Origin of the sequence: Streptomyces sp. NPDC006458 (assembly GCF_040612135.1) — a bacterium.
Lineage (GTDB): Bacteria > Actinomycetota > Actinomycetes > Streptomycetales > Streptomycetaceae > Streptomyces.
The window spans coordinates 332,841-376,953 of sequence record NZ_JBEXPR010000002.1 but is presented as its reverse complement, the minus strand read 5'-3'; the positions used below and the strand labels follow the sequence as shown (position 1 = coordinate 376,953).

Below are 44,113 nucleotides of genomic sequence, written 5' to 3'. Positions count from 1 at the left end.
ACTACCGAGGGCACTGCCGTAGGCGGCGGCCGCCCCGCCGGCGTCATCGATGTCGTCGAGCCCGTCGATCCCCCGGTCGCCCTCCTGCCGCTCGCGGGGGGCCTTGCGCTCGATCAGCTGCCGCACGAGCCGTACGAGTTCGTTCGGTTCGAAAGGCTTGGCGAGGAACGCGTCGACGCCGACGTCGAGGCCGGTCTCCACCTCGTACTGGGTGCACGCGCTGACGATGGCTACAGGGAGGTGCCGGGTCCGCGGGTCGGCGCGCAGCCGAGCGGCGGTCCGCAGACCGTCGAGCCGGGGCATGACGACATCGAGTGTCACGACGTCGGGGCGGACCTGATGGATGACATCCAGACACTCGACACCATCGGCCGCGGTCACGACCTCGATGCCCTCCAGCTCGAGGTTGACCCTGATCAGCTGCCGGATGACCTTGTTGTCGTCCACAACAAGCACCCGGCCCGACGCGCCTGGCACAAGCCGAGAGTAGGTCCAGACCGGCCATCGCGTCCGGCTTTTCCCGACTTCCACCCCCCGCGAGGGACACTCCGCGCCACCCGGAAACCCGTTGATGACCACCCCGATAGAGCTGGTAGTGTTCTACCCGTCGCCGCGAGCAACACGCTCCGCAACCGACACGCCCCCGTAGCTCAGGGGATAGAGCAACGGCCTCCGGAGCCGTGTGCGCAGGTTCGAATCCTGCCGGGGGCACCCGTAATACGGTGCCCGAAGACCCCGTCACTAGCGGAAACGCTGAGTGCGGGGTCTTGGTGTTTATGCAGCCGCATGCCGCTCGAAGCGAGCGTATGTCGGGGTCTGTGGACGAGGCGTGGACGGGATCTTGGAGTCTCCAGGTGTCCAACATCAAGGGGAAGCTTCAGCCAGCCCTATCCAGCAGAGGAGGATGCGTAGCAGGATAGGTAGCATGAGTGAGCCTACCGGCAAGTACTCGATCACCATGCCGCGCGATATCGCCGAAGCCGCCAAGGCCCGCAGTGGCCCCTCCGGACTGTCCGCTTACGTCGCCGCAGCCGTCGCCCGCCAGATCGAACGGGACAACCTCAACGAACTCATCACGGTGGCGGAGGCCGAACACGGCCCCATCACCGACGAAGAGATTCAGGCTCTGCGCGACCAACTCCACCAAGCCCGAGAGCAGCAGACCCAAGGCGGGGCGAACGCCGCGTGACCCCCTCCCCCGCCACCCCCGGCGGCACCCTGGTTCTCGACAGCGAAGGGCTGGCCAAGGCCGTCCTGCGCGACCGTACTGTCACCGGCTGGCTCGCCCTCGCCCGCGCCGACGACCTGCGGGTGATCACTTCCGCAGCCACCCTCGTGGAAGTGATCCACCCACGGATCAATCGCCCAGCGCTGGAATGGACCCTGTCCCGCCTCGTCATCGAACCGGTCACCGAGCCCATCGCCCGTCACGCCGCCGCCCTCCTCGCCGACGTCGGTCTGCACGGCCACAAGTACGCCATCGACGCCATGCTCAGCGCCACGGCGCTGGCTGCCCCCGGACCCGTCACTGTTCTCACCTCTGACCCCGAGGACCTCGCTGCGCTCTGCCACGGGCGCGTCACCGTCATCAAGATCTGAGGGCACACCACCCCGCCTGATCAATGACGATGCCCACGCCCGCATACAGCCGGGCCGGCCTTGAGTCATCGGCCCCCGGAAGCCGGAAACTCGGTATGGGCACACACCCCCGGCCATCAGGACGAGAAGCCGTAGGACCTGCCCGCTCGCCCCGAAACGCCTCCCCATACCGTGGTGCTGACGAGCATCAGACTGAAGTTCGCCACAAGACGACCAAACAGGGCATTTCACTTTCGCGGCGGTCAGCCGCAGTACCGTGCGCTCGTCGAAGCTGACGTGCAGCAGGTGGTCGACCACGCCGTCGATGACTTCCGAGGCGTCCAGGGGCACTTGGTCGGGACGCGCACCATCTCCAGGGGTACGTACGGCTGCGGATCATGTGGCGCCGCCGGGATACGGCAAGATCAGCATGCGTCCCCGGACAGCCGTCTGTCGCGCGCAAGACCGGGGCCGCCGTACAGACGACGGCGACTGGCACGTGGGCCGGACAAGGCGAGCGCGTGTTCCACGAGGGGTGCCGCACGCACCGGGACGCATTGCTTCTCGGTAGGGTTTCCCTGTGACCGAACTCGCTGTCCGCGATGCCCCAACAACCCCTTACGAAGCCTTCCTTGGCACCCAGCAGGGAGAGCCGTCCGCCGCCGCGTGCGAACGCTGGGCGGATGAGCACACCGATGCCCCGGAGGAGCCACGGGCGCTGGTAGACGCCGGATGGCTCACGGTCCGACACGGCGAGGCCGAGGCGGCGCTGTCTCTGTTCCGGCGCGCCGCCGCATGCGACGGCGAGTACCGTCTCGACGCCCACGTCGGCATCGTCGACCAGCTGTACGCGCTGGGCCGCGCGGAGGAGGCCGAGCGCGCCCAAGACGACCTACGGGCTCGCCTCGATACCGAACGCGCCGGGGCGGCGCGGCTTCGGGTCATCAACGACATGATCGAGGCGCTGACTGAGGCCGGGCGGTACGAGAGGGCACTTGAGTGGTGCCAGGCGGGCCTGGACCTCGTCACCGCGGACGACGACAACCCGCAGGCGGTCGAGTACCGGCACGGGCTGCTCATCGACCGCGGCTTCCTACGTGGCGAGTTGGGAATCGAGCTTGACGAGGACGATCTCGCCGCAGAGGCCGAGGCGAACGCCTCCTTCGCGCAGTTCCGGGAGGGACTGCTGGAGACGCTGTCACAGAGGCCGTCGGTGGACGTGCCCGAGGACGGGGAGGCGTTCGACGGGATCGTGCTGCGCTGGGTCCGCGAGGACTTCACCGCCGTCCGCGCCCGCTGGCCGGAGTCGACCGCCCACTACGGCGACGACTACGACACCTACGCGGAGCGGCTGCAGCGCGAAGCGCGCGCGTACAGCGACGCCGGTGCCGCCCATGTCCGTATGGTCAGCGCCACCCTCGCCGAGTTCGAGGCGTACACACGCGGGCAAGCCCGTGACGCGGACGCGGCGGAGACCCGGCGTGCCTTCGGCGAGTGGTACGCCCTGACGGGACATCCCGAGCTTGTCCTGTTGTGGCCGCCGGCGCGCAATGGTCCGTGCTGGTGCGACTCGGGCCGCAAGTACAAGAAGTGCTGCGGTGCACCCACGAAGAACTGACGCCATGGCGGGAAGGCACTTGGGGAGAGTGGGGCTGCTGGTGGGCGCGATACCGGAGCGGGAGCTCGACACGATGGTCGAGGAGGCCACGGTCGATGCTTACGGCGAAGATGAGGAACTGGCCGGGTTCCACGCGGTCCTCACCGACCGGCTCGCGCTGCCCTTCAACACCCGGGTGCTGGGCGTGGACGTAGTGGTGGAGGACCTCGATCTGCGGCCCGGAACTGGAGTGGTGGCGCTGTGCCGCCACAGCGCACACCGGCAGGCGATCGGCTTGCTGGACCTGCCTCTGCCCGACCCTCCACCCCAGGGCTTCGAGTGGATCGAGGCATTCCGCCGCTGGGCACCGTAATGACCGTGCCCCTCCATCGCGCCAACCCGACTCGCACACTTGCATGACATATAGGGCATTTCCCCTTGACGAGGTGCCCAAAGACCCCGCCATCAGCGAGTTCGCTGAGGACGGGGTCTTCGCGTATGTGCAATGCGGGTGCCGTTCGAGATGCCCCGAGTCCATCGGGCAGCAGGGCCGGTTCGCGAGTCCCGTGCTTTCCGCCGAGGCCCCGGCAGGTCTGGGCCGAAGCACGGTCCTGTCACTGGGGAGGAGATCCAGGCTCTGCGCGATCAGCTCCACCAGCCCGCCAGGAGCAGACGCCCGGCAGACCTACCGCCTGGTAGGCGCGTAGTAACCTTGCCCGGCGAGGCGCACGCCTTGGCTTCCGTCGCAGGTGAGAGGGCCTGAAGGTCCTGCCACCGCTGGCCGCCGGAGCCGTGTGCGCAGATGAGGTGCCTGAAGACCCCTGCCGGCCATAGCTGGACGCGGGGTCTTTCTGTACGTGTCCTGGAGAACTGAAGTGCGAATAGGCAAGAGGGCCGCCCACGCGAAGGCGGGCGGGGAGCGGATCGTCGTGCTGGACGGGCTGCGGCTCGTGGCTGCGCTGATGGTCGTCTGCTACCACTACATCGCCTTCGGGGAGGGCTGGGAGGGGTCGCAGGCGCGGCTGTTCCCGGTCGTCTTCCGGCCCTCCGCCTACGGGTGGCTCGGTGTCGAGCTGTTCTTCATGATCAGTGGGTTCGTCATCTGCATGAGCTGCTGGGGGCGGACCCTCCCGGACTTCTTCGTCTCCCGGGTGATCCGGCTGTACCCCGCCTACTGGATCGGCGTGCTCGCCACCACCGCCGTGGCCGCCGTCGTGGCCGGCGGTGTCGACCCGCTGCCCTGGCGCGATGTGCTGGTCAACCTGACCATGCTCCAGTGGCCCATGGGGGTCGACCATGCCGACGGGGTGTACTGGACCCTCTGGGCCGAGCTGCGTTTCTATCTGCTGTTCGCGCTGGTGGTGTGGCGTGGGGTGACCTATCGGCGGGTCGTCGCCTTCTGCTGCCTCTGGGCCACCGCCGCGCTGCTCGCCGGGGGGTACGACATCAGCCCGCTGGACGACCTGCTCGTCGTGCCGCACTGCTGGTTCTTCATCGCCGGACTGGCCTTCTATCTCATGCACCGCTTCGGGCCCGACCTGCTGCTGTGGGGCATCGTGGGTCTGTCCTTCGCCATGGGGCAGCACACCGTGATGCAGACCTGGCGCCGGACGCTGGAGCACGTGGGGCACAACATCCCCGGCTGGGGCGTCACCGTCGTCGTCGCTGTCTTCTACGTCGTGATGGCCGGGGTCGCCCTCGGGTGGTTCCGGCGGGTCGGCTGGCGCTGGCTGCCCGCGGCCGGTGCGCTCACGTACCCGCTGTACCTGCTCCACGAGTCCATCGGCTGGGAGGTCTTCCACCGCTTCCAGGGCTCGGTCGGCCACTGGGTCCTGCTCGGTGCCACCGTCGCCGCCATGCTCGTGCTCTCCCATCTGGTGCACCGCTGGGTGGAGCGGCCCGTCTCGCGGCGGCTCAAGCTCTCCCTCAGGGCGGCTTTCGACAGGGTTCGCGGTGAAGGTGGCTCCGGCGCCCGTTCCGTCTCCTTGCCGTCCCCGTCCCGTCGTTCGAGTCCGGTGCCTCCGGGCTCACGGTCTACGCCCCGGACAACCACGGTCCCGAGGTCGGGGTGAGCGGGACCGGGGGGTCGAGGCGCGGCTGAGGCGGCGGGACGGTCGGGCGTCGGGGCCCAGGCAGACCCTCGTCACGCCGTCCGCTTGCGGGTCGTCGACTTCTTCGCCGCCGTCTTCTTCGCGCTCGTGCCGCTCTTCGCGCTCGTGCTGCTCTTGGCGGTCGAGGTGCTCTTCGCCGTCGACGTGCTCTTCGCCGCGGTCTTCTTCCTGCCGCCCTGCGCCGTCTTCGACGTCGACTTCTTCGCCGAGGCGGCTGTCTTCTTCGCGGCCGTCTTCTTCGCGGCCGTCTTCTTCGCCGCGGTCGACTTCTTGCCGGCCGGCTCCTTCGGCTGGGCGCGGGAGGACGTCCGGCGTTTGGGCAGGTGGGTGACCTCGGCGTCGGCCGGCTGCTCGCCCCGGGACTCCTTCGCCGCGCGGACGCTGCTCTCCAGGGCCGCCATGAGGTCCAGGACCTTGCCGGACTCGGCCGGTTCGAAGGCCTCCGGGAGCGCCTCACCGGAGGCCTTGGCGGTGATGACCTCCTCCAGGGCCTCGCGGTACTCGTCGTGGAGATCGTCGAGGTCGACCTCGCCGAGGGTGTCCATCAGGGCGTCCGCGAGGTCCAGTTCCTTGTCACGGACCGTGACCGAGGAGTCCGGGGCCACCCCCTCGGGGGCGCGGACCTCGTCGGGCCACAGCAGCCCGTGCATGGCGATGGCGTCGTCCACGACTCGCAGCATGCCCAGACGCTCGCGGCCGCGCAGGGCGTACTTGGCGATGGCAACCTTGTTGCTGCGCTTGAGGGCCTCGCGCAGCAGGGTGTACGGCTTCGCCGCGGGCGCGCCGCCCGCGGCCAGGTAGTAGGCCGCGCCCATCTGGAGGGGGTCGATCCGGTCGGCGGGCACGAAGGCGACGATCTCGATGGTGCGGGCCGTCGGGATGGGCAGGTGGGACAGATCCTCGTCGGTGATCGGGACGATCGAGCCGTCCGCGTCCTCGTAGCCCTTGCCGATCTCCGACTGGGTGACCTCGCGCTCCTCCAGCTCGCAGAACTTGCGGTAGCGGATGCGGCCGCCGTCCTCGGTGTGGATCTGGCGGAAGGAGATCGAGTGGCTCTCGGTCGCGTTCACCAGCTTGATGGGGATGCTGACCAGACCGAAGGAGATGGCGCCGTTCCATATCGATCGCACGTGCAGCACCTTTCGAGGCAACGAGGCGATATCGCCCGATTTCGTGTGATTCTCATCGTATGACGCCGATCACGGAGGTGGAGGGACGGCGGCTCGCGCTCAGCAACCTGGAGAAGGTGCTGTATCCGGCGACCGGGTTCACCAAGGGCGAGGTGCTGCACTACTACGCCACGACCGCCGAGGCGCTGCTTCCGCATCTGCGGGACCGGGCGGTCTCCTTCCTGCGCTACCCGGACGGACCCGAGGGACAGGTGTTCTTCACCAAGAACGTGCCCCCGGGTACGCCCGACTGGGTCACCACCTCCGAGGTGCCCCGCTCGGAGGGCCCGGCCCGGATGGTGGTCGTGCAGGACCTGCCGTCGCTGATGTGGGCGGCCAATCTGGTCACCGAGTTCCACACCCACCAATGGCTGGTCGGCTCGCCCGACGAGGCCGACCGGATCGTCTTCGACCTCGACCCCGGGGCGCCCGCCACGATCGTGGACTGCTGCGAGGTCGCCCTGTGGCTGCGCGAGCGCCTCGCCGCCGACGGCATCGAGGCGTACGCCAAGACCTCCGGCTCCAAGGGGCTCCATCTGCTGGCGGGTGTACGGGGTGCCGACTCCGCGCAGGTGTCCGACTACGCCAAGGCGCTCGCGCTGGAGGCGGAGCGGGCCATGCCCCGGCTGGCCCTGCACCGGATGACGCGCAGCCTGCGGCCGGGCAAGGTGTTCGTCGACTGGAGCCAGAACGCCGGGCGCAAGACCACCGCCGCGCCCTACACCCTGCGGGCCCGGCGGGAGCCGACCGTGTCCGCGCCCGTGACCTGGACCGAGATCGAGCGGTGCGGGGCGCCCGAGCAGCTGGTGTTCGGCGCGGCCGACCTAGGGCCCCGGTTGCGGGACCACGGCGATCTGCTGGCGCCGCTGCTCGACGCGGACCTCGCGGGCGAGCTGCCGTAGCTGCCGTAGCTGCCGTAGCTGCCCCCGGCCTACAGCCGCTCCCAGGTGTGCCGGTCCCTGGCCATCGCGTGCAGGGCCTCCACGTCGGCCGGTTTGAGTGCGCCGCCCAGCCGGGCCAGGCCGCCGAGGTCGGCGTCCTCGACGACGCGGACCTCGCGGGACGGGACGGAGACGGTGAGCCGGGCGGTGGGGCCGGCCAGGGCGAGGAGGGGGCGTACCTCGGCGGTCAGGGCGTAGGAGGCCCGGTCCGCCTCCATACGGACGCGGCGCAGCAGGGGGCCCGCCTCCGATCTGCCAACCGTCACCTCCGGGTCGGCGATCAGTACCCGCAGCTTGCGCGCGTACAGGGCGTGGACCGCGAACACGCCGCCCGGCCCGATCGCCAGGTGGTGGATGCGGGCCCCGCCGGGCAGCGGGACCGAGTGCAGGGCGTGCCAGCCGGCCCCGTCCAGCCCGTCCAGCGCCGCCCCCACCGCCTGCTCGGCCAGCAGTGCCCGGCGCCGCGGGTCGTTCCGCAGCCGGTGCGCCGGGCCGGGGTCGCGGTCGAGGGAGACCAGGATGGCCTCGCCGGGGCGGTTGGGCGCCAGGTCGTCGTCCGGGTGCAGGGCGAGCCGGGCCAGCTCGGCGGGGGTCGGCGGCGGAGGCGGCCCCACGGTGACGGGGCCGGTGACGAACGGCCCGAGGGCCTTGAGGACGTCTTCCCGGCGGTCCTCGCCGAGCAGGTTCACCCGGCCGGCCTCCCGGTCGTACCAGGCGAGGGTACGGCCGTCCCTGAGGCAGACGTAGAGCCGCTCACGGCCGAGCCGCCAGGTCGGTACGACGCGCAGTGAGGTCATGCAGCATCACCCCTTCGACCATGGGAACAGGGAGGGTGCTCCAGGGGCAAGAACCCGATTACATTTGAGAGTAGTTGGGCAGGTCCCGGGGTTGGGGAGGCGCCGTTGCGTACCCGTAGGAAGCAACCCGACGTACCCGCTCCGCAGCACCCTTGGAACGAGGTGGTGCCCGGCCTGTGGATGGGCGGGCACGAGTTCCGGGGGCGCGCGGGGCGGCTGGAGAACGCGGTGGTGCGCGACGAGTTCGATCTCGTGCAGACACTGCTGCGGCTGCCGGGCCACGGGCCCGACAGCGGGGTCGAGCACCATGTCTGGCCCATCCCGGACGGGCCGCTGGACGGCACCCAGCTCGCGGGGGTGATCCGGCTGGCCGAGGCGGCGTGCGAGGCGCTGGACGCGGGCCGCCGCGTGCTGGTGCGCTGCTTCCATGGCTACAACCGCTCGGGCCTGGTCGTCGCCCACGCGCTCATCCGCGGGGGTCGTTCGCCCGAGGACGCGATCCGCCTCGTCCGGGCCCGCCGCTCGCCCTGGGCCCTGCACAACGAACTCTTCGAGGACTACCTGCGGGCCGGTCTGCCGACGGCCCGGCTGCTGGAGGAGCTGGCGGAGTAGCCGGGCGGGGTGGAGCGGTTGCGCCCCGCGACGAGACGGGGTGGAGCGGTTGCGTCCCGCAACGAGACGGGGTGGAGGAGGTCCGCGGCGCGTCGGGGCAGGGTGGCCGGGTTTCGCGGCGCGTCGGGGCAGGGCCTCCCGTTCCGCGCCGTGTCAGGGCAGGGGCTCCCGTTCCGGGGCGCGACGGAGCAGGGCCTCCCGTTCCGGGGCGCGCCCGACCGGAGCCGACGAGTTCCCCGGCACGTCCTGCCGGAGCCGACGAGTCCCCGGCACGTCCTGCCGAGGCCGACAAGATGCACGCCACACCCGGCCAGCCCACGGATTGCACGCCGCACCCGGCCGGGGCCCACGGGTTGCACGCCGCACCGGCCGGGGCCGACGAGTTCCCCGGCGCATCGAGTGCGGGGCCCGTCCTTACACGTTAATAAGGTGTACGGGGCCCACCGCCGTCCCGATCAGCAGGAGTCCCGTGCCGCCCCTTCGCCGCCCCTCGCGGGCTCTTCTCGCCGCCTCGGCCGTCGCCGTGCTCGCGCTGGTCAGCGGCTGCGGTGACGCGGACGGGCTGCGCGCGGCCGGGGCGACACCGACCGCGACCGGTCCGGCCCGGCTGTGGCCCGAGCTGGCGCCCGCCTCGTCGCCCGCGTTCGACTTCGACGAGGCGGAGACGAAGGTGATCAAGGGGGTACGGGTCGCGGACGGCATCCGCGACGTCGACCCCGTGGCGATCGTCCGGGCGGAGATCGAGGGCAGCCCCAAGGAGTACGCCGGCGAGAAGGCGACGTACCGCGAGACCGCGCGGCGGATGGCCGACTGCGCGGACGGCGCGGGCCACGGCCGCTGCCCGGTGCTGCGGCCGTACTACCGCGACCTCACCGGCGACGGCCGCGACGAGCTGACCCTGGGCTTCCGGCAGCTGCCGGGGACGCTGACCGCCGTACGCGTGTACACCGTGGAGCGGCACCGGCTGGTGCAGGTCATGCACTACGAGGACGCGCTGAGCCGGGTCGAGCTGGCCGGGCACTCGGTGATCGTCCGGTCGCCCTCGGAGGTCGCCGGGTACGAGTACCGGTTGCAGTGGACCTGGGACCCGGACCAGAAGGCGATGCTGCTGACCCAGGACGAGATGCTGCGCATCGGGGAGGGGTCCACCGCCCCGACACCCTCGCGCTCGGCCGTCTCCCCTTCGCCTTCCTCGTCCCCGTACCCGTCCTCGTCCTCGTCCTCCTCCCCGACCTCGTCCCCTTCCCCTTCCCTCATGTCCTCGCGCTCGGCGACGCCCCCCGCGGCCTCCAGCCCGGCGGCCACCCGATGAGGCTCACCCCGCCCGGCACGCTCGCCGCGAAGACGGCCGTGTTCATCACGGTGATGTGCTGCGCCCTGGCCGCGCTGCTCGGCGTACTGGTCCATGTGTCGGTGACCAACCAGACCGTCGGCCAGGCCCGCGAGCTGGCGCTCGACCGGCTGGAGCAGGCGGCGGAGGCCTACGAGACCGGGGACACGCCGATGCCCGGCGCGGGGGTGGACCCCGAGGGGCTGCCCGCGCGGCTGCGGGCGCTCGCGGCGGGCGGGGAGCGCGGCACGATGGTCGCCGACCACCGCGGCCGGCCCACGATGTGGGCGGCGGGCCCGGCCGACGCCGGGCGGGCGCTGGCCGTCCAGGTCGACTACTCGCAGCAGGCCCGCACCATCGACGGCCTGGACCGGGCGATCCTGTGGTCCTCCATGCTGGCCATCGGGGCGACCCTGCTGGTCGGCGCGCTCGCGGTGCAGCGGGTGACCCGGCGGCTGCACGCCACCGCGCGGGTGGCCCGCCGGATCAGCGCCGGTGACCTGGACGCGCGGGTGCACGACCGCCGCTCCCAGGACCCGGGGCGCCCGCAGGACGAGGTGGCCGCGGTGGCCGCCGCGCTGGACTCCATGGCGGCCTCGCTCCAGGGCAAGCTGCTGGCCGAGCAGCGTTTCACCGCGGACGTCGCCCACGAGCTGCGCACCCCGCTGACCGGGCTGCACGCGGCGGCGGAGCTGCTGCCGCCGGGCAGGCCGACGGAGCTGGTGCGCGACCGGGTGGCGGCCCTGCGCACACTGACCGAGGACCTGCTGGAGATCTCCCGGCTGGACACCGGGCGGGAGCGGCTGGACCTGGAGACCCTGGAGCTGAGCGCGCTGGCCGGGCGGGTGGTGCGGGGCGCGGGCGACGCGACCGAGGTGCGGATCGTCCGGGACGTGACCGTGGAGACCGATCGGCGGCGGCTGGAGCGGGTGCTCGGCAATCTGGTGGCCAACGCGCACCGGCACGGGCGGGGTCCCGTCGAACTGACCGTTGACGGGCCGGTCGTGACCGTGCGCGACCACGGGGACGGGTATCCCGAGTACCTCGTCGAGCACGGACCCCAGCGGTTCCGGACCGAGGGGGGTTCGCGGGGGCACGGCCTCGGGCTGACCATCGCGCTGGGGCAGGCGGAGGTGCTGGGGGCGCGGCTCGGGTTCTCCAACGCGGCCGACGGCGGGGCCGTCGCCCTGCTGCGGCTGCCCGAAGAGGCGGTTGCTCACCTGGCTCACTAACGCGTGCGGGTCCTGGGCGTGGCTCCTAACGTGGCGATTAGTCAGCTTTCGTCTGCTTCATGGAGGTCCACATGTCCCTGCGCTCCCGCCTCGTCATATCCCTGACCGCCGCCGCCCTCGCCGCCACGGCCGCCGCCACTCCCGCCGTGGCGAAGGACGACCCGGGCGGGAACGGAAACTCCAGCCAGAGCGGCAACGCGAACCAGAACGGTAATTCCAACCAGACCGGCAACTGGACCCAGAACGGCAACCCCAACCCGAACGGCAACGCCAGCCAGAACGGGAACTCCAGCCAGAGCGGCAACTGGACCCCGAACGGCAACGCCAGTCAGAACGGCAACGCCAACCCGAACGGCAACGCCAGTCAGAACGGGAACTCCAGCCAGAGCGGCAACTGGGCCCAGAACGGGAACGCCAACCCGAACGGGAACACCAACCCGAACGGGAACACCAACCAGAGCGGCAACGCCAACCAGAACGGGAACACCAACCAGACCGGCAACGCCAACCAGAGCGGAAACTCCAACCAGACCGGCAACTCCAACCAGACCGGCAACTGGTCCCAGAACCAGAACGGCAACTGGAGCCAGGGCCAGAACAGTCAGGCCCAGAACAACCAGACCCAGGGCACCCAAGCACAGAGCAACCAGACCCAGAACACCCAGGCACAGAGCAGCCCGACCCTGTACCAGGGCGTGGTGACCGCGAGCACGCTGCTGCTGCGCAGTGCGCCGAACCGCGGCAGCCAGGTCATCCGAACGGTCCAACAGGGCCAGATCGTGTCGATCTACTGCAAGACCACGGGCGAGACCGTCGACGGCAACTCGCTCTGGTACCTGCTCCCCGACGGCACCTGGGCCTGGGGGTCGGCGCGGTACATCGACAACATCGGGCCCGCGCCACGCTGGTGCTGACCGGCCACGGACGCCCCGCCGACCGCAGGACTCATCCGGCGCGTAAGACTCATAGGGCTCATAGGGCTCATAAGGAGTCCTGTTTGGGTAAGTTCCGGACATGACGAAGGCCGGAACCGGAACCGTCGCGACGGCTGCGGACGCGCCCGCTCCGGCGGTGCGCCTCCCCCGGCGCCGGGGCGTCGAACTCGCCCTCATCGTCCTCGCGGTCCTGCTGTCGGTGTACGGCTACTGCGCCGTGGGTCTGGCCAGGACCGGCACCGTCCCGCCCGGCGCCGCCGGTTACGGCGCCGGGCTGGGCGTGCTCGCCCTGCTGGCGCATCTGGCGGTGCGGCTGCGCGCCCCGTACGCCGATCCGCTGCTGCTGCCTATCGCGGTGCTGCTCAACGGGCTGGGCCTGGTGCTGATCTACCGGCTGGACCTGCAGACGCCGGGCGACCGGGCCGCCCCCACCCAGTTGGTGTGGTCCACCCTCGGGGTGGCGCTGTTCATCGTCGTCGTCGCGGCCCTGCGCGACCACCGGGTGCTCCAGCGGTACGCGTACGTGTGCGTGGCCGCCGCTCTCGGGCTGCTCGTGCTGCCGATCCTCTTCCCGGCCGTCAACGGCGCCCGCATCTGGATCCGGATCGCCGGGTTCTCCATCCAGCCGGGCGAGTTCGCGAAGGTGCTGCTGGCGGTGTTCTTCGCCGCGTATCTGGCCGCCAACCGCAGCGCGCTGGCGTACGCGGGCCGCCGGGTGTGGTTCGTGCAGCTGCCCACCGGGCGCGTCCTGGGGCCGATCGTCACCATCTGGCTGCTGAGCGTCGGGGTGCTGGTCCTGGAACGCGACCTGGGGACCTCGCTGCTGTTCTTCGGCCTGTTCGTGGTCATGCTGTACGTCGCCACCGGCCGCACCGGCTGGATCGCGGTCGGGCTGCTGCTGGCGGCGCTCGGCGCGGCGGCCGTGGGCTGGCTGGAACCGCATGTGCACAGCAGGATCGAGGACTGGCTGCACCCGTTCGCCTCGATCGAGGCGGGCGACGGGCCCAACCAGCTCTCCCAGTCGCTGTTCGCCTTCGCCGCGGGCGGGGTGCTGGGCACCGGCCTGGGCCTCGGGCACTCCGTGCTGATCGGCTTCGCCGCCAAGTCGGACTTCATCCTGGCGACCGCCGGGGAGGAACTGGGCCTCGCCGGACTGTCCGCGATCTTCCTGCTGTACGGCCTGCTGGTGGAGCGCGGCTACCGGGCCGGGCTCGCGCTGCGCGAGCCGTTCGGGCGGCTGCTCGCCGTCGGGCTCGCCTCCATCGTGGCGCTGCAGGTGTTCGTCATCGCGGGCGGGGTGACCGGGCTGATCCCGCTGACCGGCATGGCGATGCCGTTCCTCGCGCAGGGCGGCTCCTCGGTGGTCACCAACTGGGCGATCACCGCGCTGCTGATCCGGGTCAGCGACTCGGCCCGCCGCCAGTACGACGGGCAGGAGGCCGGATGACCCGCCACATCCGGCACGCCGCCGTGTTCTGCGCGCTGCTGCTGGTGGCGCTGCTGGTCAACGCCACCCGCCTCCAGGTCGTCCAGGCCCAGCGCTACGACGACAGCCCGGCCAACCGGCGTGAGGTCATCGCCCGTTACGGCCGGCCGCGCGGCGACATCCTGGTCGACGGCCGCCCGGTCACCGGCTCACTGGACACCCAGGAGCAGCTGCGGCACGAACGCACCTACGACAACGGCCCGCTGTACGCCCCGGTGACCGGCTTCGCCTCGCAGAAGTACGGCACGAGCCTGCTGGAGCACGCCGAGGACCCGGTGCTGTCCGGCACGGACCCGATGCTGACGCCGTTCCCGCTGTGGAACGCGCTGACGCGGGCGCGCCCTCCGGGCGGCGACGTGGTCACGACGCTCAACGACGCGGCGCAAAGGGCGGCGTACGACGGGCTCGACGGCCGCAAGGGGGCTGTGGCGGCGATCGAGCCGGCGACCGGGCGGATCCTGGCGCTGGTGTCGACGCCGTCGTACGACCCGACGGTGCTCTCGGGCAACGGGCCCGACGCGACGGACGCGTGGGCGCGGCTGAACGGGGACCGGGAGAAGCCGATGCTGAACCGGGCGGTGGGGCAGACCTATCCGCCGGGGTCGACGTTCAAGGTGGTCACGGCGGCGGCGGCGCTGGACGCGGGGGTGGTCACGGATGTCGACGAGGCGACCGACTCGCCCGCCCCGTACACCCTGCCGGGGACGACGACGTCGCTGACGAACGAGTCGGAGGGCTGCGAGGACGCGCCGCTGCGGGTGGCGTTCATGTGGTCCTGCAACACGGTGTTCGCCAAGCTCGGGGCGGAGGTGGGCGTGGAGCGGATGACGGCGACGGCGGCGTCGTTCGGCTTCAACGACACCGGGTTGCGCATCCCGTTCACGGCGGCCCCGAGCACCTTCGACACCACGGTCGACAGGGCGCAGCTCGCGCTGTCGTCGATCGGGCAGTACAACACGCGGGCCACACCGTTGCAGATGGCGATGGTGGCGGCGGCGGTGGCGAACGGGGGGCAGCTGCGGACGCCGTACCTGGTGGACCGGACGACCACGGCGGACGGTACGACGGTGTCCACGCCGGTGGCGCGGCCGGTGCGTCAGGCGATGCATCCGGCGACGGCTGTGCGGCTGCGGGAGCTGATGCGGGACGTGGTGGAGGAGGGCACCGGCACCAACGCGGCGATCCCGGGGGCGATCGTGGGCGGCAAGACCGGCACGGCCCAGCACGGGATCGGCAACTCCGGTACCCCGTACGCCTGGTTCGTCTCCTGGGCGCAGGGTGTGCGGGACCTGGAGCCGAAGGTGGCGGTCGCGGTGGTGGTGGAGGACGGGTCGGTGGACCGGGAGTACATCACGGGCGGCGGTATGGCGGCGCCGATCGCGCGGGCGGTGATGGAGGAGGTACTGAACTCGCCGCCGGGCCGGACGGGTTGACACCCGGTCCGGCCCGGCCCGGCGGTCGGGGTCACACCGTGGCGGCCTGGGAGGGAAGTTCCTGGACGAGCGCGGCGGGCAGCGCCACGAAGGCGCTCACGCCCGTGCCGTGGGTGGGGCGCAGTTCCACATGGGCGCCGAGACGGGAGGCGAGGGCGCCCACGACGTGGTGACCGAGGGTGAGGGCTGCGCCCGTCCGGCGGGGGCCGAGGACGGTGTCCGAGGCGCCATCGCGGCCGGAGAGGACCTCGTTGGCCTCGGCCATGCGCGGCGGGGACATCCCGGCGCCGCGGTCGACGACGGCGATGCAGTACTCGCCCGCGTCGCGCCAGCCGTAGACCTCGACGTGCTGTTGGGGCGGGCTGAACACCAGCGCGTTCTCCACCAGTTCGGCGAGCAGATGGGACAGCTCGGCGACACAGTGCCCGCGGATGCCGCACTGCTCGATGTCGGCGGCGACCACCCGCCGGTACTGCTCCACCTCCGACACGGCCGAGCGCACCACGTCGGTGACGGCGACGGTGCCCTCCCAGGAGCGGGCCGGGGACTCCTCGCCGGCCAGGACGAGCAGCGACTCGGCGTTGCGGAGCATGCGGGTGGCGAGGTGGTCGAGTTCGAACAGCTCGGCGAGGGCGGCGGGGTCGAGCTCCTGGCTCTCCAGGGTGGTGATCAGGCCGAGCTGGCGGTTGAGCAGGCTCTGGTTGCGGCGGCCGAGACCGGCCAGGGACTGGGTGCTGGTGCGCCGCAGCACGGCCTGTTCGACGGCGAGGCCGACGGCGGTGTGCTCGACGTTGCGCAGGGCGGCGGCGAGCCGCCTGATCTCGCGTGCGGCGCCGGGTAGCGCGGATGGTTCGGGCCGGTCGGGCCCGGCGTTGTCGGGGGCGGCCTCCTGGATGCGGCGTACGGCAGCGGGCAACCGGGTCCCGGCCACCGCGTCGGCCTCGTCGGCGAGGGCGCCGAGGGGCCGGGTGATGGAACGGGCCGAGAACACGGCCAGCGCGGCGACCACGGCGAGGATCAGCGCGCCGAGGGCGAGGAAGCCGTAGAGCTCGCCGGTGGCGTCGGACCCGGTGTCCGCGGCCCGGCCGCGGACGTCGTCGCCGATGTCCTTCTGCACCGCGTGCAGGTCGTCGACGAGGGTCGTCATGTCCGCCCACCACCGGGCGGGGTCGACCTCCAGGGCGGAGCCGTCGGCCCCGCGCTCGGCCCGGGCCTCGTAGTCGGTGACGCGTCGGGCGGCGGCGGTGGCGAAGGCGTCGTCGAGTGCGGACTCCTGTGAACTGCCCGCGAGTTGGCGGAACTGGGAAAGGGCCGCGACGCGCGTGGCGCGTACCTCGGTGAAGGCGAGGTACTCGCCGGAGCGGAACCGGCCTGCGGCGAACACCCCGTTGAGGGAGCCGCGTTCGAGGGCCACGGCCTCGGTGGCGCGGGCGAGCGCCTGGAGTGCCTGTGCGCCGCGCGCGATGCCCCGGTCGCCGTCGGGGACCCCGGCGGACTCGGCGTCGATGAGGGCGGTGACGGCCGTGGTGTAGGCGCGCAGGGTGGCGGTGCGGTCGGCGGTACCGGCGTCGACGGCGGTCCGGGTGGAGGTGAGGGCGGCGAGCGGGACGTCGGCGTCCCGCAGGGCGGACACGGCGGCGCCTGGCAGGTCGCCGCTCTCGTCCTGGAGCAGGGCGCGCAGCGTCCGCCGGGTCTCGTCGGTGCGTTCGCGCTGGGCGGTCACGTCGTCGCGGTACTCCTCGGCGCCGCCGAGCAGCCCGTTGGTGAGGCCGCGCTCGCGCTGCACCTCGCGGACGAGGTCCTGCACGCGCAGCAGGACCCCGACATGGGTCTCGGTCCCCCGGGCGGCGGACCACGCGGCGGCGCGGTCGGCGACGCCCAGGCCGACGAGGGTGAGCAGGAGGCAGGTCGGGACGGCCAAAACGATGGCCACGCGGCCGCGGATGGAGTTCCAGCCGGGAAGGGTGTGCGACCTGAGGGCAGTGGACCGCAGGGCGGTCATAACGTTCGCCGTCATGCTCGACGAATCTACGAGCCTGCCGGTCAGGAGGGGTTTCCCGGTCGTAAGGCGCCTGTGCACTCGCCCTCACCGCGCGGCCGGGCGGGCTGTGAGAGGGGGACATGTGCGCGCGTACCGAGCGGGGCCGGGTCCACTAGTGCCCCGGCAGGCAGCGTTTGCCCGTCAAGGAGCGGCGTCCGGCGCGTGCTCTCGGTGTGCCGGGTGCAGGCCCTCGTACTGGATGTACTTGGGTCTGTGCCCGGTGCGGCGAGAGGGCGTGCCGGGCGTCGCGACGGGGCGAACGTTGCCTGTCGGGGCACTAGTTCGCGCGCGAGGGATTGACGGGCTTGCTGACAGGCAGTCTCATAAGACTCCTGACCGGCGGGTAACCGCCACGCCCCCGTACGACGAGGTGGATCAGCCATGACGACCCTGACGGAAGCCGACGCGCTCGACGGGCTGCGCGACGCGCTCGGTCTGCTCAAGGACCGGGAGCAGGTGGCCGAGCGGCTGCTCGCCTCCTCCGCCAAGCACTCCTTCGACCCGGACGAGGAACTGGACTGGGACGCGCCCTTCGAGGAGGGCAAGTGGTTCTGGCCGCCGGAGCTGGTGTCGCTGTACGGCACGCCGATGTGGCAGCGGATGAGCGAGGAGCAGCGGATCCTGCTCTCCCGGCACGAGGCCGCCGCACTGGCCTCGCTGGGCATCTGGTTCGAGATCATCCTGATGCAGCTGCTGTGCCGCCACATCTACGACAAGGCCGCCACGAGCGCCCACGTCCGCTACGCCCTCACAGAGATCGAGGACGAGTGCCGCCACTCCAGGATGTTCGCCCGGCTGATCAGCCGCGGCGGCACCCCCTGGTACCCGGTCAGCCGGGTCCACCAGAACCTCGGCCGCCTGTTCAAGACGATCTCCACCACGCCCGGCTCCTTCACGGCCACGCTGCTCGGCGAGGAGGTCCTGGACTGGATGCAGCGGCTGACGTTCCCCGACGAGCGGGTCCAGACGCTCGTGCGCGGTGTCACCCGCATCCACGTCGTGGAGGAGGCCCGGCACGTGCGCTACGCCCGTGAGGAGCTGCGCCGCCAGATGCTGACGGCTCCCCGGTGGTCCCAGGAGTTCACCCGCGTCACCTCCGGGGAGTTCGCCCGGGTGTTCTCCGTGGCCTTCGTGAACCCCGAGGTCTACACGAACGTGGGCCTGGACAAGCGGGAGGCCATGGCGCAGGTCAAGGCCAGCGGGCACCGCCGCGAGATCATGCAGAACGGGGCCAGGCGGCTGACCGACTTCCTGGACGACATCGGCGTGCTCAGGGGTGCCGGCCGCCGGCTGTGGAAGTCGTCGGGACTGCTGGCCTGAGGGGCGGGGGCGGGCGACGGGCGGGCCCCGGCGGCCGGGCCCGGCCGGACGAACCGGCGGCCGGTCCTGCCCCGAGCCTGCGTCACACCCCGGCGGCTACCCTGCACCCATGACCCCCTCCGCCCCCGCCTACCGCCGCCTCAGCGTCGAGGAGCGCCGCAGCCAGCTCCTCGAAGCCGCGCTCTCCCTCTTCGCGCACCGCGCGCCCGAGGACGTCTCGCTGGACGACGTCGCGGAGGTGGCGGGAGTGTCCCGGCCGCTGGTGTACCGGTACTTCCCGGGCGGCAAGCAGCAGCTGTACGAGGCCGCGCTGCGGTCCGCCGCCGAGGAGCTGCGGAACTGCTTCGACGAGCCCCGTGTCGGCCCGACCCCGCCCCGGCTCGCCCGCGCCCTGGACCGGTACCTGGCGTTCGTCGACCAGCACGACGCCGGGTTCAGCGCCCTGCTCCAGGGCGGCAGCGTGGTGGAGACCTCCCGTACGACGGCCATCGTGGACGGCGTACGGCGCGCCGCGGCCGAGCACATCCTCAGCCACCTGGGGGCCACCGACCCCGGGCCCCGGCTGCGGATGACCGTCCGGACCTGGATCACGGCCGTGGAGGCGGCCTCGCTGATCTGGCTCGACGAGGGCAAGCAGCCGCCCGCGGAGGAGCTGCGGGACTGGCTGGTCGAGCAGTTCTTCGCGATGCTCACGGTGACCGCCCGCAGGGACGCGCGCACCGAGGCGGTCGTCGCCGCGCTCACCGGCTCGGATGACTGACACTTGAGCCGTGAAGAGTGAAGACACCCCGTTCGAGGGCGGGCCGCTGGACGGCCGCGTGCTGCCGGTCCTGCTCGGTATGACGGGGCACCCGCCCAAGACGTACCGCGTCCCCGTGCCCGACCCGGCCGGAGGCGGCCCGACCGTGCTGGTCTACCGGCGCGTACCGCGTGGCGAGGGCCCGCACATCGGGCTGCGCGACCGCTGGAAGTACGCCTACGACCCGCGGGGCGACCAGAGCGGCGGCCGGCGGAAGTGGCCCTGGCCGAGGCCACACGCCACGCCGGGCGGCAAACCGGACGACACCCACGGGTGACGGTCTTACGCCGCCTCGCCGACACCCGGCGCGCGAACCCCCGAAGACCCGTCCCATGCTCGCGGTGCGGAGCGAGACCGCTCCCCACCGGAGGTGATGACGTGTCAGGAAGGCTTCTGCGACTGGTCTGCACGGCGGCGGTGGCGGCCCAGGCCGTCCTCGCGGCCGCTCCCGCGACGGCCGTCCCGAAACCGGACCCCGTCACCGCGGACCGCCCGGTGGCAGAGCTGCTGACGGACCTTCAGCGGCTGTACCGGGAGGCCGAGAAGGCGACCGAGACCTACAACGCCACCGAGGAACGGCTGAAGCGCCAGCGCGCCGAGGTCACCCGGCTCGACGGCGAACTGGCCCGCGCCCGCCTCTCGCTGCACGACAGCCGGGGCGCCGCCGGACGGCTGGCCCGCCAGCAGTACCAGAACAGCACGGACATCTCGCCGTACGTACGGCTGCTGCTGGCCCGCGACCCGCAGCAGGCGCTCGACCAGGGCCATGTGATCGGCCGGCTCGCCCGGGGCCGCGCCGAGACGGTCGGCCGGCTCACCGGCACCGAACGCAGGGCCGACGAACTGGCCCGCAAGGCGCGCCGCGCACTGGACCGCCAGCTCACCCTGGCCGCCGACCGCGGGAAGCAGCGCGACGACGTGACCGGCCGCCTGGACGACGTGGAGGAGCTTCTCGCCTCCCTCACGTCCGAACAGCTCACCGCCCTGGCCGACTTCGAGAAGCAGGACATCGACCGGGCCCAGCAGGAGGTGATGTCCGCCCCGGGCGCCCCGAGCACCTCCCTGGAGCCCACCCGGGCGGGCGACGCGGCCCTGCGGTACGCCGTGCAGCAGATCGGCAAGCCGTACGAATGGGGCGCCGAGGGCCCGGGCACCTACGACTGCTCGGGCCTGACCTCCCAGGCCTGGGCGAGCGCGGGCACCTCCATCCCCCGCACCAGCCAGGAACAGTGGGCCCAGCTCCCCCACATCCCCCTGAGCGAGCTACGCCCCGGCGACCTGGTCATCTACCACCCCGACGCCACCCATGTCGCCCTCTACCTGGGCGAAGGCATGATCGTCCACGCCCCGAGAACGGGAGAACGCGTCACAGTGGCGCCCATCGCCTCACTCCCGATCCTGGGAGCGGTGACCCCCCAAGGCCAACGCCCATAGGACGACCTCCTCAGCAACCCGCAAACGCGCACCCTTAAAGGAGGCCCGGGAACGTACGCCCTTTAAGGGGCGCGGGGAACTGCGCGAACACCCACGACGAACCCGAGGCCGCCCACCACCCAAAGGGGCGCGGGGAACTGCGCGAACACCCCAACGAACCCGCACCCGCCCCCGCACCCACCCCCGCCGGCGACGGCGATCAGGCGAGAGACTCCAGGTAGGCCCCGGTCTTCTCCGGCTCATAGAAGAAGTTCTCGAAGTCCGCCGGATCATTGAACCCGTTGGCGAACCGGTCGGCCGCGGCCGGAATCTGCCCGGCGGCCCCGATCAGGTTCAGCACATGCTCCGGCGGCGGAGCCAACATCGCGTTGCTCCACTTCACGACATGCTGCGCAGTCCCCCAGTACCGCTCGAACGTCGCCCGCATCCAGTCCTCGTCGAACTCCTTCTCCCCCTGCTCCAGGATCGACGCGAGGTACGCCGCCGCACACTTGGACGCGGAGTTGGAGCCCTGCCCGGTGATCGGGTCGTTCGCCACGACGACATCGGCGACACCCAGCACCAGCCCACCGCCCGGCAGCCGCCCGACGGGGTTGCGCACGGTGGGGGCATATCGCCCGGCCAGCGTGCCACCCGCATCGGTCAGTTCGACCTTCGTGGCGCGCGCGTACTCCCACGGCACGAACTTCTCCATGAGTTCCAGGGTCAGGGAGAGGTGCTCCGCGGGGTCCTTGACGCCCTGGAAGGCGTCCAGCGGGCCGCCGGGTATGCCCTCCCAGAAGAGGATGTCGGCCCGCCCCGAGTCGGTGAGGGTCGGCATGACGAAGAGTTCGCCGACGCCGGGGACGAGGTTGCAGCGCACCGCGTCGTACTCGGGGTGCTCGGGGCGCGGCCCGAGCCCGTGGACGTAGGCGACCGCGAGGGCACGCTGCGGCTCGCTGTACGGGGAGCGCGAGGCGTCGCGGCCGAACATCTGGACCAGCTCGCCCTTGCCCGCCGAGACCAGGACGAGGTCGTAGGCGCGGGAGAAGTAGTCGAGGTCGGAGACGGCGGCGCCGTGGATGACCAGCTGGCCGCCGCGCTGGGCGAAGGTCTCCATCCAGCCGGCCATCTTCAACCGCTGGTCCACCGACTGCGCGAACCCGTCGAGCTTGCCGACCCAGTCGATCGCGCGCTGCGAGGGCCCCGGGTCGAACGAGCCGGGAGCCGCCACCGAGACGCCGAGTCCCTGGATCTTCGGGGCCTGGGACTCCCAGAAGTTCAGCTGGAGATCGCGCTCGTGCTGGAGTGCCGTGTGGAACATGCACTGCGTCGACATGACCCGGCCGGAGCGGATCTCGTCCGCGGTCCGGTTGGACATCAGGGTGACCTCGTACCCGTGCGACTGGAGGCCGAGGGCGAGCTGGAGGCCGGACTGACCGGCTCCGACGACGAGTATCTTCCGCATGCGGGTTGCTGTCTCCTACTCGGGGGTTTCGTCGAGCGCGTGGCCGACGAGAGCCAGAAGGGTCTCGATCGCTGAGATCCGGCGCCGCGCGTCCATGATCATGACAGGTACGTGCGCGGGGAGGGTGAGGGCCTCGCGCACATCCTCCGGTTCGAACACCTCGGTGCCGTCGAAGTGGTTGACCGCGACGACGTACGGCATGCCGCAGCTCTCGAAGTAGTCGAGCGCGGGGAAGCTGTCCTTCAGCCGCCGGGTGTCGGCGAGCACGACCGCGCCGATCGCGCCGCGCACCAGGTCGTCCCACATGAACCAGAACCGCTGCTGGCCCGGTGTGCCGAACAGATAGAGCACCAGGTCGTCGTCGAGCGTGATCCGGCCGAAGTCCATCGCCACGGTGGTGGTGAGCTTGCCGGGCGTGGCGGTGAGATCGTCCGTGTCCTCGCTCGCCTCGGTCATCAGCGCCTCGGTCTGCAGGGGCGTGATCTCCGAGACGGCGGTGACGAGGGTGGTCTTGCCGACGCCGAAGCCGCCGGCCACGACTATCTTGGTGGCGATGGGGGCGCGGGCGCGGTCCGTCTGCCAGGATTTCGGGCTCTCGTCCTCGTCGACGAGAGGGGCGACGCCCAAGGAGGAGGCGGCGTCAGAGACGACGGAGTCCACTCAGCACCCTTTCGAGCAGTGCGCGTTCCGGCCGGCCCGTGCCGTGGCCGGTGCCGGTGCCGTACACCCGGATCTTTCCCTGGTCCGCGAGGTCGCTCAGCAACACGCGGACCACGCCGAGCGGCATCCTCAGCAGCGCGGCGATCTCGGCCACCGTGCGCATACGGCGGCACAGTTCGACGATGGCCCGCATCTCCGGCATGACCCGGGTGGAACCGTTCGTCAGCTCCCTGCGCTCCGGCGGCGCCTCCAGCGCGGGCGTGCTCGCGACGAACGTCTCGACGAGCAGGACATGGCCGAAGCGGGTGCGGCCGCCGGTGAGCGAGTAGGGGCGTACGCGGGCGGGCTTGCGGTCCCCGCCGCGGACCGGGAGGCGTGTGCGCGGGACGTCTGCGGTCATCGGGTGCTCCCGGCGGCGTCGGACTCCAGGGACTTGCGCAGTTCGTTGCGGAGCTCGGGGGTCAGCACATGTCCGGCGCGGCCGACGAAGAGGGCCATGTGGTAGGCCACCACGCTCATGTCGCAGTCCGCCGCGCCGTGCACGCCGAGCAGGGAGCCGTCGCTGATCGACATCACGAACAGGCTGCCCTCCTCCATGGCGACCATGGTGTGCTTGACGCCGCCGAACTCCATCAGGCGGGCGGCGCCGACGGTGAGACTGCCGATCCCGGAGACGACGGTGGCCAGGTCGGCGGAGGAACCCCGTGGGCCGGACGGCCTGCCCTCGGACACCTGACGGGCCGCCTCGGCCCTCCCCGGGTCGGAGGAGAGCAGCAGCAGCCCGTCGGAGGAGACCACGGCGACGGAGAGGATGCCGGGCACCTCCTCGACCAGGTTGGTCAGCAGCCAGTGCAGATTGCGGGCCTCACTGCTCAGTCCGAAGGTACTGGGCGCGGTCAACTGCTTGCCTCCTCGACTGTGCCCCCCGTGGCTTCATCGGCTTGTGCTTCTCGTGCCGTTCCTGCGGCAGGGGTTCTCGTCTGCGTGCTGTGCTCGGCTCCTGCGGCAGGGGTTCTCGTCTGCGTGCTGTGCTCGGCGATCTCGGCCCGTACGTCGCGGTATCCGGCCTCCGCCCCCCGGCGGAAGCCGCCGAGACGGCGGCGCAGGGCCTCGGCGTCCACGGATGTGCCTCGCTGGCGGGGGGCCTGGGCGGGGGCGCTGATCCGCGGGGTCCGCTTGGGCAGGCCCTTCTCGGTGAGCTGCTCCTCCTGCTCGTCGGGCACGCGCTCGTGCGTGGTGGGCTCGTCCGGGGCCGGTGCCAGGACCGGGGGCTCGGCGAGATCCTGCGGTGCGGGGGCGGGTACGGGGGCGGGTGTCGGCTCGTGCGCCGGGGCCGGGGCGGGCCGCTGGGCGGGCGCAGTGGGCGCGGGCGCCGCGGCCGAGCGCTCGACCGGCGTCTCCGGCGCGGGCGCGGGTACGGGGGCCGAGGGCCGGACGTGCTCCTCCGGCGGAAGAACCGGCGCCAGCAGTTCCATGGTCGTCTCGGCGGCCGACTGCGGCCGCGGCCCCTCGCCCCCGGCGTCCGGGGCGTCCACGGACTCGGCGCTGTCGGCACCGTCCGCGCTGTCGGCACTGTCCGCGCTGTCGGCACTGTCGGCGCTGTCGGCGCTGTCGGCGCTGTCGGCGCTGTCGGCGCTGTCGGCGCTGTCGGCAGTCTCCGCTACGGCCCGCTCCGCCAGCCGCACCAGCGGGTCGCCGTCGGCCGCCCGGCCGGGCAGGACGTTGGAGTTGGCCTCCGCGTCCGCGCCCGGCAGGGAGAAGGAGAGGGTGCCGCCGGAGGCGGGGACGCTGCCGGGCACGGCCGCGTGCGGGGCGTCCGCCAGCAGGGAGGTCGGTACGACGACGACCGCCGCGATGCCGCCCTGCTTCTGGTCGCGCAACTGGACGCGGATGCCGTGGCGGTGGGCCAGGCGGGCGACGACGTAGAGGCCGAGACCGAGACCCTCCTCGCCCTCCTCGTCGTACGGGGTCTCCGGGTCGAACCCGGCGAGGCGGGAGTTGAGGCGGTCCAGGCGCTCGTCGGCCATGCCGATGCCCTCGTCCTGGACGGAGAGCATGACCTCGCCGTTCTCCAGCAGCCAGCCGGAGATCTCGACGGGCAGGTCGGGCGGGGAGAACGAGGTGGCGTTCTCCATGAGTTCGGCGAGCAGATGGCTCAGATCGTCCGCGGCGAAGCCCGCCACATGGGCGTGCGGGGGCAGCGCGGCGATCCGGACGCGCTCGTAGCGCTCGATCTCGCTGACCGCGGCGCGGACGACGTCGACGAGCGGGACGGGGTGCGCGCTCTGCTGGACGTGCTCGGTGCCGGCGAGGACGAGGAGGTTCTCGCTGTGCCGGCGCATGACCGTGGCGAAGTGGTCCAGCTTGAACAGCGTGGCCAGCCGGTCCGGGTCCTGCTCGCGCTCCTCCAGGCCCTCGATGACGGCCAGTTGCCGCTCGACCAGGCCCAGCGTGCGCAGGGCGAGGCTGACGAAGGTGGAGCCGATGCTGCCGCGCAGCCGCTCCAGCGCGGCGGCGGAGTCGGCCAGTTCGCTGCGCAGGCCCTCGCGGGCGTCGGCCATCCTCTGGCGCTGGCCGACCAGGTGCTTGCGGTCGGACTCCAGGGTGGCGATGCGCTCGTGCAGCGTGGCCGCGTGGGCGTGCAGGGCGTTGACGGAGCGGACGACCTGCGCGAACTCGTCGTTGCGGCCGGTGAACCTGACCGGCTCCTCCGCCGCCGGGTCCGCCGCCTCGGCCAGGCGCTTGGAGCCCAGGCGCAGGACGGCGAGCGGGCGGGTGAGCGTGCGGGCCATGGCGGTGGCGATGCCGACGGCGAGCAGCATCAGGGCGCCCAGGGCCCCGATGCGGATCTCCAGCTCGGTGACGTCGTCGTCGCGCAGCCGGGAGAGGTCCTCGACGCGCTGGTTGTAGAGGGCGGACTCCACGCCGCGCATGGTCTCGACGCGGGCCGACAGGGCGGCGTCCAGCTTGTCGCGGCTGGTGTCGAGTTCGTCGTCGGAGAGCGTGGGCTCGTCGGTGAGTCCCGCCAGGTACTTCTCGGCGGAGTTGACCTCGGGGCCGGTGACCGTGGACTCGTAGGACGAGCGGGCCTTGGCGGTGGCCGTGTCCTGGAAGTCGGCGAGGGCGGCGTCCGAACGCAGCCGGGCCTGCTGGGCGGCGGCGGTGAGGGCGTCGCGCTGCTTGGCGTCGGTGGAGACGCGCGTCTCGACGTTCAGGCCGGTGATCGGGTCGTAGGTGGTCTCGGTCCTGCTCGGCACGTCCAGCGCGGCGAGCAGCAGTCCGCGGGCGGCGGCCGCCTGCTGGACGGCGGAGTCCAGCTCGGCGAGGGCGTAGGTGCCGGAGCCGGCCCGGGGCGGGAGCTGTTCGGCGAGGTCCTCCGCGAGGCGGTGCAGCTCGGCGATGGCGGCGGAGTAGGTCTCATGCGTTTCGAGAGCACTGCTCTTGCCGGTGAGCGCCGCTCTGCGCAGGGCGGCGATGCCCTCCAGATCCTCCCTCAGCGCGCCCGGGGTGTCGGTACTGGCGCGCAGCTCCTCCACCTGCCGGTCGACACGGGCGCTGCGCTGCTCCGAGGGCGCCTTGTCCTTCGGGCGTCCCGCCGCGACGAACGAGGTGACCTCGTCCCGCTCGTCCGCGAGCGAGTGGGCGAGCGTGAGCGCGTCCCGGGTCTGACCGGCGAGTGTCACCAGGTCCTGGGTGTCCTTCAACTGCCCCGAGGCGGCGAGCACGGAAGGCGCGCCCGCTCCGGCGATGGCGGCGGCCACGACGGTCACGGCGACGATCAGCCGGTTGCGTACGTGGGTGGGCCGCCCCTTGCCGACCGGGGTGCCGGGCTGCTGCTCCGGGCCTCCTTCGGGGGCCGTCTGCCTGCCTGTGCGCCGAGGCCGCGTCTTCTGCACCGGTGCTCGCAATCCTGTACTCGTGTACTCATGGGCCCCGGTGACGCTCCGTCAATCGGTGCAACTGGTGCGCGCACACCGGGTTACGGCTCCAGACCCTCCCAGTGGCGGTGGGCAGTGGTCGTGCATCACCAGACCCGCCACCCGAAGGAGTGAACATCGGAGGGGAGTTGGCGGGCAAGTTCCCCCGGCCGACGTGAGGGCCTTGCGGCGCGCGCCGGTTGGACGTGGAGGGCGGGCTTTGACAGGATTCGCCACCACGCGTTCCCGGAGTACGGTATTCCACCCCAAACCCGGCGCCTGACCTGCGCCGGTGCGTCGATTCCCGGTCGCTTGCCAGCCTTTTGCGGAGGACGTGAAGGGGTCGTGCAGACTGGCTGGATGCGAACGGAACTTGTCTCGGAACCCGGCGACCGGGCCCGCCCCAATGAGGACTTCGCGAGTGTCGGCGCACCCGCCTGCGGACAGGGTGGTGCGCTGGTCGTGCTGGACGGCGTGACACCGCCGAAGGGCGGCACGGGGTGTCTGCATTCCGTCCCCTGGTACACGGCACGTCTGGGGGGCGCACTGATCGAACTGACCGTTTCACTCCCGGATGTTCCCCTCGCCGACGCCCTTTCCCGTGCCATCGCGCGTACCGCCGGGGCACATGAGCGAACCTGTGACCTTTCTCACCCTCGTACCCCTCAGGCCACGGTGGTCGTAACGCGCTGGAGCGAGCACACGCTGGAATACCTGGTCCTTTCCGACTCGGCGCTGCTGCTGGAGTCCCCCGACGGCACGGTCACCCCGGTCCTGGACGACCGCCTCGACCGCCTGCCGCGCGATCTTCTGGTCTCCGACGAGGTCGCCGACGCCAGGGCCCGCAACAAGGAGGGCGGCTTCTTCACGGCGGCCGCCGACCCCGAGGTGGTCTCCCGCGCCATCACGGGCACGCTCCCCCGCGCCGAGGTCCGCGCGCTGGCCGCGCTCACCGACGGGGCGACCCGCTGGACCGAGAGGTTCCACGAGGGCGACTTGACGGACCTGTTCACCTACGTGCGCAAGCAGGGCCCGAGGGCGCTCGTGGAGTGCGTACGGGAGCTGGAGCGGGCGGACGCGGAGCGGCGGACGTTCCTGCGCCGCAGCAAGACGCACGACGACGCGACGGTGGTGTACGCGGAACTCTGAACGCCGGAACTCCGAACGCGGAGCTCCGGACGCGGAACTCCGGACGAAGTCCCACCGGCCGACGCCGGCCCCCAAGCGGTCACCGCGGCCGAACCGCCGAGCACACCCACTCACCGACGGCCGAACCGCCGAAGCACACCCAGTCACCGCGGCCGAGACTCCGCAGCCCGCTCGCCCCCGCGGCCGAGACTCCGGAGCCCGCTCACCCCCGCGCCCGACCCGCCGAGGCACACCCACTCGCCGCGGCCGAACCTCCCGGCCTACTTCTCCATGCCGCGGTTGAGCTGATGGAGCAGCCGGGCCAGTTCGGCGACCTCGTGCCGGTCCCAGTGGGCGAGTTTGCTGACGTAGCGGGCGCGGCGGGCCTCGCGGACCCGGCCGACCCGGGAGCGGCCCTCCTCGGTGAGGTGGACCAGCCAGGCGCGGCCGTCGGCGGGGTCGGGTTCGCGGGCGATCAGGCCCAGCTCCTCCAGGGCGCGCAGCTGGCGGGACATGGTGGCCTTGCCGACGCCGATGTAGGCGGCCAGGTCGGTGGCACGCCGGCCGCCGCTCTCGTCGAGCCGTACGAGCAGGCCGTACGCGGAGGACTCCAGGTCCGGATGGACCTCTCGGGCCATCTCGCCCTGGTTGGCGCGGGCCCGCCGCAGAAAGACCGTCAGCTCGCGTTCGAGGGCGAGGAACTCCTGGTCCACACCACTCGCCGAGGCAGTGGATTCTCCATGGCGCTCGCCGCCGTTTCCGTGCTCGTGCACGTCAGCACCCCTGCTCCGGTTTCCCGTTCCTGAAAGTTTCCGCCAACGGCGACCATCGCCGCAGCTCGCCCAGTATTTCGCAGGCATAGACCAACGGCGGCATCCGGAGCCCCTTCCCTCCCGCGGGTCTACGTGCGTAGCTTCTCTACGAGGCAAATACTGGCATGCCCACGCCATGCCACGCGTCTCCCCCCACCGAGCCCACCGAGTCTCGAAAGGCATCACCATGCCCGTGCACAGACCCGGAAACACTCGCTCCAGGCGCCTCACCCTCGCCGGAGCCCTGCTCGCCGCCCTCTCCCTCCTGCTCGCCACGCCGTCCTCCGCGGCCGACGTACCCCCGCGCGGCTCGGCCCACATGGGTATGGGCGTGATCCCCCACGACGGCCAGAGCGGCACGCCCGTGCCCGGCGACGCCACCCAGACCGAGGGCGTGGACGTCAGCAGCCACCAGGGCAACGTCGCCTGGACCACCCTGTGGAACAGCGGGGTCAAGTGGGCCTACGTCAAGGCGACCGAGGGCACGTACTACCAGAACACCTACTTCGCCCAGCAGTACAACGGCTCGTACGGCGTCGGCATGATCCGCGGCGCGTACCACTTCGCCACCCCCGACACCACCAGCGGCGCGACCCAGGCCAACTACTTCGTCGACCACGGCGGCGGCTGGTCCCCCGACGGCCGGACGCTCCCCGGCGCCCTCGACATCGAGTGGAACCCCTACGGCGCCGCCTGCTACGGCAAGACGGCGTCGGCCATGGTCACCTGGATCGGTGACTTCCTGAACCAGTACAGGGCCCGCACCGGACGCGACGCCGTCATCTACACGGCCACCAGCTGGTGGAAGCAGTGCACGGGCAACTACGCGGGCTTCGGCGCGAGCAACCCCCTGTGGATCGCCCGCTACGCGACGGCCGTGGGCGAACTCCCGGCGGGCTGGGCGTACCAGACGATGTGGCAGTACACCTCCACCGGCCCCACGGTGGGCGACCACAACAAGTTCAACGGGGCCCTGGACCGCGTTCAGGCGCTGGCCATGGGCTGATCCGGTGCGGCGAAGGCCCGGGCCTCCCTCACGGGAGCCGGGTCTCCTCCTGTTTCCCCTGGCGTCCGTCACGCCGCCAGGGGAACCTCGGGCGCCGCGCCGCTGACGGCGGGCGCGAGCGCCAGTTCGAGGACCTGACGGACGTCTGTCACGGCGTGGACGTCGAGCTTGTCCAGCACCTCGGCCGGGACGTCGTCCAGGTCGGCCTCGTTGCGCTTGGGGATGACGACGGTCGTCACCCCGGCGCGGTGGGCGGCGAGCAGCTTCTGCTTCACACCGCCGATGGGCAGGACCCGGCCGGTCAGGGAGACCTCACCGGTCATGGCCACATCCGTCCGCACGAGCCGTCCGCTCAGCAGCGAGGCCAGCGCGGTCGTCATCGTGACGCCGGCGCTCGGGCCGTCCTTCGGCACCGCGCCCGCGGGGAAGTGGATGTGCACCCCGCGGTCCTTGAGGTCGCCGACCGGGAGCTCCAGCTCTGCGCCGTGGGAGCGCAGGAAGGACAGCGCGATCTGCGCGGACTCCTTCATGACGTCACCGAGTTGACCGGTCAGGGTCAGACCCGCCGCGCCGGTCTCCGGGTCGGCCAGGGACGCTTCGACGAAGAGGACGTCACCACCCGCGCCCGTGACGGCGAGGCCCGTGGCCACACCCGGGACCGCCGTGCGCCGCTCGGCCGGGTCCTGCGCCGACTCCGGCACATGGTGCGGGCGTCCGATCAGAGCACGCAGATCACCGTCGCCGATCGTGAGCGGCAGCTCCCGCGCGCCCAGTTCGTGCTGTGCGGCGACCTTGCGCAGCAGCCGCGCGATGGACCGCTCCAGGGTGCGCACGCCCGCCTCGCGGGTGTACTCCCCGGCCAGCCTTCGCAGCGCGCTCTCCTCAAGGATCACCTCGTCCTTGTCCAGCCCGGCGCGCTCCAGCTGGCGCGGGAGCAGGTGGTCACGGGCGATGACGACCTTCTCGTCCTCGGTGTAGCCGTCCAGCCGGACCAGCTCCATCCGGTCGAGCAGGGCCTCCGGGATGGCCTCCAGGACGTTGGCCGTGGCCAGGAAGACCACGTCCGACAGGTCCAGCTCCACCTCCAGGTAGTGGTCCCGGAACGTGTGGTTCTGCGCCGGGTCCAGCACCTCCAGCAGGGCCGCGGCCGGGTCGCCCCGGAAGTCGGACCCCACCTTGTCGATCTCGTCGAGCAGGACGACCGGGTTCATCGAACCGGCTTCCTTGATCGCCCGCACGATCCGCCCGGGCAGCGCGCCCACATAGGTACGCCGGTGACCGCGCACCTCGGCCTCGTCCCGCACACCGCCGAGGGCGACACGGACGAACTTCCGCCCCATCGCGTGGGCGACGGACTCACCGAGCGACGTCTTGCCGACACCGGGCGGTCCCACCAGAGCCAGCACGGCCCCGCCACGCCGTCCACCGACGACACCCAGCCCCCGCTCACCGCGCCGCTTGCGCACGGCGAGGTACTCGGTGATGCGCTCCTTCACGTCCTCCAGACCGGCGTGCTCGGCGTCCAGGACGGCCTTCGCGCCCTGGATGTCGTACGCGTCCTCGGTGCGCTCGTTCCAGGGCAGCTCCAGGACGGTGTCGAGCCAGGTCCTGATCCAGGAGCCCTCGGGCGACTGGTCGCTGGACCGCTCCAGCTTCTCGACCTCCTTGAGAGCGGCCTCGCGGACCTTCTCGGGCAGGTCGGCGGCCTCGACGCGGGCGCGGTAGTCGTCGGACTCCTCGCCCTCCTTCTCGCCGTTCAGCTCGCGCAGCTCCTTGCGGACGGCCTCCAGCTGCCGGCGCAGCAGGAACTCCCGCTGCTGCTTGTCGACGCCTTCCTGTACGTCCTTGGCGATCGTCTCGGCGACGTCCTGCTCGGCGAGGTGGTCGCGCAACTGCTGGGTGGCCAGCTTCAGCCGGGCGACCGGGTCGGAGGTCTCCAGCAGCTCGACCTTCTCCTCGATCGTGAGGAACGGTGAGTAGCCGGAGTTGTCGGCGAGCGCCGAGACGTCATCGATGGCCTGCACCCGGTCGACGACCTGCCAGGCACCCCGCTTCTTCAGCCAGGTGGTGGCGAGGGCCTTGTACTCCTTCACGAGCTCGCCGACATGACCGGGCAGCGGCTCGGGCACCTGCCCGTCGATGCGGGTGCCCTCCACCCACAGGGCGCGGCCGGGCCCGGTGGTACCCGCTCCGATCTTCACGCGGCCACGGCCGCGGATCAGCGCGCCCGGGTCGCCGTCGGCCAGCCGGCCGACCTGTTCCACGGTGCCGAGCACACCCGTGCCCGCGTACGTCCCGTCGATCCGCGGCACCAGGAGCACCCTGGGCTTGCCGGGTTCGTCCCGGGCGGCGGCCTGGGCGGCCTCCACCGCGGCCCGTACTTCCGTGTCGTTGAGATCCAGCGGAACCACCATCCCGGGCAGCACGACCTCGTCGTCGAGCGGCAGCACAGGCAGGGCGAGCGGTGTGGACTCAGCAGCCATGATCTCCCCTTCGGCAGTCAAGTTGAGCTATGCCGACTCAATGCACGGCGACGCCAGGATGTTCCCACCCCCCTGTTCGCCCTGAGCGATCACCTCCGCCACTCCCCCCACGGACCCCCTACCGTCAACACAGGTAATACCCAATAACCACCTGCACTCATTACCACGGGGGACGCGATGAACGAAACCGTAAGGTCCTGGATCGACGGCTGGGTGATCTCACGCGGGGCGGCCCGGCCGATCACCGAGCCCTGGGGCTGGACGATCGACGTGGGCCAGCCCCAGCACGTCAGCCGGCACGTCCTCGGCCGGACCGGCGAGGACGTGGACGAGCAGACGGTCCGCAAGGTGGCGGAGTCGGTGACGGGGGCCGGGGTCTGGCTGAAGGCGTTCCGCGACCCGGCGGAGACGAGGGCCTGGCTGAACGCCGACTGGTGGATCGACCCCGAGCCCGGCTACCTGATGACGACCCCGCTGAGTCCGTCGGAGCCGGCCCCCGCCCCGCTCCCGGACACCCACCGGCTCCGCCTCTGGACATCCGCCGGGGTGACGAGGGCGATGATCACGGCCCCCGACGGCTCACTCGCCGCCCGCGGCCAGATAGCCGTCACCGGCCCGACCGCCGTGGCCGACCAGATCGAGACGACCCCGGCCCACCGCCGCAAGGGCCTCGCCTCCCTGATCATGCGCACCCTCCAGCACACGGCCGCGGCCCAGGGCGCCCACACGGCGATCCTCGCCGGCACCCCGGCGGGCCGGGCCCTCTACGAGTCCCTCGGCTGGACAACGGAGGCGACGCTGACCAGCGCGAAGTTCCTGGGGTCCGGGGGCGGGGCGGCGCAGTGAGGACCGCCCGAGGCCGGGAAGCCGCGAACGGCGAGGAGGGGACGTGTCGGGGGGTGTCCGCCCGCAGCGGCCGCCGCCAAACCCCCTCAGCCCCCGTAGGAGGCCAGACCGGCGGACCGAGGACGGACACCCCCCGGCGCGGCCCCGCACCCCCACCCGGAAGCAGCGCTGCACCAACCCCCACCGAACGCGAGCGGGCCGCCGCAGGCGCGGCGACAACCCCCACCGCACGGCAACAGGCCGCCGCAGGCACCCCACAACCCCGGCCACACCACCCCCGCACCCCACCCGGAAGCCCGCGGCGACAACCCCACCGCACAGCAACAGGCCGCCGCAGGCACCCCACAACCCCGGCCACACCACCCCCGCACCCCACCCGGAAGCCCGCGGCGACAACCCCAACGCACAGCAGCAGACCGTCGCAGGCACCCCACAACCCCGGCCACACCACCCCCGCACCCCACCCGGAAGCCCGCGGCGACAACCCCAACGCACAGCAACAGGCCGCCGCAGGCACCCCACAACCCCGGCCACACCACCCCCGCACCCCACCCGGAAGCCCGCGACGGCAACCCCCACCGCACCCCACCCAGAAGCAGCGCGACGGCAACCCCCACCGCACAGCGGCAGACCGCCGCAGGCACCCCCGCACACGACACCACCCACACTTTCGAGTGGCACCCCCGAATGAACTCGCAGCGAACGCAAGGCGCTTGAGCCACCGCGAAACCCAGGAAAATCCGTCAGCAAACACTCCCCGAAGTGCCACGATGGACCGATGCCCACCTCCTACGACATCCCCGGCGCACACGACACCCCCCAGGTACTCGACCGCCGCGAGGGTCCGTACGGCGAGGTCGTGCTGCGCCGCCACGGAAATTTGCTCCAGATCATCGCCAACGGCTGCTTCCTGATGGACACCTCCGACGGCCGCTCGGAACGCCGACTCGTCGACGCGGCCCTGGCAGCGCTCGACGCCCGCCCCACCCCCCACCTGCTGGTAGGCGGCCTGGGCGTCGGCTTCTCGCTCGCACACGCCGCAACAGACCCCCACTGGGGCCGCATCACCGTCGTCGAACGCGAACGAGCCGTCATCGACTGGCACCACCACGGCCCGCTGGCCGAGTTGTCCCGCCAGGCGAGACAGGACCCTCGTACCCACATCGTCGAGGCCGACCTCGTGACACACGTCAATGAGACATCCGCCACGTACGACGCACTCTGCCTCGACATCGACAACGGCCCTGGCTGGACGGTCGACGAGGAGAACTCCAGCCTCTATTCACCCGCCGGACTGGCAAGCTGCGCAAGGGTGTTGACCCCGGGCGGAGTGCTCGCGGTATGGTCCGCCCAACCCTCCCCGGGTTTCGAAGAAACCTTGTGGAATGCCGGATTCCAGCAAGTGCGTACCGAAGAGATCCCCGTTGCCCGGGGCGTTCCGGACGTCGTGCACCTCGCCGTCCGACCTGGATAGCAAACCCGCGGTGACTCCCCGTACGCTGCAACCCTGACGCCGATCATTCAAGCGTCAATCGCAGACATGGGATCACCCCACTGATTCCGGTAAGCACACTTCAGGGGCGGGCGATGGAGCAGACACACACCTCCCACAACAACGGCACGGCGGCGGCCGCTCCGGGCGCACAGCGCCGGGTGCTGGTGGTCGAGGACGACGCGACGATCGTCGACGCCATCGCGGCCCGCCTGCGCGCCGAGGGATTTCTCGTGCAAACCGCCGGCGACGGCCCGTCGGCGGTCGACACCGCCGAGGCATGGCAGCCCGACCTGCTGATCCTCGACATCATGCTGCCGGGCTTCGACGGCCTGGAGGTCTGCCGCAGAGTGCAGGCGCAGCGCCCGGTGCCGGTACTGATGCTCACCGCGCGTGACGACGAGACGGACATGCTGGTCGGGCTCGGCGTGGGCGCGGACGACTACATGACGAAGCCGTTCTCGATGCGGGAGCTCGCGGCACGCGTGCACGTGCTGCTGCGCAGGGTCGAGCGCGCCGCCCTCGCCGCGGCCACCCCGCGCTCGGGCATCCTCCGCCTCGGCGAGCTGGAGATCGACCACGCCCAGCGCCGGGTCCGGGTGCGCAGCGAGGACGTGCACCTCACGCCCACCGAGTTCGACCTGCTGGTCTGCCTGGCGAACACCCCGCGCGCGGTGCTGTCCCGCGAGCAGTTGCTGGCGGAGGTCTGGGACTGGGCGGACGCCTCCGGCACCCGCACGGTCGACAGCCACATCAAGGCACTGCGCCGGAAGATCGGTGCGGAGCGGATCCGCACGGTCCACGGCGTGGGCTACGCGCTGGAGACCCCGACGCCATGAGCGAGGGGCGGCCGGCCGCACGGAGGAGCCCCGGAGAACCCTGGGGCGGCGTACGCCCGTTCTCGATCAAGACGAAACTGGGCGCGCTGGTCGTCATCTCGGTGCTGATCACCACCGGTCTGTCGGTGATCGCGGTGCACACGAAGACGGAGCTGCGCTTCATCACGGTCTTTTCGATGATCGCCACGCTGCTGATCACCCAGTTCGTGGCTCACTCGCTGACCTCGCCGCTGGACGAGATGAACCTGGTCGCGCGGTCGATCTCGTACGGCGACTACACCCGCAGGGTGCGCGAGAACCGGCGGGACGAGCTGGGCGACCTGGCGCAGGCGATCAATGTCATGGCCGACGAGCTGGAGGCGCAGGACCGTCAGCGCAAGGAGCTGGTGGCGAACGTCTCGCACGAGCTGCGCACACCGATCGCGGGCCTGCGGGCGGTGCTGGAGAACATCGTCGACGGGGTCACACAGGCGGACCCGGAGACCATGCGGACGGCGCTGAAGCAGACGGAGCGGCTCGGCCGGCTGGTGGCGACGCTGCTGGACCTGTCGCGGCTGGACAACGGCGTCGTGCCGCTGAAGATGCGGCGCTTCGAGGTGTGGCCGTATCTGTCGGGCGTGCTCAAGGAGGCCAACATGGTCGCCTCCGCGCGCGCGGGCATCGCGTCCGGCTCCGGCAACCACACGCGCGCGGACGTGCATCTGCACCTGGATGTGTCGCCGCCGGAGCTGACCGCGCTGGCGGACCCGGAGCGGATCCACCAGGTGGTGGCCAATCTGATCGACAACGCGGTCAAGCACAGCCCGCCGTACGGCAGGGTCACGGTCAAGGCGCGCCGGGGAGCGTTCCCGGACTCGCTGGAGCTGGAGGTCCTGGACGAGGGGCCGGGCATCCCGAAGTCGGAGTGGCACCGGGTCTTCGAGCGGTTCAACCGGGGCTCGGTGAGCCGGCCGCACGGTCCGGGCAGCGACGGAGGCACCGGTCTGGGCCTGGCGATCGCCCGCTGGGCGGTGGATCTGCACGGCGGCCGGATCGGTGTGGCCGAATCCGAGCGGGGCTGCCGGATTCTTGTCACGCTCCCGGGGACCCCCCGGGCTGGGAGTTGACGTAGGGTTCGAACCGGAGTCCCAAGATCCACGGGCGTCCGTACTGACGGACACGTGTGATCAGGTACAGGTCCGCGCCGACCAGGCGTCGGACCTGCATCGACGCACCCTCACACGACCGGAACCCCGCTTGTTTCCCGCCATTTACGGCACCGAAACACCGTCTCCGATGTGACTTACGCGACGATGAACGGGCCCAGCCTGACCTTCCCGGTCTTGGAGGCGTAGCCTTTATTCCCGCTGTCCATCACCTTGTGAAGCGGAAGAGGGCGGTTGCCGCCGTGTCGCCACAGTCCCCCAGTAACTCATCGAGCATCTCGACCGACGCCGACCAAGCGGGGAAGAATCCCGCTGCCGCGTTCGGTCCCAACGAGTGGCTCGTCGACGAGATCTATCAGCAGTACCTCCAGGACCCGAATTCGGTAGACCGAGCCTGGTGGGACTTCTTCGCCGACTACAAGCCGGGGGCCCCCGCGTCCCAGGCTGCGGCGGGTACCGCGGCCGCGGCGCCCGCCCCGGCGCCCGCCACGCCGGCCGCGCCCGCCACGCCGGCCGCGCCCGCGGCTCCGGCGGCGCCCGCGCAGGCCGCTCAGCCGGCCGCCGCCGCCCCGGCGCCCACCGCGGCCCCGGCCCCGGCGCCGAAGCCGGCCGCCGCGGCGAAGCCCGCCGCGGCTCCGGCCGCGAAGCCGGCGGCCGCCAAGGCCGCCCCGGCGACCGAGGCCCCGGCCGGTCCGGAGTTCGTGACGCTGCGCGGCCCCGCCGGCGCCGTCGCGAAGAACATGGACGCCTCGCTGGAGATGCCGACCGCGACCTCGGTCCGCGCCGTCCCGGTGAAGCTGCTGTTCGACAACCGCATCGTCATCAACAACCACCTCAAGCGGGCCCGCGGCGGGAAGATCTCCTTCACGCACATCATCGGGTACGCGATGGTGCAGGCGATCAAGGCGATGCCGTCGATGAACTGGTCCTACCAGGTCAAGGACGGCAAGCCGACCCTGGTCAAGCCGGAGCACGTCAACCTCGGCCTCGCCATCGACCTGGTCAAGCCCAACGGCGACCGCCAGCTGGTCGTCGCGGCGATCAAGAAGGCCGAGACGCTGAACTTCTTCGAGTTCTGGCAGGCCTACGAGGACATCGTCCGTCGCGCCCGCGACAACAAGCTGACGATGGACGACTTCACCGGTGTCACGGTCTCCCTGACCAACCCCGGCGGCCTCGGCACCGTCCACTCGGTCCCGCGTCTGATGCCGAGCCAGTCCGTGATCATGGGCGTCGGCTCGATGGACTACCCGGCGGAGTTCCAGGGCACCTCCCAGGACACCCTGAACAAGCTCGGCGTCTCCAAGGTCATGACGCTCACGTCGACCTACGACCACCGGGTGATCCAGGGCGCCGCCTCCGGCGAGTTCCTGCGCCAGGTGGCCAACCTGCTGCTGGGCGAGAACGGCTTCTACGACGACGTCTTCGAGGCGCTGCGCATCCCCTACGAGCCGGTCCGCTGGCTCAAGGACATCGACGCCAGCCACGACGACGACGTCACCAAGGCCGCCCGGGTCTTCGAGCTGATCCACTCCTACCGGGTCCGCGGCCACGTCATGGCCGACACCGACCCGCTGGAGTACCGCCAGCGCAAGCACCCCGACCTGGACATCACCGAGCACGGCCTCACCCTGTGGGACCTGGAGCGCGAGTTCGCCGTCGGCGGCTTCTCCGGCAAGTCCCTGATGAAGCTGCGCGACATCCTCGGTGTCCTGCGCGACTCGTACTGCCGCACCATCGGCATCGAGTTCATGCACATCCAGGACCCCAAGCAGCGCAAGTGGATCCAGGACCGTGTGGAGCGCCCGCACGCACGCGTGGAGCGCGAGGAGCAGCTGCGCATCCTGCGCCGGCTGAACGCGGCGGAAGCCTTCGAGACCTTCCTGCAGACGAAGTACGTCGGCCAGAAGCGCTTCTCCCTGGAGGGCGGCGAGTCCGTCATCCCGCTGCTCGACGCGGTGATCGACTCCGCGGCCGAGTCGCGCCTGGACGAGGTCGTCATCGGCATGGCCCACCGCGGCCGCCTGAACGTGCTCGCCAACATCGTCGGCAAGTCGTACGCCCAGATCTTCCGCGAGTTCGAGGGCAACCTGGACCCGAAGTCGATGCACGGCTCCGGCGACGTGAAGTACCACCTGGGCGCCGAGGGCACCTTCACGGGCCTGGACGGCGAGCAGATCACGGTCTCGCTGGCCGCCAACCCCTCCCACCTGGAGGCGGTGGACCCGGTCCTGGAGGGCATCGCGCGTGCCAAGCAGGACATCATCAACAAGGGCGGCACGGACTTCACGGTCCTGCCCGTGGCGATCCACGGCGACGCGGCCTTCGCGGGCCAGGGCGTGGTGGCCGAGACCCTGAACATGTCGCAGCTGCGCGGCTACCGCACCGGCGGCACGGTCCACATCGTCATCAACAACCAGGTCGGCTTCACGGCGGCGCCGGAGTCCTCGCGCTCCTCGATGTACGCCACGGACGTGGCGCGCATGATCGAGGCCCCGATCTTCCACGTCAACGGCGACGACCCCGAGGCGGTCGTCCGCGTTGCCCGTCTGGCCTTCGAGTTCCGCCAGGCGTTCAACAAGGACGTCGTGATCGACCTCATCTGCTACCGCCGCCGCGGTCACAACGAGTCGGACAACCCGGCCTTCACCCAGCCGCTGATGTACGACCTGATCGACAAGAAGCGCTCGGTGCGCAAGCTCTACACCGAGTCCCTGATCGGTCGCGGCGACATCACCCTGGAAGAGGCCGAGCAGGCGCTGCAGGACTACCAGGGACAGCTGGAGAAGGTCTTCACCGAGGTCCGTGAGGCCACCTCGCAGCCGGTCTCCGGTGAGGTCCAGGCCCCGCAGGACGGCTTCCCCGTCGCGGTCCCGACCGCGATCTCCTCCGAGGTCGTCAAGCGGATCGCCGAGTCCCAGGTGACCGTGCCCGACCACATCACCGTCCACCCGCGTCTGCTGCCCCAGCTGCAGCGCCGGGCGGCCATGGTCGAGGACGGCACGATCGACTGGGGCATGGGCGAGACCCTCGCCTTCGGCTCCCTGCTCCTGGAGGGCGTGCCGGTCCGCCTGGCGGGCCAGGACTCCCAGCGCGGCACCTTCGGCCAGCGCCACGCGGTCATCATCGACCGCAGCACGGGCGAGGAGTACACGCCGCTGCAGTACCTCTCCGAGGACCAGGCGCGCCTGAACGTCTACAACTCCCTGCTGTCCGAGTACGCGGCCATGGGCTTCGAGTACGGCTACTCGCTGGCCCGCCCGGACGCGCTCGTGCTGTGGGAGGCGCAGTTCGGTGACTTCGTCAACGGCGCGCAGACGGTCGTGGACGAGTTCATCTCCTCGGCGGAGCAGAAGTGGAGCCAGACCTCCGGCGTCACCCTGCTCCTCCCGCACGGCTACGAGGGCCAGGGCCCGGACCACTCGTCCGCCCGCCCGGAGCGCTTCCTCCAGCTGTGCGCGCAGAACAACATGACGGTCGCCATGCCGACCTCGCCGTCGAACTACTTCCACCTCCTGCGGTGGCAGGTGCACAACCCGCACCACAAGCCGCTGGTCGTCTTCACCCCGAAGTCGATGCTGCGCCTGAAGGCCGCGGCCTCGAAGGCGGAGGAGTTCACCACGGGCCAGTTCCGCCCGGTCATCGGCGACGCGTCGGTCGACCCGGCGGCCGTCCGCAAGGTCGTCTTCTGCGCGGGCAAGGTCTACTACGACCTGGAGGCCGAGCGGCAGAAGCGGGGCGTCACGGACACGGCGATCATCCGCATCGAGCGCCTCTACCCGCTGCCGGGTGCCGAGCTCCAGGCGGAGATCAAGAAGTACCCGAACGCCGAGAAGTACCTGTGGGCCCAGGAGGAGCCGGCGAACCAGGGTGCCTGGCCGTTCATCGCCCTGAACCTCATCGACCACCTGGACCTGGCGGTCGGCGCGGACGTGCCGCACGGCGAGCGCCTGCGTCGCATCTCCCGCCCGCACGGCTCGTCCCCGGCGGTCGGCTCGGCCAAGCGCCACCAGGCCGAGCAGGAGCAGCTGGTGCGTGAGGTGTTCGAGGCGTAAGCCCCGACACCGGCGAACAGGGGCCCGGCCCCGAGTCCTCAGGACTCGGGGCCGGGCCCTTTTCCGTGCCGAGGCGGTCGTACGGAGGCGGGGGACGGACCGCGGCCCCGCCCGCTTAACCTGGAAGGCGTACGACCCGTGGCCCGAGGCCGCCCAGTCCCAGGAGAGCATCCGTGTACTTCACCGACCGAGGCATCGAAGAACTCGAGAAGCGGCGCGGCGAGGAAGAGGTCACCTTCGAGTGGCTCGCCGAGCAGCTGCGGACGTTCGTCGACCTGAACCCGGACTTCGAGGTGCCGGTGGAGCGGCTGGCGACGTGGCTGGCGCGGCTGGACGACGAGGACGACGAGTAGGGCCGTGGGGCACGAGGGGCGCTTCCGGGCGCCCCTCTCGGCTTGTGCGGGGCGGCAGGTCAGTCCATCGGGAGGCGGCAGGTTCGGGCGAACCCCAGGGTGCCGTGCGCCAGCAGGAGCGCGCCCGCCGCGACCCAGCCGCCGCTGCGACGCCGTAGGCCCCACAGCGTCACGGGGACTCCGGCCGCGAGGTGGGCGAGGGCGACGGTGCGGGCGACGGGTCCGCCGGTCCAGGGGAGGTAGGGGCCCAGGGGACCGCGCTCGACGGTGTCCAGTTCCGCGCGGACGGCCTCGCGCCAGCCGGCCCAGTCGATCTGGCGGACGTCCGGCTGGGTCCGGGCCGCCGCGCGCAGCCGCTCGGCCGGTTCGCCCGGGGCGAGACGTGCGGGCAGGGCGACGCCCGCGCGGGTGAGGACGGCGATGAGGCCGCCGAGCCGCGCGGGTGCGTCGGCCTCGGAGTCCGGTTCGGTGAGCCGGTCGAGCGCCTCCATGTCCAGCACGGGGTCGAGGCCCAGCCGCGCGGCGAAGGTGCGCATGGCCTCGTCCTCGCCCACGGGTGTGCCGTCGGCCAGCCAGACGTAGCCGACGCTGCGGCGGAACCCGGAGGCGAGGGTGCAGCCGCCGCGCTCGGCGTCCCACCACAGGGCGACCACGGGCCAGGGCGCGCCGACGGCGAGCGCGGTGGCCCAGCCGGTGAGCACGCGGTCGACACTCTCGCCGCCTTCCAGCCAGGGCTTTCCCTCGGGTACGAGGACGCTCCAGCCGTTTCCGGCCGGGGCGAGCAGCAGGGGTTCGCGCAGCAGTTGCGCGGCGAGCGCGACGGAGTCGGGATCCGCCCGGCAGAGCAGCAGCGCGCCGGGGGCAGGGGCTCGGACACCGAAGCGGGACTCATCCGTCGACATGCTCACACGCTAGGACAGTTCACCGCCTCTCAGAGCGACCGATCACCTCAAAGTGTGTCTTGACTTTGCGAGCCCGCGATATATCGTGAATTACGTAAGACGCGATATGGCGTGTCGTACGGAACAGGCCGGCCCGCGGGGGCGGCCGACCGGTCGAGGAGGTCTGCACCATGTCCGAGTGGTCCGTCGCCGAGCCGAAGAAGCTCACCTTCGACGCGCCCGTGCGCGAGCTACAGGTACGCATCGTCAACGGCACGGTCAACGTGGTGGGTTCCGACGAGGACTCCGCCAGGCTGGAAGTGACCGACGTGGAGGGTCCGCCCCTGCTGGTGACACACCAGGACGGCACCTTGACGGTGGCCTACGAGGACCTGCCCTGGAAGGGCTTCCTGAAGTGGCTCGACGTCAAGGGCTGGCGCCGCAGCGCGGTGGTCTCCCTGGCGGTCCCGGCCGGCATCCGTGTCGAGGTCGGCGTGGTGGGCGCCGCCGCCGTGATCTCCGGTGTCGACGGCCGCGCCGAGATCAGGGGCGTCACCGGTGACACCACCCTGGTGGGCCTCGCGGGCCCGGTCCGCGCGGACACCGTCTCCGGAAGCGTGGAGGCCCAGGCCCTCACCGGCGACCTGCGCTTCAACTCCGTCTCCGGCGACCTGACCGTCGTCGAGGCGGGCTCCTCGGTCAAGGCCGACTCGGTGAGCGGTTCCATGGTGGTGGACCTGGACGCCACGAGCCGCCCCACCGACATCAACCTGACCAGCGTCTCCGGCAAGATCGCCATCCGGCTGCCGCACCCGGCGGACGCGGAGGTGGAGGCCAACACCGCCAGCGGCTCCGTCTCCAACGCCTTCGAGGACCTCCATGTCAGGGGCCAGTGGGGCGCCAAGCGGATCACGGGCCGCCTCGGCGCGGGCAACGGCCGTCTGAAGGCCACGACGGTCTCCGGCTCGATCGCCCTGCTGCGCCGCCCGCCGACGGAGGACGGACCGTGGGACACGGAACCGACGGACGCACCGGGCACCGCGCGGGACAATACGGGAGCCGGCCGGGCCGAGGACCCCGCCCCGCCCTCCGACCAGGCCGACGGCCCGACCGACAAGAAGGTGCTCTGACATGCCCCCCGTCTTCGCCCACGGCCGCCTGCGCCTGTACCTGCTGAACCTGCTGGACGAGGCCCCACGCCACGGCTACGAGGTCATCCGCCTCCTGGAGGAGCGCTTCCAGGGGCTGTACGCCCCCTCGGCGGGCACCGTCTACCCGCGCCTGGCCAAGCTGGAGAGCGAGGGCCTGGTCACCCACACCACCGAGGGCGGCCGCAAGGTGTACGCCATCACCGACGCGGGCCGCGCCGAACTCGCCGACCGCAGCGGTGAACTGGCCGACCTGGAGCTGGAGATCCGCGAGTCCGTCGCCGAACTGGCCGCCGAGATCCGGGCCGACGTGCGCGGCGCGGCGGGCGACCTGCGCCGCGAGATGCTGGCCGCGGCGAGCGAGACCCGGCGGGACACCTCCGAGGAGCAGCCCTCCGAGCAGGAGGCCTGGCGCATCGCCAAGGAGGAGATGCGCCGGGTCAAGCAGGAGTGGAAGGAGCAGGCCCGGCGCGCCAAGGACGAGAGCCGCCGCGCCCGCGACGAGGCCCAGCGCGCCCGCCGCCAGGCCAAGGAGGCCCAGGACCAGGCCCGCGCGCAGGCCCAGGAGGACGTGCAGCGCATCGCCCGCCGGGTCCAGGAGCAGGTGCAGGACCACTTCGCCCGCGGCGACTGGCCCACCGGTGTCCGCGAGGGCCTGGCCGAACTGGCCAGGGAATTCGGCGAGTTCGGCCGGGACTTCCCCTTCGCCCGCAACGGCAACCACCGGCCCGCTCCCCAGCCGGAGTACTCCGACACCCCCGAGGACTTCCCGGCCACCCATGAGCCCTCCTGGGCCCACGAGCCGCCCACCGGCGACCCGGCCCGCGACCTCGACCGCCTCCTCGACCGTTTCCGCGACGACATCCGCGACGCGGCCCGCGACCACGGCGTCACCGCGGACCAGCTCCGCGACACCCGTCGCCATCTCTCCACGGCGGCGGCCCACATCGGCGCCCTGCTGAGAACGCCGAAGAGCTGAGCGACCACCGGGCCGGCGCCCCTCAACCGGCCTGGGCGGCCCCGCCGTAGAGCACCCGTTCCACGGCCTCGTAGGTCACGCCGTGATCGGCGAGCACCTCGGCGGGC

The 44,113-nt window shown here is 71.6% G+C and carries 38 protein-coding genes, 1 tRNA gene and 1 pseudogene (1 of these 40 running past the window's edge); 27 read left to right on the top strand and 13 right to left on the bottom strand.

Annotated elements, in window-relative coordinates:
- Positions 1-531 (bottom strand): response regulator (locus tag ABZZ79_RS04980; RefSeq protein WP_356686678.1); only part of this gene is annotated, 531 nt, incomplete at its 3' end.
- A 108-nt stretch (positions 532-639) separates the two neighbouring features.
- Here ABZZ79_RS04980 and ABZZ79_RS04975 point away from each other — a divergent pair.
- The 6 genes from ABZZ79_RS04975 to ABZZ79_RS04950 all read left to right on the top strand — a co-directional run bounded on the left by ABZZ79_RS04975 (position 640) and on the right by ABZZ79_RS04950 (position 5,247).
- Positions 640-711: transfer RNA gene (locus ABZZ79_RS04975), tRNA-Arg, on the top strand.
- A 214-nt stretch (positions 712-925) separates the two neighbouring features.
- On the top strand, positions 926-1,189 hold the full coding sequence (locus ABZZ79_RS04970; RefSeq protein WP_319347539.1) for a CopG family transcriptional regulator: 264 nt from the start codon (positions 926-928) through the stop codon (positions 1,187-1,189).
- Complete coding sequence (locus ABZZ79_RS04965; protein ID WP_356686538.1) at positions 1,186-1,599, top strand: PIN domain-containing protein; 414 nt, start codon at positions 1,186-1,188, stop codon at positions 1,597-1,599. Before ABZZ79_RS04970 ends, ABZZ79_RS04965 begins: the two co-directional genes overlap by 4 nt.
- Positions 1,600-2,158: 559 nt before the next feature.
- Positions 2,159-3,196 (top strand): SEC-C domain-containing protein, encoded by a 1,038-nt coding sequence (locus ABZZ79_RS04960; RefSeq protein WP_356686536.1) that lies wholly within the window; start codon positions 2,159-2,161, stop codon positions 3,194-3,196.
- A 4-nt stretch (positions 3,197-3,200) separates the two neighbouring features.
- Positions 3,201-3,548 (top strand): hypothetical protein, encoded by a 348-nt coding sequence (locus ABZZ79_RS04955; RefSeq protein ID WP_356686534.1) that lies wholly within the window; start codon positions 3,201-3,203, stop codon positions 3,546-3,548.
- 502 nt (positions 3,549-4,050) lie between these two features.
- Positions 4,051-5,247, top strand: coding sequence for an acyltransferase (locus ABZZ79_RS04950; RefSeq protein ID WP_356686532.1), 1,197 nt, complete (start codon positions 4,051-4,053; stop codon positions 5,245-5,247).
- 71 nt (positions 5,248-5,318) lie between these two features.
- On the opposite strand, the gene ABZZ79_RS04945 is transcribed toward ABZZ79_RS04950, so the two are convergent.
- On the bottom strand, positions 5,319-6,416 hold the full coding sequence (locus ABZZ79_RS04945) for a Ku protein (protein WP_356686530.1): 1,098 nt from the start codon (positions 6,414-6,416) through the stop codon (positions 5,319-5,321).
- 59 nt (positions 6,417-6,475) lie between these two features.
- On the opposite strand from ABZZ79_RS04945, the gene ligD reads away from it, so the two are divergent.
- Complete coding sequence (gene ligD / locus ABZZ79_RS04940) at positions 6,476-7,357, top strand: non-homologous end-joining DNA ligase (RefSeq protein WP_356686527.1); 882 nt, start codon at positions 6,476-6,478, stop codon at positions 7,355-7,357.
- Positions 7,358-7,386: 29 nt separating this feature from the next.
- Here the strand turns inward: ligD and ABZZ79_RS04935 are convergent, their stop codons facing one another.
- Positions 7,387-8,193 carry a nuclease-related domain-containing protein gene (locus ABZZ79_RS04935; protein ID WP_356686525.1) on the bottom strand — a complete coding sequence of 269 codons (807 nt, stop codon included), beginning with the start codon at positions 8,191-8,193 and terminating at the stop codon, positions 7,387-7,389.
- Between the two features lie 105 nt (positions 8,194-8,298).
- Between ABZZ79_RS04935 and ABZZ79_RS04930 the strand changes: the two genes are divergently transcribed.
- The 6 genes and pseudogenes from ABZZ79_RS04930 to ABZZ79_RS04905 all read left to right on the top strand — a co-directional run bounded on the left by ABZZ79_RS04930 (position 8,299) and on the right by ABZZ79_RS04905 (position 15,221).
- Entirely contained in the window at positions 8,299-8,805 is a 507-nt protein-coding gene (locus ABZZ79_RS04930) for a protein phosphatase (RefSeq protein ID WP_356686523.1), read from the top strand.
- Positions 8,806-9,274: 469 nt separating this feature from the next.
- On the top strand, positions 9,275-10,117 hold the full coding sequence (locus tag ABZZ79_RS04925) for a hypothetical protein (protein WP_356686521.1): 843 nt from the start codon (positions 9,275-9,277) through the stop codon (positions 10,115-10,117).
- Positions 10,114-11,367, top strand: a complete 1,254-nt coding sequence (locus tag ABZZ79_RS04920) for an ATP-binding protein (protein WP_356686519.1) — start codon at positions 10,114-10,116, stop codon at positions 11,365-11,367. The genes ABZZ79_RS04925 and ABZZ79_RS04920 overlap by 4 nt, the downstream gene beginning before the upstream one ends.
- A 686-nt stretch (positions 11,368-12,053) precedes the next feature.
- Positions 12,054-12,281 (top strand): annotated as a pseudogene (locus tag ABZZ79_RS04915) (SH3 domain-containing protein); the annotation flags it as partial.
- A 100-nt stretch (positions 12,282-12,381) separates the two neighbouring features.
- Positions 12,382-13,749 carry an FtsW/RodA/SpoVE family cell cycle protein gene (locus ABZZ79_RS04910; protein ID WP_356686517.1) on the top strand — a complete coding sequence of 456 codons (1,368 nt, stop codon included), beginning with the start codon at positions 12,382-12,384 and terminating at the stop codon, positions 13,747-13,749.
- The gene (locus ABZZ79_RS04905) at positions 13,746-15,221 is read left to right on the top strand and encodes a penicillin-binding protein 2 (protein ID WP_356686515.1); all 1,476 of its coding nucleotides are present in this window, start codon (positions 13,746-13,748) and stop codon (positions 15,219-15,221) included. The genes ABZZ79_RS04910 and ABZZ79_RS04905 overlap by 4 nt, the downstream gene beginning before the upstream one ends.
- 31 nt (positions 15,222-15,252) lie before the next feature.
- Here ABZZ79_RS04905 and ABZZ79_RS04900 read toward each other — a convergent pair whose 3' ends face one another.
- A complete protein-coding gene (locus tag ABZZ79_RS04900) occupies positions 15,253-17,238 on the bottom strand; it encodes a nitrate- and nitrite sensing domain-containing protein (RefSeq protein ID WP_356686513.1) in 1,986 nt (661 codons plus the stop codon).
- A gap of 405 nt (positions 17,239-17,643) precedes the next feature.
- Here ABZZ79_RS04900 and ABZZ79_RS04895 point away from each other — a divergent pair, with 405 nt between their 5' ends.
- From ABZZ79_RS04895 to ABZZ79_RS04880, 4 genes are all read left to right on the top strand, one after another.
- On the top strand, positions 17,644-18,582 hold the full coding sequence (locus ABZZ79_RS04895) for a diiron oxygenase (RefSeq protein WP_356686511.1): 939 nt from the start codon (positions 17,644-17,646) through the stop codon (positions 18,580-18,582).
- Positions 18,583-18,691: 109 nt separating this feature from the next.
- On the top strand, positions 18,692-19,342 hold the full coding sequence (locus ABZZ79_RS04890; RefSeq protein WP_356686509.1) for a TetR/AcrR family transcriptional regulator: 651 nt from the start codon (positions 18,692-18,694) through the stop codon (positions 19,340-19,342).
- A 10-nt stretch (positions 19,343-19,352) separates the two neighbouring features.
- On the top strand, positions 19,353-19,658 hold the full coding sequence (locus tag ABZZ79_RS04885) for a hypothetical protein (RefSeq protein ID WP_356686507.1): 306 nt from the start codon (positions 19,353-19,355) through the stop codon (positions 19,656-19,658).
- Positions 19,659-19,759: 101 nt separating this feature from the next.
- On the top strand, positions 19,760-20,815 hold the full coding sequence (locus ABZZ79_RS04880) for a C40 family peptidase (protein ID WP_356686505.1): 1,056 nt from the start codon (positions 19,760-19,762) through the stop codon (positions 20,813-20,815).
- Between the two features lie 199 nt (positions 20,816-21,014).
- Here ABZZ79_RS04880 and ABZZ79_RS04875 read toward each other — a convergent pair whose 3' ends face one another.
- From ABZZ79_RS04875 to ABZZ79_RS04855, 5 genes are read right to left on the bottom strand one after another with little or no spacing between them, the layout of a single operon-like run.
- Positions 21,015-22,262, bottom strand: a complete 1,248-nt coding sequence (locus tag ABZZ79_RS04875; protein ID WP_356686503.1) for a styrene monooxygenase/indole monooxygenase family protein — start codon at positions 22,260-22,262, stop codon at positions 21,015-21,017.
- A 15-nt stretch (positions 22,263-22,277) separates the two neighbouring features.
- Positions 22,278-22,922: an ATP/GTP-binding protein gene (locus tag ABZZ79_RS04870; RefSeq protein WP_356686501.1), complete on the bottom strand. Its 645-nt coding sequence runs from the start codon at positions 22,920-22,922 to the stop codon at positions 22,278-22,280.
- Positions 22,903-23,322: a DUF742 domain-containing protein gene (locus ABZZ79_RS04865; RefSeq protein WP_356686499.1), complete on the bottom strand. Its 420-nt coding sequence runs from the start codon at positions 23,320-23,322 to the stop codon at positions 22,903-22,905. The genes ABZZ79_RS04870 and ABZZ79_RS04865 overlap by 20 nt, the downstream gene beginning before the upstream one ends.
- A complete protein-coding gene (locus tag ABZZ79_RS04860) occupies positions 23,319-23,822 on the bottom strand; it encodes a roadblock/LC7 domain-containing protein (protein ID WP_356686497.1) in 504 nt (167 codons plus the stop codon). Before ABZZ79_RS04860 ends, ABZZ79_RS04865 begins: the two co-directional genes overlap by 4 nt.
- Positions 23,819-26,818 carry a nitrate- and nitrite sensing domain-containing protein gene (locus tag ABZZ79_RS04855; RefSeq protein ID WP_356686495.1) on the bottom strand — a complete coding sequence of 1,000 codons (3,000 nt, stop codon included), beginning with the start codon at positions 26,816-26,818 and terminating at the stop codon, positions 23,819-23,821. Before ABZZ79_RS04855 ends, ABZZ79_RS04860 begins: the two co-directional genes overlap by 4 nt.
- Before the next feature lie 381 nt (positions 26,819-27,199).
- Between ABZZ79_RS04855 and ABZZ79_RS04850 the strand changes: the two genes are divergently transcribed.
- A complete protein-coding gene (locus tag ABZZ79_RS04850; RefSeq protein ID WP_356686492.1) occupies positions 27,200-27,988 on the top strand; it encodes a protein phosphatase 2C domain-containing protein in 789 nt (262 codons plus the stop codon).
- Between the two features lie 260 nt (positions 27,989-28,248).
- Here ABZZ79_RS04850 and ABZZ79_RS04845 read toward each other — a convergent pair whose 3' ends face one another.
- Positions 28,249-28,740, bottom strand: coding sequence for a MarR family transcriptional regulator (locus ABZZ79_RS04845; RefSeq protein ID WP_356686490.1), 492 nt, complete (start codon positions 28,738-28,740; stop codon positions 28,249-28,251).
- Between the two features lie 226 nt (positions 28,741-28,966).
- On the opposite strand from ABZZ79_RS04845, the gene ABZZ79_RS04840 reads away from it, so the two are divergent.
- Complete coding sequence (locus tag ABZZ79_RS04840; RefSeq protein WP_356686488.1) at positions 28,967-29,785, top strand: lysozyme; 819 nt, start codon at positions 28,967-28,969, stop codon at positions 29,783-29,785.
- Between the two features lie 68 nt (positions 29,786-29,853).
- Here the strand turns inward: ABZZ79_RS04840 and lon are convergent, their stop codons facing one another.
- Positions 29,854-32,268, bottom strand: a complete 2,415-nt coding sequence (gene lon, locus ABZZ79_RS04835; protein ID WP_356686486.1) for an endopeptidase La — start codon at positions 32,266-32,268, stop codon at positions 29,854-29,856.
- Between the two features lie 177 nt (positions 32,269-32,445).
- Here lon and ABZZ79_RS04830 point away from each other — a divergent pair, with 177 nt between their 5' ends.
- The 6 genes from ABZZ79_RS04830 to ABZZ79_RS04805 all read left to right on the top strand — a co-directional run bounded on the left by ABZZ79_RS04830 (position 32,446) and on the right by ABZZ79_RS04805 (position 40,998).
- Positions 32,446-33,114 carry a GNAT family N-acetyltransferase gene (locus tag ABZZ79_RS04830; protein ID WP_356686484.1) on the top strand — a complete coding sequence of 223 codons (669 nt, stop codon included), beginning with the start codon at positions 32,446-32,448 and terminating at the stop codon, positions 33,112-33,114.
- A 778-nt stretch (positions 33,115-33,892) separates the two neighbouring features.
- Entirely contained in the window at positions 33,893-34,588 is a 696-nt protein-coding gene (locus ABZZ79_RS04825) for a spermidine synthase (RefSeq protein WP_356686482.1), read from the top strand.
- 113 nt (positions 34,589-34,701) lie between these two features.
- Positions 34,702-35,445 (top strand): response regulator transcription factor, encoded by a 744-nt coding sequence (locus ABZZ79_RS04820; protein WP_356686480.1) that lies wholly within the window; start codon positions 34,702-34,704, stop codon positions 35,443-35,445.
- Positions 35,442-36,551, top strand: a complete 1,110-nt coding sequence (locus tag ABZZ79_RS04815; protein WP_356686478.1) for an ATP-binding protein — start codon at positions 35,442-35,444, stop codon at positions 36,549-36,551. The genes ABZZ79_RS04820 and ABZZ79_RS04815 overlap by 4 nt, the downstream gene beginning before the upstream one ends.
- Positions 36,552-36,832: 281 nt before the next feature.
- The gene (locus tag ABZZ79_RS04810; RefSeq protein ID WP_356686476.1) at positions 36,833-40,645 is read left to right on the top strand and encodes a multifunctional oxoglutarate decarboxylase/oxoglutarate dehydrogenase thiamine pyrophosphate-binding subunit/dihydrolipoyllysine-residue succinyltransferase subunit; all 3,813 of its coding nucleotides are present in this window, start codon (positions 36,833-36,835) and stop codon (positions 40,643-40,645) included.
- 173 nt (positions 40,646-40,818) lie between these two features.
- Positions 40,819-40,998 carry a DUF6104 family protein gene (locus tag ABZZ79_RS04805; protein WP_003992906.1) on the top strand — a complete coding sequence of 60 codons (180 nt, stop codon included), beginning with the start codon at positions 40,819-40,821 and terminating at the stop codon, positions 40,996-40,998.
- 59 nt (positions 40,999-41,057) lie between these two features.
- Here the strand turns inward: ABZZ79_RS04805 and ABZZ79_RS04800 are convergent, their stop codons facing one another.
- Entirely contained in the window at positions 41,058-41,900 is an 843-nt protein-coding gene (locus ABZZ79_RS04800) for a hypothetical protein (RefSeq protein ID WP_356686474.1), read from the bottom strand.
- Between the two features lie 170 nt (positions 41,901-42,070).
- Here ABZZ79_RS04800 and ABZZ79_RS04795 point away from each other — a divergent pair, with 170 nt between their 5' ends.
- Together ABZZ79_RS04795 and ABZZ79_RS04790 are read left to right on the top strand one after the other, a co-directional pair.
- On the top strand, positions 42,071-43,009 hold the full coding sequence (locus tag ABZZ79_RS04795) for a DUF4097 family beta strand repeat-containing protein (RefSeq protein ID WP_356686472.1): 939 nt from the start codon (positions 42,071-42,073) through the stop codon (positions 43,007-43,009).
- Position 43,010: 1 nt separating this feature from the next.
- Complete coding sequence (locus ABZZ79_RS04790; protein WP_356686470.1) at positions 43,011-44,006, top strand: helix-turn-helix transcriptional regulator; 996 nt, start codon at positions 43,011-43,013, stop codon at positions 44,004-44,006.
- A 22-nt stretch (positions 44,007-44,028) separates the two neighbouring features.
- On the opposite strand, the gene ABZZ79_RS04785 is transcribed toward ABZZ79_RS04790, so the two are convergent.
- Positions 44,029-44,113, bottom strand: the 3' end of a protein-coding gene (locus ABZZ79_RS04785; protein WP_356686677.1) for a Clp protease N-terminal domain-containing protein. Its footprint extends 470 nt past the window's final position; 85 of the gene's 555 nt are visible here — the last part of the coding sequence; its start codon lies off the right edge, out of view — the gene reads right to left on this strand; the stop codon is at positions 44,029-44,031.

Bases quoted from the DNA above. Each gene is read 5' to 3' on its own strand.
- ABZZ79_RS04935 (WP_356686525.1), bottom strand. From the start codon at position 8,193: ATGACCTCACTGCGCGTCGTACCGACCTGGCGGCTCGGCCGTGAGCGG.
- ABZZ79_RS04800 (WP_356686474.1), bottom strand. From the start codon at position 41,900: ATGTCGACGGATGAGTCCCGCTTCGGTGTCCGAGCCCCTGCCCCCGGC.
- ABZZ79_RS04955 (WP_356686534.1), top strand. From the start codon at position 3,201: ATGGCGGGAAGGCACTTGGGGAGAGTGGGGCTGCTGGTGGGCGCGATA.
- ABZZ79_RS04850 (WP_356686492.1), top strand. From the start codon at position 27,200: ATGCGAACGGAACTTGTCTCGGAACCCGGCGACCGGGCCCGCCCCAAT.
- ABZZ79_RS04905 (WP_356686515.1), top strand. From the start codon at position 13,746: ATGACCCGCCACATCCGGCACGCCGCCGTGTTCTGCGCGCTGCTGCTG.
- lon (WP_356686486.1), bottom strand. From the start codon at position 32,268: ATGGCTGCTGAGTCCACACCGCTCGCCCTGCCTGTGCTGCCGCTCGAC.
- ABZZ79_RS04830 (WP_356686484.1), top strand. From the start codon at position 32,446: ATGAACGAAACCGTAAGGTCCTGGATCGACGGCTGGGTGATCTCACGC.
- ABZZ79_RS04865 (WP_356686499.1), bottom strand. From the start codon at position 23,322: ATGACCGCAGACGTCCCGCGCACACGCCTCCCGGTCCGCGGCGGGGAC.
- ABZZ79_RS04970 (WP_319347539.1), top strand. From the start codon at position 926: ATGAGTGAGCCTACCGGCAAGTACTCGATCACCATGCCGCGCGATATC.
- ABZZ79_RS04920 (WP_356686519.1), top strand. From the start codon at position 10,114: ATGAGGCTCACCCCGCCCGGCACGCTCGCCGCGAAGACGGCCGTGTTC.
- ABZZ79_RS04900 (WP_356686513.1), bottom strand. From the start codon at position 17,238: ATGACGGCGAACGTTATGACCGCCCTGCGGTCCACTGCCCTCAGGTCG.
- ABZZ79_RS04875 (WP_356686503.1), bottom strand. From the start codon at position 22,262: ATGCGGAAGATACTCGTCGTCGGAGCCGGTCAGTCCGGCCTCCAGCTC.
- ABZZ79_RS04820 (WP_356686480.1), top strand. From the start codon at position 34,702: ATGGAGCAGACACACACCTCCCACAACAACGGCACGGCGGCGGCCGCT.
- ABZZ79_RS04890 (WP_356686509.1), top strand. From the start codon at position 18,692: ATGACCCCCTCCGCCCCCGCCTACCGCCGCCTCAGCGTCGAGGAGCGC.
- ABZZ79_RS04790 (WP_356686470.1), top strand. From the start codon at position 43,011: ATGCCCCCCGTCTTCGCCCACGGCCGCCTGCGCCTGTACCTGCTGAAC.
- ligD (WP_356686527.1), top strand. From the start codon at position 6,476: ATGACGCCGATCACGGAGGTGGAGGGACGGCGGCTCGCGCTCAGCAAC.
- ABZZ79_RS04895 (WP_356686511.1), top strand. From the start codon at position 17,644: ATGACGACCCTGACGGAAGCCGACGCGCTCGACGGGCTGCGCGACGCG.
- ABZZ79_RS04910 (WP_356686517.1), top strand. From the start codon at position 12,382: ATGACGAAGGCCGGAACCGGAACCGTCGCGACGGCTGCGGACGCGCCC.
- ABZZ79_RS04840 (WP_356686488.1), top strand. From the start codon at position 28,967: ATGCCCGTGCACAGACCCGGAAACACTCGCTCCAGGCGCCTCACCCTC.
- ABZZ79_RS04815 (WP_356686478.1), top strand. From the start codon at position 35,442: ATGAGCGAGGGGCGGCCGGCCGCACGGAGGAGCCCCGGAGAACCCTGG.
- ABZZ79_RS04825 (WP_356686482.1), top strand. From the start codon at position 33,893: ATGCCCACCTCCTACGACATCCCCGGCGCACACGACACCCCCCAGGTA.
- ABZZ79_RS04795 (WP_356686472.1), top strand. From the start codon at position 42,071: ATGTCCGAGTGGTCCGTCGCCGAGCCGAAGAAGCTCACCTTCGACGCG.